52 protein-coding genes and 1 riboswitch (1 of these 53 only partly in view) are annotated in these 57,671 nt (G+C 63.6%); of the genes, 40 read left to right on the forward strand and 12 right to left on the reverse strand.

Annotation, left to right across the window (positions count from 1 at the left end; all coding sequences use genetic code 11):
* Nucleotides 1-357: 357 nt before the first annotated feature.
* From QX034_RS24340 to QX034_RS24350, 3 genes are all read right to left on the reverse strand, one after another.
* The gene (locus tag QX034_RS24340; protein ID WP_315706101.1) at nt 358-597 is read right to left on the reverse strand and encodes a DUF6894 family protein; all 240 of its coding nucleotides are present in this window, start codon (nt 595-597) and stop codon (nt 358-360) included.
* A gap of 189 nt (nt 598-786) precedes the next feature.
* Nucleotides 787-981 (reverse strand): hypothetical protein, encoded by a 195-nt coding sequence (locus QX034_RS24345; RefSeq protein ID WP_315706100.1) that lies wholly within the window; start codon nt 979-981, stop codon nt 787-789.
* An 856-nt stretch (nt 982-1,837) separates the two neighbouring features.
* Nucleotides 1,838-2,620 (reverse strand): IclR family transcriptional regulator, encoded by a 783-nt coding sequence (locus tag QX034_RS24350; protein ID WP_315706099.1) that lies wholly within the window; start codon nt 2,618-2,620, stop codon nt 1,838-1,840.
* A gap of 180 nt (nt 2,621-2,800) precedes the next feature.
* Between QX034_RS24350 and QX034_RS24355 the strand changes: the two genes are divergently transcribed.
* The 10 genes from QX034_RS24355 (at nt 2,801) to QX034_RS24400 (ending at nt 14,700) form a co-directional block, all read left to right on the forward strand.
* Nucleotides 2,801-3,628: a transporter substrate-binding domain-containing protein gene (locus tag QX034_RS24355; protein WP_315706098.1), complete on the forward strand. Its 828-nt coding sequence runs from the start codon at nt 2,801-2,803 to the stop codon at nt 3,626-3,628.
* Nucleotides 3,629-3,645: 17 nt separating this feature from the next.
* Nucleotides 3,646-4,362 carry an amino acid ABC transporter permease gene (locus QX034_RS24360; protein ID WP_315706097.1) on the forward strand — a complete coding sequence of 239 codons (717 nt, stop codon included), beginning with the start codon at nt 3,646-3,648 and terminating at the stop codon, nt 4,360-4,362.
* A gap of 2 nt (nt 4,363-4,364) precedes the next feature.
* Complete coding sequence (locus QX034_RS24365) at nt 4,365-5,177, forward strand: amino acid ABC transporter permease (protein WP_315706096.1); 813 nt, start codon at nt 4,365-4,367, stop codon at nt 5,175-5,177.
* Nucleotides 5,174-5,920, forward strand: a complete 747-nt coding sequence (locus tag QX034_RS24370; RefSeq protein ID WP_315706095.1) for an amino acid ABC transporter ATP-binding protein — start codon at nt 5,174-5,176, stop codon at nt 5,918-5,920. The genes QX034_RS24365 and QX034_RS24370 overlap by 4 nt, the downstream gene beginning before the upstream one ends.
* Nucleotides 5,921-6,034: 114 nt before the next feature.
* Nucleotides 6,035-7,351, forward strand: a complete 1,317-nt coding sequence (locus QX034_RS24375) for an FAD-binding oxidoreductase (protein WP_315706094.1) — start codon at nt 6,035-6,037, stop codon at nt 7,349-7,351.
* Between the two features lies 1 nt (nt 7,352).
* Nucleotides 7,353-8,801: an aspartate ammonia-lyase gene (locus QX034_RS24380; RefSeq protein WP_315706093.1), complete on the forward strand. Its 1,449-nt coding sequence runs from the start codon at nt 7,353-7,355 to the stop codon at nt 8,799-8,801.
* A gap of 34 nt (nt 8,802-8,835) precedes the next feature.
* A complete protein-coding gene (locus QX034_RS24385) occupies nt 8,836-10,152 on the forward strand; it encodes an FAD-binding oxidoreductase (RefSeq protein WP_315706092.1) in 1,317 nt (438 codons plus the stop codon).
* 1,091 nt (nt 10,153-11,243) lie between these two features.
* Nucleotides 11,244-12,335, forward strand: a complete 1,092-nt coding sequence (gene recA / locus QX034_RS24390; protein WP_315706091.1) for a recombinase RecA — start codon at nt 11,244-11,246, stop codon at nt 12,333-12,335.
* 250 nt (nt 12,336-12,585) lie between these two features.
* Nucleotides 12,586-13,617 (forward strand): hypothetical protein, encoded by a 1,032-nt coding sequence (locus QX034_RS24395; protein ID WP_315729737.1) that lies wholly within the window; start codon nt 12,586-12,588, stop codon nt 13,615-13,617.
* Nucleotides 13,618-13,644: 27 nt separating this feature from the next.
* Nucleotides 13,645-14,700, forward strand: a complete 1,056-nt coding sequence (locus QX034_RS24400) for a DUF1835 domain-containing protein (RefSeq protein ID WP_315729736.1) — start codon at nt 13,645-13,647, stop codon at nt 14,698-14,700.
* A gap of 5 nt (nt 14,701-14,705) precedes the next feature.
* Here QX034_RS24400 and gcvP read toward each other — a convergent pair whose 3' ends face one another.
* From gcvP to gcvT, 3 genes are all read right to left on the reverse strand, one after another.
* Nucleotides 14,706-17,579, reverse strand: a complete 2,874-nt coding sequence (gene gcvP, locus QX034_RS24405) for an aminomethyl-transferring glycine dehydrogenase (protein WP_316195893.1) — start codon at nt 17,577-17,579, stop codon at nt 14,706-14,708.
* A gap of 150 nt (nt 17,580-17,729) precedes the next feature.
* Entirely contained in the window at nt 17,730-18,095 is a 366-nt protein-coding gene (gene gcvH, locus QX034_RS24410) for a glycine cleavage system protein GcvH (protein WP_315706087.1), read from the reverse strand.
* A 9-nt stretch (nt 18,096-18,104) separates the two neighbouring features.
* Nucleotides 18,105-19,256, reverse strand: coding sequence for a glycine cleavage system aminomethyltransferase GcvT (gcvT, locus tag QX034_RS24415; RefSeq protein WP_315706086.1), 1,152 nt, complete (start codon nt 19,254-19,256; stop codon nt 18,105-18,107).
* 140 nt (nt 19,257-19,396) lie between these two features.
* Nucleotides 19,397-19,508: riboswitch (glycine riboswitch) on the reverse strand.
* 178 nt (nt 19,509-19,686) lie between these two features.
* Between gcvT and alaS the strand changes: the two genes are divergently transcribed.
* From alaS to QX034_RS24465, 10 genes are all read left to right on the forward strand, one after another.
* On the forward strand, nt 19,687-22,371 hold the full coding sequence (gene alaS / locus QX034_RS24420) for an alanine--tRNA ligase (protein WP_315729734.1): 2,685 nt from the start codon (nt 19,687-19,689) through the stop codon (nt 22,369-22,371).
* A gap of 23 nt (nt 22,372-22,394) precedes the next feature.
* A complete protein-coding gene (locus tag QX034_RS24425; RefSeq protein WP_315706084.1) occupies nt 22,395-23,621 on the forward strand; it encodes a cyclic nucleotide-gated ion channel in 1,227 nt (408 codons plus the stop codon).
* Nucleotides 23,622-24,585: 964 nt separating this feature from the next.
* Entirely contained in the window at nt 24,586-25,029 is a 444-nt protein-coding gene (locus QX034_RS24430; protein WP_315706083.1) for a hypothetical protein, read from the forward strand.
* A gap of 201 nt (nt 25,030-25,230) precedes the next feature.
* Entirely contained in the window at nt 25,231-25,713 is a 483-nt protein-coding gene (locus QX034_RS24435; protein WP_315706082.1) for a flavodoxin family protein, read from the forward strand.
* Between the two features lie 261 nt (nt 25,714-25,974).
* On the forward strand, nt 25,975-26,352 hold the full coding sequence (locus QX034_RS24440; RefSeq protein ID WP_315729733.1) for a hypothetical protein: 378 nt from the start codon (nt 25,975-25,977) through the stop codon (nt 26,350-26,352).
* Nucleotides 26,349-26,546, forward strand: coding sequence for a hypothetical protein (locus QX034_RS24445; RefSeq protein WP_315706080.1), 198 nt, complete (start codon nt 26,349-26,351; stop codon nt 26,544-26,546). Before QX034_RS24440 ends, QX034_RS24445 begins: the two co-directional genes overlap by 4 nt.
* 419 nt (nt 26,547-26,965) lie before the next feature.
* Nucleotides 26,966-28,309, forward strand: coding sequence for a carbohydrate porin (locus QX034_RS24450; protein ID WP_315706079.1), 1,344 nt, complete (start codon nt 26,966-26,968; stop codon nt 28,307-28,309).
* A gap of 142 nt (nt 28,310-28,451) precedes the next feature.
* Nucleotides 28,452-29,651, forward strand: a complete 1,200-nt coding sequence (locus tag QX034_RS24455) for an adenylate/guanylate cyclase domain-containing protein (protein ID WP_316195895.1) — start codon at nt 28,452-28,454, stop codon at nt 29,649-29,651.
* Between the two features lie 279 nt (nt 29,652-29,930).
* Entirely contained in the window at nt 29,931-30,140 is a 210-nt protein-coding gene (locus QX034_RS24460; protein WP_315706077.1) for a cold-shock protein, read from the forward strand.
* A gap of 211 nt (nt 30,141-30,351) precedes the next feature.
* Complete coding sequence (locus tag QX034_RS24465) at nt 30,352-31,455, forward strand: fatty acid desaturase (RefSeq protein ID WP_315706076.1); 1,104 nt, start codon at nt 30,352-30,354, stop codon at nt 31,453-31,455.
* An 83-nt stretch (nt 31,456-31,538) separates the two neighbouring features.
* Here QX034_RS24465 and ilvD read toward each other — a convergent pair whose 3' ends face one another.
* Nucleotides 31,539-33,380: a dihydroxy-acid dehydratase gene (gene ilvD, locus QX034_RS24470; protein ID WP_315706075.1), complete on the reverse strand. Its 1,842-nt coding sequence runs from the start codon at nt 33,378-33,380 to the stop codon at nt 31,539-31,541.
* Between the two features lie 342 nt (nt 33,381-33,722).
* Between ilvD and QX034_RS24475 the strand changes: the two genes are divergently transcribed.
* Complete coding sequence (locus QX034_RS24475) at nt 33,723-34,085, forward strand: copper resistance protein CopC (protein ID WP_315706074.1); 363 nt, start codon at nt 33,723-33,725, stop codon at nt 34,083-34,085.
* A 10-nt stretch (nt 34,086-34,095) separates the two neighbouring features.
* Entirely contained in the window at nt 34,096-35,754 is a 1,659-nt protein-coding gene (locus tag QX034_RS24480) for a copper resistance D family protein (RefSeq protein WP_315706073.1), read from the forward strand.
* Nucleotides 35,755-35,758: 4 nt separating this feature from the next.
* On the opposite strand, the gene QX034_RS24485 is transcribed toward QX034_RS24480, so the two are convergent.
* Nucleotides 35,759-36,259: a DUF3455 domain-containing protein gene (locus tag QX034_RS24485; RefSeq protein ID WP_315706072.1), complete on the reverse strand. Its 501-nt coding sequence runs from the start codon at nt 36,257-36,259 to the stop codon at nt 35,759-35,761.
* Between the two features lie 96 nt (nt 36,260-36,355).
* Nucleotides 36,356-37,570, reverse strand: coding sequence for an NADP-dependent isocitrate dehydrogenase (locus tag QX034_RS24490; protein WP_315706071.1), 1,215 nt, complete (start codon nt 37,568-37,570; stop codon nt 36,356-36,358).
* Nucleotides 37,571-37,897: 327 nt separating this feature from the next.
* On the opposite strand from QX034_RS24490, the gene QX034_RS24495 reads away from it, so the two are divergent.
* The 5 genes from QX034_RS24495 to QX034_RS24515 all read left to right on the forward strand — a co-directional run bounded on the left by QX034_RS24495 (nt 37,898) and on the right by QX034_RS24515 (nt 43,191).
* Nucleotides 37,898-39,097, forward strand: coding sequence for a TrmJ/YjtD family RNA methyltransferase (locus tag QX034_RS24495; protein WP_316185039.1), 1,200 nt, complete (start codon nt 37,898-37,900; stop codon nt 39,095-39,097).
* 295 nt (nt 39,098-39,392) lie between these two features.
* Nucleotides 39,393-40,457, forward strand: coding sequence for a tetratricopeptide repeat protein (locus QX034_RS24500; protein ID WP_315706069.1), 1,065 nt, complete (start codon nt 39,393-39,395; stop codon nt 40,455-40,457).
* A 398-nt stretch (nt 40,458-40,855) separates the two neighbouring features.
* Complete coding sequence (locus QX034_RS24505) at nt 40,856-41,590, forward strand: hypothetical protein (RefSeq protein ID WP_315706068.1); 735 nt, start codon at nt 40,856-40,858, stop codon at nt 41,588-41,590.
* A 233-nt stretch (nt 41,591-41,823) separates the two neighbouring features.
* Nucleotides 41,824-42,942, forward strand: a complete 1,119-nt coding sequence (locus tag QX034_RS24510) for a DUF2336 domain-containing protein (protein WP_315706067.1) — start codon at nt 41,824-41,826, stop codon at nt 42,940-42,942.
* 30 nt (nt 42,943-42,972) lie between these two features.
* Nucleotides 42,973-43,191 carry a hypothetical protein gene (locus tag QX034_RS24515; protein ID WP_315768683.1) on the forward strand — a complete coding sequence of 73 codons (219 nt, stop codon included), beginning with the start codon at nt 42,973-42,975 and terminating at the stop codon, nt 43,189-43,191.
* Between the two features lie 155 nt (nt 43,192-43,346).
* On the opposite strand, the gene QX034_RS24520 is transcribed toward QX034_RS24515, so the two are convergent.
* Complete coding sequence (locus QX034_RS24520) at nt 43,347-44,027, reverse strand: TetR/AcrR family transcriptional regulator (RefSeq protein ID WP_315728572.1); 681 nt, start codon at nt 44,025-44,027, stop codon at nt 43,347-43,349.
* A gap of 247 nt (nt 44,028-44,274) precedes the next feature.
* On the opposite strand from QX034_RS24520, the gene QX034_RS24525 reads away from it, so the two are divergent.
* The 8 genes from QX034_RS24525 to QX034_RS24560 all read left to right on the forward strand — a co-directional run bounded on the left by QX034_RS24525 (nt 44,275) and on the right by QX034_RS24560 (nt 51,469).
* Nucleotides 44,275-44,817: an OsmC family protein gene (locus QX034_RS24525; protein WP_315706064.1), complete on the forward strand. Its 543-nt coding sequence runs from the start codon at nt 44,275-44,277 to the stop codon at nt 44,815-44,817.
* A gap of 33 nt (nt 44,818-44,850) precedes the next feature.
* Nucleotides 44,851-45,972, forward strand: coding sequence for an acyl-CoA dehydrogenase family protein (locus QX034_RS24530; RefSeq protein ID WP_315706063.1), 1,122 nt, complete (start codon nt 44,851-44,853; stop codon nt 45,970-45,972).
* Between the two features lie 49 nt (nt 45,973-46,021).
* Entirely contained in the window at nt 46,022-46,900 is an 879-nt protein-coding gene (locus QX034_RS24535; RefSeq protein WP_315706062.1) for a sulfurtransferase, read from the forward strand.
* Nucleotides 46,901-47,007: 107 nt separating this feature from the next.
* On the forward strand, nt 47,008-48,393 hold the full coding sequence (locus QX034_RS24540; protein ID WP_315706061.1) for a CmpA/NrtA family ABC transporter substrate-binding protein: 1,386 nt from the start codon (nt 47,008-47,010) through the stop codon (nt 48,391-48,393).
* A gap of 178 nt (nt 48,394-48,571) precedes the next feature.
* Nucleotides 48,572-49,411, forward strand: a complete 840-nt coding sequence (gene ntrB, locus QX034_RS24545) for a nitrate ABC transporter permease (protein WP_315706060.1) — start codon at nt 48,572-48,574, stop codon at nt 49,409-49,411.
* 185 nt (nt 49,412-49,596) lie between these two features.
* A complete protein-coding gene (locus QX034_RS24550) occupies nt 49,597-50,502 on the forward strand; it encodes an ABC transporter ATP-binding protein (protein WP_315706059.1) in 906 nt (301 codons plus the stop codon).
* A 23-nt stretch (nt 50,503-50,525) separates the two neighbouring features.
* Nucleotides 50,526-51,014, forward strand: coding sequence for a cyanase (gene cynS / locus QX034_RS24555; protein WP_315706058.1), 489 nt, complete (start codon nt 50,526-50,528; stop codon nt 51,012-51,014).
* Nucleotides 51,015-51,106: 92 nt separating this feature from the next.
* The gene (locus QX034_RS24560) at nt 51,107-51,469 is read left to right on the forward strand and encodes a gamma-glutamylcyclotransferase family protein (RefSeq protein WP_315706057.1); all 363 of its coding nucleotides are present in this window, start codon (nt 51,107-51,109) and stop codon (nt 51,467-51,469) included.
* Nucleotides 51,470-51,539: 70 nt separating this feature from the next.
* Here QX034_RS24560 and QX034_RS24565 read toward each other — a convergent pair whose 3' ends face one another.
* Complete coding sequence (locus QX034_RS24565; RefSeq protein ID WP_315706056.1) at nt 51,540-51,863, reverse strand: DUF1476 domain-containing protein; 324 nt, start codon at nt 51,861-51,863, stop codon at nt 51,540-51,542.
* Nucleotides 51,864-52,193: 330 nt separating this feature from the next.
* Here QX034_RS24565 and purC point away from each other — a divergent pair, with 330 nt between their 5' ends.
* The 4 genes from purC to QX034_RS24585 all read left to right on the forward strand — a co-directional run bounded on the left by purC (nt 52,194) and on the right by QX034_RS24585 (nt 55,506).
* The gene (purC, locus tag QX034_RS24570) at nt 52,194-52,961 is read left to right on the forward strand and encodes a phosphoribosylaminoimidazolesuccinocarboxamide synthase (RefSeq protein WP_016843454.1); all 768 of its coding nucleotides are present in this window, start codon (nt 52,194-52,196) and stop codon (nt 52,959-52,961) included.
* 11 nt (nt 52,962-52,972) lie between these two features.
* Nucleotides 52,973-53,215: a phosphoribosylformylglycinamidine synthase subunit PurS gene (purS, locus tag QX034_RS24575; protein WP_315706343.1), complete on the forward strand. Its 243-nt coding sequence runs from the start codon at nt 52,973-52,975 to the stop codon at nt 53,213-53,215.
* Nucleotides 53,216-53,299: 84 nt separating this feature from the next.
* Complete coding sequence (gene purQ / locus QX034_RS24580; RefSeq protein ID WP_315706055.1) at nt 53,300-54,001, forward strand: phosphoribosylformylglycinamidine synthase subunit PurQ; 702 nt, start codon at nt 53,300-53,302, stop codon at nt 53,999-54,001.
* Nucleotides 54,002-54,117: 116 nt separating this feature from the next.
* Nucleotides 54,118-55,506 carry a DUF1236 domain-containing protein gene (locus tag QX034_RS24585; protein WP_315728574.1) on the forward strand — a complete coding sequence of 463 codons (1,389 nt, stop codon included), beginning with the start codon at nt 54,118-54,120 and terminating at the stop codon, nt 55,504-55,506.
* Between the two features lie 102 nt (nt 55,507-55,608).
* Here the strand turns inward: QX034_RS24585 and QX034_RS24590 are convergent, their stop codons facing one another.
* Nucleotides 55,609-56,091 (reverse strand): PaaI family thioesterase, encoded by a 483-nt coding sequence (locus tag QX034_RS24590; protein ID WP_315706342.1) that lies wholly within the window; start codon nt 56,089-56,091, stop codon nt 55,609-55,611.
* A 214-nt stretch (nt 56,092-56,305) separates the two neighbouring features.
* On the opposite strand from QX034_RS24590, the gene purL reads away from it, so the two are divergent.
* Nucleotides 56,306-57,671, forward strand: the 5' portion of a protein-coding gene (gene purL, locus QX034_RS24595) for a phosphoribosylformylglycinamidine synthase subunit PurL (protein WP_315706341.1). Its footprint extends 845 nt past the window's final position; the window shows 1,366 of its 2,211 coding nt (coding positions 1-1,366); its start codon is at nt 56,306-56,308; its stop codon lies off the right edge, out of view.

Consider the following 57,671-nt stretch of genomic DNA (forward strand, 5'->3'; position numbering starts at 1 on the left):
TCCGGGTGTGACGGTTGATGAAATGAAGCCGGGTGCAGGCCTTGCAGACCACGGTTTCATACGAGGTCGGATCGCCGGCCTTAGACTCTTCCAGCCAATGCTGCACGTTCATCCCGGTCCGGGGACATTTAAAGATCAGATTACCCATCTTTTGGGATAAGTCGGCCAGGATCGGACCGAATGTGTTGATCTAGATCAAGGTTCTGCGGTCCGCGCATCCGCCCTCGGACATGCACATTCAAATCGGTCGTGGAATCAACGGTTTGTCAGTACCCCTCGGTTCCGAAATTTGCAGGCACGCTTGCCCGGCCCGGATCCGATGCGAATGGCGGAATCGGAAGGCGCTGGGCGGTCGGATCAGGCTCGGTCGAGAGATTCTGCCACGATCCGGATACGGAACACCGGCTGTTTGGCCTCGTCGAGCAGCTCCATCTGCCATTCGGAATTTTCGGCAAGCTTGCGCGAGATGCTGCTCGCCATGTCGGCGCAGACGGTGGTCATCTCTTTCCAGGCAGCATTGCGATCGGGACATTCGGTCCCATATTCCGAGACCCCCGAATAGCAGCCGTTTCGAATACGAAAAAAATAGAGCGGCATTCCAAAACCGGTGAGCCGTGACCGCCCCAGGCCGCTGGGTTAATCCACGAATGCCGGACAATGGAGGCGCAAACAGCGCTCAGATCAATTCCGGGAAAATACGGTTGATCCGTTCAGCTTTTGGTTGCGGAGTGCGAGCCGTTCTGCCGAATTTAGCTGCCGTCGATATGGCGCCGGTTGGCGCCGAATTCATTCGCTTTCCGTGATCCGCAGCAATCCATCGCCTGTGACGACGGGAGCATTGTCGGCAATGGCGACATAGCCCAACGTCACCAGCCTGGTCACATGAGCCTGCGGTACGCTGGATTTGGATTCGCCGACTGCGATCTCGAGCAGTGATGCAAATTCTTCAGGCGTGAGCAGAGGAGGGGTATGGACAGTCATCGTTCAACTGGAGGCGTTCACGAGGTCGCGGAGCGGCAACCGATATGGCCATTGCAGCCGCTTCAGCGGAGCAATGTCAATCCATATGGCGCGCCGATCTGCGGCTGACGGACGCTGCAGTGACATGCGAAGGTGACTCGTGTCGTCCGGTTGCCACAGGCCGCGATACCCTCGCGCAAAAGTGACCGAGCCTCGGACCGCCGCGGGCCGAGGCTCGGCGTCAACGTCGTAGCTCCCTTTTCAAGGGCAGTTCGGCAATGACGACATAATTCTAGTGCGGGCTGTTCAACCACACCTTGAGTCAGGTCAAAGCAGTTCGCGTCCCCGGAAACACACGGAGATGCACGGCGTCAGCCGTTCTCGTCGGAGATTCGTTCCGGAGCGACCGTCAGCCGATATGCAACCTCGGTTGCGCCGTCGACCACTTCGAGAAGCTCGCCGCAAAGCGGGCACCTGATCTCGCCGGCGCTTCCGGTCTGCGACTGAAGCTCGATCCGGCGGAAGCCTGCCTTGCAACTGGGGCAGATCACATCGTCTGTTCGCATACGTCAATTAAGCGCAGTCCCGCTTGGCTGTTCCGGGGTGCCGGCCGTGTGACCGCCTTTTTTTGCTCGTCGTGTCGGACCTCAATGATCGAGCATCCTGTTGTGGTGGTTCGAAGCTGTACCTTCGTCAAAAGCCCGGCGTTGCAGCCAGGGCTTCCTTCGCGCGGAGGGAGTTCAGGGCCTTGCATTTAGAACATTGCGCGTCGCGCGGCTTTGAAGTCGAAGTTCCGATGGTGAGCGTGCGATCGAATTGATCGGAGCTTCAGGCTCGCCACCGCAGAGGTCGTCGTAAGTTTCCCGCTCCACACTTCCTATTGACCGACGATCGCGTCGATCTCCTCCTTCAGGAGCGAAGCGTAGTGTTCGACGACGCCTGGCGCCAGCTTCGCGCAGAGAAACGTGAAACTGAGGGCGGCGCCCGGCTTTTCGCCCGGCGTCATGATCGGCATCCCTATCCCCGCAATGCCAGGAATAAGTTCACCGATGTCGACCGCGTATCCGCGCCGGCGTGTATCGCTGATCAATTGTCGAACCTTGTCCTCTGTGAGATCGCGATAGGACGCGTAGCGCTGGAGGTTGGCGCGGATGATGTAGTCCTGCTCGTCCCCGTCGAGGAAGGCGAGCATCGCGATCGAGCCCGGACCGACGCCGAGGGGCACGGCACCGCCGATCGATCCCGTCAGTGTCGGTACGATGCACTCGCCGTCACGCCGGTCGAGACAGACCGAATCGTGGTTGAATCGGGTCATCAGATGGGTCGTGTCGCCGGTGCGGCGCCTCAGGCGGGTCAGCGCGACCTCGCAACGGCTGATGAGGCCGGGGCCGCGGGCTGCGCGCAGACCGTAAATGGCCATGCGCGCGCCAAGCCGGTAGCGCCGCTTCTTGTCATCGCGGGCCAGCAGTTTGTGGCCGACCAGCGTGTTGAGGATGCGATGGCAGGTGGCCGTGTTGAGCCCGGAGCGGGCTGTCAGCTCTTTGAGTGAGAGGCCCTCGACCCCGCCGTCGGCGACAAGGTCCAGCAAGATGATTGCGCGGTCAAGGAGTTGCGCTCCTCCGGACGGCGAATGGTCGGCTCTCGGCACAGAAGTTCTCATATTATGAAAAATTTTCTTCTGGTAACTTGTATAATGAGAAATTTATGCCTTCAATGATGAAAAATAGGTCGCCACAAAGAATTGCATAAATTCTGGGCGATCCGCGCATCCGCAAAGCTGATGGCTGAAGCGGCGCTGTCGCAACAGCGCCGGCAGGTCATCATTGACCCACGGGGACCAATGACGAACCTCAAAACGATAGGTGTTTCGGCTCTTGCGCTCGTCGCCCTTCTTGTCGATGGCGCCGCCATAGCCGGCACGCTCGATGACATCAAGGCGCGCGGCAAGCTCGTCGTCGGCGTCAAGAATGACTACGCGCCGTACGGCTATCTGAACGACAAGGGCGAAGTGGTCGGCTTCGAGGTCTCGCTCGCGAAATACGTCGCCAAGGAGTTGCTCGGCTCGGAGGACAAGATCGAACTCGTGCCGGTCGTCGCCGCCAACCGCATCGAATTCCTGACCGCCGGCCGCATCGATGCGATCTTCGCGACGCTCGGCGTCACCGCCGAGCGCGGCAAGGTGATCGACTTCACGACGGAATATGTCTCCGCCGCGGGCCCCTCGGTTCTGATGGCCAAGGAGGCCACGATCTCCAAGTGGGAGGATCTGAAGGGCAAGCAGGTCTGCGGCATCCAGGGCTCCTACTACAACAAGAAGATGACCGAGGAGTTCGGCATCAATCTCGTCGCCTTCAAGACCCAGCCGGAAGCCTATCGTGCGCTGAAGGACAATCGCTGCATCGGCTTCGTTTTCGACGACATGACGCTCCAACAGAAGCTCAAGGAGGCCGACTGGACGAACTACAAGATCGCGGTTGCGCCCTATGAATTCCAGCCGATGGCCGGCGGTCTCCGCAAGGGAGATGCGGCATTTCGCGAAGCTGTCGACAAGGCCATCGGGAAGGCCGAGGCCGAAGGCAAGCTGATCGCGTGGGAAACCGAATTCGGCATGCCGCACTCCGCCTACATCGCCGAGCGGGCCAAGGCTGCGGCCGCGAAGAAGAACTGACCGACGCGGAGCGACCCTTGTTCGGTCTCGACTATTCCTGGCTTGCCGACTCGACATACCAGCATTGGCTGCTGACCGGGGTCGTCAACACTCTGAAGCTGGCGGCGCTCTCATCGAGCGTCGCCATGCTCATCGGCATCCTCGGAGCCTTTGGTCTCACGCTGCGGATATTCTGGCTCGACGCTTTGATCGAGCTGTTCGTGGAAGTGTTTCGAAATACGCCGCCGCTGTTGCAGATGCTGTTCGCCTATTTCACCCTGTCTACCCTTGGCCTGCGGGTGATCGACCCTTCGACGGGATTATCGGTTCCGCTTCTCAGCGCGTTCGCTTGTGCCGCGATGTCGCTCAGCCTGTTCGGTGGAGCGCTGGCCATAGAGACGTTTCGCTCAGGCATCGAAACTATGCCCCGGTCGATTGTCGAGGCCGCGCGGTCGTTGGGGTACGGCCGATGGGCCAGGTTCTGGCGCATCGAGGCACCGATCGCGACCCGCATCTGCCTGCCGGGGTTGACCAACATCCTGACGAATCTGTTCAAGACGACATCGCAGGCATCCGTCATTACGGTGCCGGAGCTGATGTACTACGCCGGACAGATCTATAACGACACGTTCCGCACGCTGGAGGTCATGATCCTCGTGCTCCTCATCTATGTCACGCTCGTGTCCATCTTGACATTCGCAATGGCGAGGCTCGAAGCCTTCATGGCCTTTCCCGGCTACGGAAAGGGGCATTGATCGTGGGCTACACGCTTTCCTACGAGCAAAAGAAGCGCGCCGTTCTGTTGCTGATTGCCTTGGCTGTGGTGGTCTGGGTCGGAATCGATGCCGCGGCGGGCGGCTCGGCGTATTGGGCGCGGGTGCTGTTGCGGCTTCCTCTGCTTCTGACAGGCTCCGGCAGCGGCTGGCCGGTGACGGGCGGCTTTGCGCTCAACATTCTCGTCTCCATCGCCGCGATGGCGCTGGCGACGGTCCTCGGTACGATCATCGGCATTGCCACGCTGTCCAAGTTCGGATTGGTCCGCATTCCTTCCTTGCTGACGATGAATTTCCTGCGCAATGCGCCCTGGCTCGTTCTGCTCTTTGCGATGCTCTACATCCTGCCGTTCGAGATCCACGTCTTCGGCTGGATCGTTCCTTTCCCGCCTTTTGTGAAGGCAGTGATCGGTCTTGCGCTGCCGACCGCGGCGAATTTCTCCGAAGTGATCCGAGGCGCCGTCCAGTCCATCCACAGCGGACAGTGGGAGGCAGCGCGCTCGCTCGGCTATACCACCGGCCAGATCTATCGCCACGTGATCATGCCGCAGGCGCTGCGGCGCATGATCCCAGGTTGGATGAATCTCTACGCGTTGGTGATGATCGCAACCGCGCTTGCGACGGTGACCGGCATCCAGGATGTCCTGACCATCCTCAACACCTCGCTCGCGATCGAGAGCGAGCGTGTGATCGTATACTTCTATCTGACCATTCTCTTCCTGTTCTTCGCCTATTGTTATCCCATCGCGGTCGTCGCGCGCCGGCTGGAACGTGCCGTGAAAGGAGACAATCTATGAGTCGTTGCGGTGCTTTGATCGAAGTCGACGACATCAAGAAGTCGTTCGGCGACGTTCCCGTCCTCAAGGGCATCTCGATGTTCGTGCAAAAAGGCGAGGCGGTCTGCATCATCGGCCCTTCCGGGTCGGGGAAGTCCACCATCTTACGCTGCATCAACGGCCTGATCCCGGTGGACCAGGGCTTTGTCCGCGTCGGCGCGCACCGCGTGCACGAAATGAAGTCGGAGAGGGCGATGCGGGCGCTACGGCGTCAGGTCGCGATGGTGTTCCAGCAATACAATCTCTTCCCGCACCGTACGGCATTGGAAAACATCATGATGGCGCCGATCCAGGTGCTCGGCCACGATCGGGCTGAAGTCGAGGATCGGGCCCGCAAACTCCTGAAGAAAGTGCGGCTCTTGGAGAAGGCGGACAGCTATCCCGGGCAGCTTTCCGGAGGCCAGCAGCAGCGGGTGGCGATCGCCCGTGCGCTCGCGATGCAGCCGGAGGTGATCCTGTTCGACGAGGTGACGGCCGCACTCGATCCCGAAACGGTGAAGGACGTGCTCTGGACCATCCGCGAACTCGTGGACGACGGCCTGACCTGCATCCTCGTGACTCACGAAATGAAATTCGCGCGGGAAGTCTCGCACCGCGTTTGCTTCACCGATCATGGATTGATCGTGGAAAGCGCGCCTCCGGCAGAACTCTTCGACAATCCGCAGGACCTTCGCACGCGTGAATTTCTCGGTCAGGTTCTCTGATCGCACCGCCGGGCCGGACGAACGCCGTCCGGCCCGTCGCAGTCGACGTTCCGGGAGTGGCTCCGTGCTCCTTCCCACGTTCAATGAAAGGCGAGCCGCACGGCTCGATGCATCATGGCCCGTTTCGAAGATATCTACGCCAAGGACTTCAAGGAGGCGCCATATTGGTGGGAGGCCGCTGAGCCAGAGACTGATCTCGATCCGCTGCCAGCGCGCGCCGACGTCGTGGTCATAGGTTCGGGCTATGCCGGCCTGAACGCGGCGACGCATCTGGCACGCGCCGGCCGCTCGGTCGTCGTCATCGACGGTGACCGGATCGGCGAGGGGGCCTCGACGCGGTCGGGCGGCATGGTGTCGAGTGGCCAGAAGCTGGTTGTCGGCGGCGCGATCCGGGGCATCGATCCCGCGCTGTTCTCGCGCCTGATCGGCGAGAGCAACGAGAGCTTCGACTATCTGAAAATGTTGGTCGAGACGGAAAAGCTGGATGCGGGCCTTGCGCTCACCGGCCGCTTTTTCGGCGCCCATGCCGCTGGCGACTACGACATCCTGAAGCGGCATGGCGCGCTGCTGGCGGAGAAGACCGGCGTCACGGTCCATTTCCTCGATCGCGCGCATCAGCGAGCCGCCATCGGCTCGGACTATTATCATGGCGGCATGGTGATCGACCAATATGGCGGTCTCCATCCGGGCAAATATCACAAGGCAATGCGGGACCGCGCGCGTGCGGCCGGCGTCATGCTGCGATCGCATGCGCGAGCTGGCATCGTGCAGGACGGGCGGCCGGGAGAAAAGATCGTGCCGACGGCAAGGGGCAGCATCCGCGCTGCCCACGTCGTCGCCGCGACTAACGGCTACACCGCAGCCGATGCCACGCCCGGTCTCGCCAGGCGCATCGTGCCGGTCAAGAGCTATCAGATCGCCACCGAGCCGCTCCCCGCAGATCTGTTGGCCGAGCTCATACCGCAGGCCCGCATGGTGTCCGATACGCGCCGCGATCTCATCTATGCACGGCCGTCGCCTGATGGAACGCGGCTTCTCTTCGGCTCGCGCCCGGGCATCTTCGATATGCCGGACAGGCTTGCTGCGAAGCGGCTTTATGCGCGCATGCTGGCGATCTGGCCGCAGCTTGCGGGCGTCAAGATCACCCATGCCTGGAGCGGACGTGTCGCCATGACTGTCGACAAGATCGCCCATCTCGGCACGCGGGACGGGACGGATTTTGCGGCCGGCTGCAACGGCAACGGTGTCGCGCTGATGACCTATCTCGGTTACCAGACGGCGCGGAAAATTCTCGGCCAGCAGAACATGCCATCGGCATTCGACCGGGAGACGTTTACGGCCGTGCCCCTCTACTCGGGCAGGCCATGGTTCGTACCGCTTTTCGCGGGCTGGTATCGGTTGCGCGATTTGTTCGATCGGCCGGGGCGCTGAGATGGACGAGCCCGCCACTTCAGTCCGCCTGGAAGAGGACGCGCTTGGTACGCGTCTCATTCCCGATGATCTCGCCTATGGAATCCAAACGGTGCGGGCGGTCGAGAACTTCTCGATTTCCGGACGATCCATCGCCGATATCGAGGGGTTCGTTGCCGCGATCATCACGATCAAGCAGGCCGCGGCCCGCGCCAACCGGCGCGCCGGCAATCTGGATGGGCGAATTGCCGAGGCGATCGACCGGGCCGCATCGGAGTATGCCGGTGCCATCAGGCGTGCGGATTTCCCCGTCGACATCTATCACGGCGGCGGCGGTACGGCCGCCAACATGAACGTCAACGAAGTCCTGGCGAACCGGGCGAGTGAAATCCTGACCGGGCGCAGGGGGCCGGATCCCGTTCACCCGAACACCCATGTGAACATGGGGCAATCCACGAACGATGTCATTCCCTCGGCCATGAAGATGGCGTTGGGTGGAGAGCTCGCCGCGTTGCGCGCCACACTGACCGGTCTTGTCGAAGCGCTTTCTGCAAAGGAGGAGGCATTCGCCGGCGTCGTCAAGCTGGCGCGCACCTGCCTGCAGGATGCTCTGCCGGTCATGCTCGGACAGCAGATCTCGGGATATCGCGCGGCGCTCGAGCGCCAGATCGTGGATCTTGCCGGGCTCGAGGCCTCCTGCCTTCGGCTGCCACTCGGTGCGACGGCGATTGGAACTGGCTTCGGTGCCTCGACGGGCTATCGTGCGGCGATTTTCGACGAGCTCGCTGTCCTGACCGGCAAGCGCTACGACGCGGAACAGGATCTGTTCGATGCACTTCAGAACGCGGATCACTGGGTGCACGTCTCTGCCGCTCTGAAGGCGACCGCGCTGGTCCTGTCGAAACTGTCGGCCGACTTGCGGCTGATGTCCTCCGGACCGAGGGCTGGTCTTGGGGAGATCGTGCTCCCTGCCGTGCAGCCCGGCTCTTCCATCATGCCCGGTAAGGTGAACCCCGTGATGCCGGAAATGATGATGCAGGTCGCGTTTCGCGTGATCGGTAACGATGCAACGGTGACACGCGCCGCGGAGGGCGAACTGGATCTGAACGTCTGGGAATCTATCATTCTCGAAGCGCTCAGCGAGTCCATCCGCCTGATGCGCCGCGCCGTGCCGCTGTTCGTCTCCAACTGCGTGGTGGGAATCGCGGCGAATGTCGAGCGCTGTCTCGCCGATGCGTCCGGCTCGCTTGCGCTTTCGACCGCACTTGCGGCGATCTACGACTATCCGACGGCCTCCGCGATCGCAAAGCATGCGGCCACACACGGCCTGTCGATTCGGGATGCCGCGATCGCCCAAGGTCTCATGAGTGAGGCGGAGGCAGCTCTCCTTTTCGGAGACGTCTCTGCCTACACAGACCCTGAGCGGACCGAGCGCCTGATTGCCCATTTCAGGGCTGGACGGCGCACCTGATCCATACCGCCTTGTTCGTTTCCAGGAGGACGACGTGTCTAGAATTATTCCCGAGCTTGTCGTGACGCCGCAGGAACTGCCGGCGAAGGTGGATGTCGTCGTCATCGGCGGCGGCATCATCGGCGTATCCACCGCGCTGTCGTTGGTCGAGCGCGGCGTGAGCGTCGCCTTGTGCGAAAAGGGATTGATCGCTGCGGAGCAGTCGGCGCGAAACTGGGGCTGGGTACGTCAGATGGGGCGCGATCCGGCCGAGCTGCCGCTCGCCATCGAAAGTCTCCGGATCTGGCGCGGCATGAATGCGCGCATCGGCGGCGAGACGGGTTTCCGGCAGGCTGGAATTGCATATCTCTGCGACACGGACGCCGATGTTGCGATGTATGAGGATTGGCTGAAACATGCCAAGCAGCTCGGCCTCGACTCCCGTCTTGTCAGAGGTGAGTCTTTGAAGGCGCTCATGCCCGGAATGGCGAAATCCTTCCGCGCTGCCTTGCATACGCCGAGCGACGGCAAGGCTGAGCCGTTCATCGCGGCCCCGGCCATTGCCCGCGGCGCGGCCGCCAAGGGAGCGCACATCCTCACCAATTGCGCGGTCCGTACCATCGAACGATCGGCGGGCAGGGTGAGCGGCTGCGTCACCGAGCGCGGCGAGATCCGCTGTTCGTCGGTCGTTCTTGCGGGAGGCGCATGGTCGCGTCTCTTCGCCGGCAACATGGGTATCGATCTTCCTGTCCTGAAGATTCTCGGCAGTGTCGCCCGTGTGTCAGCGGTCGAAGGTGTTCCTGATTTCGCCGTCGGTGCCGGCAACTTCGCCTTCCGCCGTCGCCTCGACGGCGGCTTCACCGTTGCCCAGCGGAACGCGAACATCGCGCCGATCACGCCGGACAGCTTCCGTCTGTTCCGCGACTACACGCCGACTCTCATCAAGAGCTGGAGGGAGCTGACGCTTCGCATCGGCGGACAATTCTTTCGCGAACTGTCGATGGCCCGAAGCTGGAAAAGCGACGAGGTGACGCCTTTCGAACAGGTCCGCATTCTCGATCCCGATCCGTCGTGGCGACTGGTCCATGGCGGCCTCAGCCATCTGAGCGAAGCCTTCCCAGCGTTCCGCGGCGCCAAGGTTACGCAGATGTGGGCAGGCCTCATGGACGTCACGCCCGATGCCGTTCCGGTCATAGCGCCGGTCGGTTCAGTTCCTGGCCTTCATATCGCGACCGGCTTTTCCGGTCATGGCTTCGGCATCGGTCCCGGAGCTGGTGCGTTGATGGCTGATCTGGTGACGGGATCGACGCCTTGCGTCGACCCCGCACCCTTCCGTTTGGAACGCTTTAGGCGCTTGCAGAAGGCGGCCTGATTTCCGCAAGGCCGCCCAAATCATCGGAACGTCACATTCGCTGCATGAGCCGCTCGCGCAGAAGTTGCCTAGACGGTAGCCAAGCGATGTTTGCGGTGTGGACGTCCGACACCGTGGTCGTGTTGCGGGCTGTTGCGAGCGCCGGGTCCGTGCGGCCTGCGAGTAGCGGCGTCCGGCTTCGGCGCCGCCCCCGCACCGAGCGAAAGCAGGTTGTTGGTTCGCGTGGCAGGCTTCGCCGCCGAACTCCATTCGCGCGGGAGAATTGTGGACATGGTTTGCGGCTGCCTAAACGGGTAGCGTTTGCATGCGAACAAAAGCGGAAGCTCGGCCGGAACTTCGTTCTTCTCAGGAGAACCACGGGCGATCTAAACGGGAAACTCTTGATCGCTTGTTCGTGCGGGTTGTGGCAGGGACGAGATCTGTTGAGAAGACCAATGCTCGCCATGAGTGATTTAGTTGGAGATCACACGCTCTAATGCGCGCAGCGGCTGCGCTTCATGTCACATCGTGTCATAATTCACAGCGCTTATGGCGATGATCAATTATTAGTTGTGTCTTCGTGGCGTGAGCTTTGCGCCGGTGCGGCGAAATGAAGTTCCGATCAAGTCGTTGCCGCACTCTCGTCATCGGAATTTCAAACTGAAGGCCGCATTCGGAGCGGAGCGAGGGAAGGCGGCTGCTTCGATCCCGCTCGCGAGCGAGATCGCGCGCGAGCGTCGGCGGCGGGCAAGCCTGGTTCTGGACGGGTTCCATCGGCGCAGTTGGCGCTCTTGCGCGCCGCGCGACACGCAACCTTCACAGGTGCGGAATGAGAGAGAGTCGCCGATCCGCCTTGCTGGCTATCGACGTCGAGCGCGAGACGCGTCGCGGTTGCTGCCGCAATCGACGGCGGGCCGGCCTGCTCGCTCTCGGGTTAGGACGCGGAGGGGGGCCCATCGGGCGGACGCCTAAAAGTCGCAGGTCTGGCAACGGAACATATTGCGAACATAGAACGGATCGGGTACATTGCGCGGCAGATGCACCAAAGATTACCGGCCCCAGTCTCGTTAACCGTTTGTCCATCCCGCGAATCCCCGCCATAAGGAGCGCCAATGTCCGCCACCGCCCTGCGTATCGTCGAAGGTTCCTCCATGGATAAAAGTAAGGCGCTGTCCGCAGCCCTGTCCCAGATCGAGCGCCAGTTCGGCAAGGGCTCGGTCATGAAGCTCGGCAAGAACGACCGCTCGATGGATATCGAGACGGTGTCGACCGGCTCGCTTGGGCTCGACATCGCGCTCGGGGTCGGTGGCTTGCCGAAGGGGCGTATCGTCGAGATTTACGGGCCGGAATCCTCGGGCAAGACGACTTTGGCGCTGCATTGCGTGGCGGAAGCACAGAAGAAGGGTGGCATCTGCGCCTTCATCGATGCCGAGCACGCGCTCGACCCAATCTACGCGCGCAAGCTCGGTGTCAATATCGACGAGCTCCTGATCTCTCAGCCCGACACCGGCGAGCAGGCTCTGGAGATCTGCGACACCTTGGTGCGCTCCGGCGCGGTCGATGTGCTGGTGGTCGATTCCGTGGCGGCGCTGGTGCCGAAGGCTGAGCTCGAAGGCGAGATGGGCGAGTCGCTGCCGGGCCTGCAGGCGCGGCTGATGAGCCAAGCGTTGCGCAAGCTGACCGCCTCGATCAACAAGTCCAACACCATGGTAATCTTCATCAACCAGATCCGGATGAAGATCGGCGTCATGTACGGCTCGCCGGAAACCACCACCGGCGGCAATGCGCTGAAATTCTACGCCTCGGTTCGTCTCGACATCCGCCGCATCGGTGCGATCAAGGAGCGCGACGAGGTGATCGGCAATTCCACCCGCGTCAAGGTCGTGAAGAACAAGCTGGCGCCGCCGTTCAAGCAGGTCGAATTCGACATCATGTACGGCGAGGGCGTCTCCAAGATGGGCGAGATCCTCGATCTCGGCGTCAAGGCCGGCATCGTCGAAAAGTCAGGTGCCTGGTTCTCCTATGACAGTCAGCGGCTCGGGCAGGGACGCGAGAACTCCAAAGCTTTCCTGCGCGCCAACCCGGACCTCACTGCCAAGATCGAAGCTGCAATCCGCCAGAACTCAGGCCTGATTGCCGAGCAGATCCTGGCTGGCGCAGAGCGCGATGCCGACAGCGACGGCGAAGAGCCGGCCGAAGAGTAAGTCTACGACGACAGCGGGCGCTAAGGATGTCGACTTGCCGTCCTGCGCCCGTTTGCGCGTGGGGCTCCGCCGAAACGTATCTTCAGGCTGATCCACCTCGATTCGGAAGGCGAGAACACCCGTTTTTCCGATGTTCAATACAAACAGATCTCGACTTGAAGAATTGACGACGAGCGCGCGGGCGAACTGACTGGATCCGCGCAACTATTTCGCACTTGTCTCTGTCATATGCGCTGCATGGTGGCGAGCGATGACGCGCCTTATCCTGACGCCGAACTATCTTTACTCGAAATCGGATACGACCGAGCAGACTGATCTGTTCCTGCATTTCGGTCACTGCTTCGGACGTCATCTGCAACGGCTGGTGTTTGGTCGTCCGCCCACCACGGATGAACTGGAGGACCGCTTCGATGTGCGATCCGAACAACGACACCAAAAGCGGGGTTCGCACTGGCTGGACTTCATTCCCTCGGAACGTCTCGACCAGTTCGAGGTGCGTGGCATTGGTCTGGCCCAGCTTTGCGCATGTTTTGAAACCGTTGAGGTTTGGGTCGAGTCGACCGCCAACGACCAGCTCGAGCTGATTTGGCTGCTGGACTATCTCAGACGTCGCAAAGCCGTTCCGCCGCATTTTTTCGTTCGTCCGGTCGAGTGGCTGGTCGGCCGTTCCACCGAGCAGTTGGCCGAAATGCAAGTTCCCCGGATTCCAATTACGTCCGCGCATGTCGATCTCGCCTCCAGAGCCTGGCAAGCCTATCGTTCGCCGACACCGCAAGCATGGTGCGATCTGCTACGAGAGGATTTGAGCGCGTTTCCGCTTATGCGCGACACCGTGCTGAGGTTGCTTATTGAATTACCAGCCCCAGGCACCGGCCTTGGGTCGACCGAGATGGGATTGCTGGAGTTGATCTATCCCGATCCTCCGCACCGGTTCAGCGTCATCCTCAACACGCTCGTCTATTTCAACGGCTATTACCGCCACACGATCTTCAACGACTGGGAGACCGCTGTTCTGGCTGAGCCGCTGGCTTTTGGCCCGGTACCTGCGATCATGGAGCTCAATCCCGAACTCCAGATCGTTGAGCTCGGAAATTTTCGGCGGCGCCTCGATATCTATCGGGAAAGTTGGCCTCGGTTGACCGATTTCGGTGAGGCAGTCCTGACCGGCCGTACGGATTTCAGCCGGCACAATCCGATCCATCGCTGGTGGGGCAGTACTGAACTGACCAACGGAAATTTGTGGCGGTGGGACCCGATCGCGAACGTCTTGATCGCGCCTTGAGCCGACCAGCTCTGCGGAGGCAGGAGCATGACGCGTTTGATTCTAACGGCCGATGATTCCAGCGCCGGGGCGCTTCGCAGGGGAGGCTTTGCCGACCTTGTGGTGCCAATTCTCCACCGGTTCGTGTGGGGACCGCTGCCGCCCGATGCCGACCTGTCGGCTTATCTCGGCACCCACACCACGCGGCGCGAGATCGGTCACTGGTTGGATTTCGCCTCGCGCCGCGACTTCATGGCGGTCGGAGGGCGGACGCACAGCTTCCTCGATCTCGTCGAGCGTTGCGACAGCGTCGAGCTATGGATGGATACCCGTCCGAATGACCAGTTGGTCTTGGTCTGGTTGCTGGATTATCTGCGCAATCATGCGCAGGTCGCAACGAAGATCGTGTTGCGGCACGTCGATGCGGCACTATTCGAAGCATCGACGAAGCAACTCGCCAGTCGAACGATTGCCGGGGTTGAACTCGCACGCGAGCATCTCGACTTGGCTCATTTGGCCTGGCAGTCGTTTCGGGCGCCGACTCCGCAACCCTGGTTCGATTTGTTGAACTACGATCTCAGCGCATTGCCGCAGCTGCGCCGCTGCGTGCAGGAGATGCTCGATGAGCTTCCGGGGGCAGCGACAGGGCTCGGAGCCTCGGAACTGCGCATCCTCGAATTGCTGTCGGCCGGTTATCAGCATCCGTTCGACCTGTTTCCGCATTATCGCGAGCGCTTTCAGCGGCGCGTCTTCGACTATTGGGAAGCAGGCGCACTCCTGGAAAATCTGGCGCTGGCGACGACGCCTGTAATTTCGGGCCTTGCCGAATGGCCGTTCTCGGTCGAGATGCACGACAGTCGCGAGCGCCTCGATCGCTACAAGGCCAGCACGCTGTCGCTGACGCCGCTCGGCAAGGCGATCCTGGCCGGGCAGGAGGATTTCAGCCGGCACAATCCGATCCGGCGCTGGTGGGGCGGCACCGAATTGACCAACGCCAATCTCTGGCGTTGGCATGCGGTGCTCATCGCTCCGGACCCCGACCCGCTGCATATCTTCGAATGCCGCGAGCCGTGGCGCTCAATCGATTCCCCGGAGTATGCGTGACCGGCTTACTCCGCCGCTTCCGCGTAGTCCGCCACCGGCGGGCACGAGCAGACCAGATTGCGGTCGCCATAGACGTTGTCGACGCGACCGACAGGGCACCAATATTTATCGGTGCGCGCGGAGCCGGCCGGGAAGCAGCCTTCGCTGCGGCGATAGGCGCGGTTCCAATCATCGTCGGCGACGTCGTGCACCGTATGGGGCGCGTGCCGCAGCGGCGAGGCTTCGATCTTGAACCGGCCTTGCTCGACTTCGGCGATCTCCTTGCGGATCGCAATCATCGCGTCGCAGAAGCGATCGAGCTCCGCCTTCGATTCCGATTCGGTCGGCTCGATCATCAGCGTTCCCGGCACCGGGAAGCTCATCGTCGGCGCGTGGAAGCCGTAGTCGATCAGCCGCTTGGCGATATCGTCGACGGTGACGCCGCTGGTTTGCTTCAGCGGCCTCGGATCGATGATGCATTCATGTGCGACGCGGCCGCGCTCGTTGCGATACAGCACCGGAAAGTGCGAATCGAGCCGCGCGGCGATGTAGTTGGCATTGAGGATCGCGATCTCTGTCGCCTGCTTCAAACCCTCGCCGCCCATCAGCAGCATGTAGATGTAGGAGATGGTCAGGATCGACGCCGAGCCGTAGGGCGCGCCGGAGACCGGCCCCTGCGCGCGTGAGCTCTCGCCATCGGCAGCAGGATGTCCCGGCAGGAATGCTGCGAGGTGCGCCTTGACACCGATCGGGCCCATACCGGGACCGCCGCCGCCGTGCGGAATGCAGAAGGTCTTGTGCAGGTTGAAGTGACTGACATCGGCGCCGTAGTCGCCGGGACGCGCCAGCCCGACCTGCGCGTTCAGATTGGCGCCGTCGAGATACACTTGGCCGCGATGAGCATGAACGATGTCGCAGATCTCGCGGATGTGCTCCTCGAACACGCCGTGGGTCGACGGATAGGTGATCATGATGGCGGCGAGATCGGCCGCGTGTTTCTCGGCCTTGGCCCTGAGATCGGCGACATCGACGTTTCCGCCCGGATCGCAGGCGACGACCACCACCTCCATGCCCGCCATATGCGCAGAGGCCGGATTGGTGCCGTGAGCGGAGGAGGGGATCAGGCAGATCTTGCGATGGCTCTCGCCGCGCGAGGCATGGTAGCCGCGGATCGCGAGCAGCCCGGCATATTCGCCTTGCGCGCCCGAGTTCGGCTGCAGCGACACCGCATCGTAACCGGAGATCCTGCACAGCCAGTCTTCAAGCTTGGCAAACAGTGCATGATAGCCGGCTGCCTGCGCGCGCGGGGCGAACGGATGCAGGCTGGCGAATTCCGGCCAGGTCAGCGGGATCATTTCGGTGGTCGCGTTCAGCTTCATGGTGCAGGAGCCGAGCGGGATCATGGCGCGGTCGAGCGCGAGATCGCGGTCTGCGAGCTTGCGCAGGTAGCGCAGCATCTCGGTCTCCGAGCGATGTGCATGGAACACCGGATGGGCCAGGAACCGGCGCTGACGCTTCAAACCGGCCGGCAGCGCCTCGCGCGCTTCGGCCTCGATGGCCGCATAAGACAGTTTTCCGCCGAAGGCACGCCATACCGCTTCGACGGTCTCGGCCGTCGTGGTCTCGTCCAGCGCAATACGCAAGCTGCGCGCGCCGAGGCCAAGATTGATGCGCTCGCCGAGCGCGCGCGCAACGATCTCGTCGCGCCGGTCGCCGACCTCGACTGTCACCGTGTCGAAGAAGACCTCGTTCGACGGCGCAAAGCCGAGCTTGCGCAGGCCGGCCGCCAGCACCGCTGCGCGGCGATGGACGGTGCGCGCGATCGCGGTCAGTCCCTCCGGGCCGTGATAGATGGCATACATTGCGGCGATCACCGCCAGCAGCACCTGCGCGGTGCAGATGTTGGAGGTCGCTTTCTCGCGGCGGATGTGTTGCTCGCGGGTCTGCAGCGCCAGCCGATAGGCCGGGGCGCCGCGAGAGTCTACCGACAGCCCGACGATGCGGCCGGGCAGCGAGCGCTTCAGCGCATCGCGCGCCGCCATGTAAGCAGCATGCGGTCCGCCGTAGCCCATCGGCACGCCGAAGCGCTGCGCCGAGCCGATCGCGATGTCGGCACCCAGCTCCCCAGGCGAGGCGATCAAGGTGAGCGCAAGCAGGTCGGCGGCGATGATCGCCAGCGCGCCTTTCTCATGTAGTTTCGCGATCGCCGTGCGCGGATCGCGCAAGGCGCCGGTCGTGTCCGGATATTGCAGGATGCCGCCGAACACGTCCGCCTTGTCGAGATCGGTTGCGGGATCGCCGACGATCAGCTGCCAGCCGAGCGGCTCGGCGCGGGTGCGCAGCACCGCGAGCGTCTGCGGATGCACGTTCTTGTCGACGAAGAAGGCTTTTGCCTTGGCTCCGGCGGAGCGTTCGGCGAGTGCCATCGCCTCCGCCGCTGCGGTCGCCTCATCGAGCAGCGAGGCGTTGGCGACATCGAGCCCGGTCAGGTCGCAGATCATGGTCTGGAAGTTGAACAGCGCCTCCAGCCGGCCCTGGCTGATCTCGGGCTGATAGGGCGTATAGGCCGTGTACCAGGCCGGGTTCTCCAGGATGTTGCGCTGGATCACCGCCGGCATGATCGTGCCGGAATAGCCTTGGCCGATCAGCGAGGTGAACAGCTGGTTCTGGCCTGCAAGCACGCGCATGTGGTCGAGCGCCTCGGGTTCGTTGAGCGCGGGCCCGAGATCGAGCGGCGTCGTCTGCCGGATCGAGCCGGGCAAGGTCTGCGCCATCAGCTCAGACAGGCTCTTCGCGCCCACCGTCTCGAGCATCGCGGCGACGTCGCGCGGCGATGGGCCGATGTGGCGGCGGGCGAAGGTGGTAGCGGCGTCATCGAGCGGCTTGAACGGCGCGGTCATGAGAGGATCCTTGCTATGCCTCGTCATGCCCCGCGACGGCGGGGCATCCAGTCAACACTGACGTCGAAATCAAACGGAGGGAGCGCGGCGTGCTGGATCGCCCGGTCGAGCCGGGCGATGACAGCGGAGAATGATGCCGCGATCTTCCCATCACGCCGTGTGCGCTTTGTAGGCGGCCTCATCCATCAGCCCGCCGAGCTCGCCTTTGTCGGCGATCTTCACCTTGAAAAACCAAGCCTTGCCGACGGCATCGGTATTGACCAGCGCAGGCTCGTCCACGATCGCCTGATTGACCTCGACGACGTCGCCAGAGATCGGTGCGTAGACGTCGGATGCGGCTTTGACGGATTCGACCACCGCGGCGGCTTCTGCCTTCTTCAAGGTGCGGCCGACCTTGGGCAACTCCACGAATACGACGTCGCCGAGCTGCGCCTGCGCGTAATCGGTGATGCCGACGGTGGCGACATCGCCATCGATGCTGAGCCATTCATGGTCGGAGGTGTAGAGCGTGGTCATGGGCATCCTTCAGCGCTTGTAGGTGTTGGGGACAAAGGGCATGGCGGCGACGCGCAAGGGCAGGCGCTGGCCGCGCACATCGGCAAAAAGCCGTGTATCGATCGCGGAGAGAGACGTCGGCACATAGCCCATCGCCACTGGGCCGTTGAGCGTCGGACCGAACCCGCCGGAGGTGATCTTGCCGACCGGCTCCGTCGTATCGGGCGCCGCAAACAGCAATGCACCCTCGCGAACCGGCGCGCGGCCCTCGGCCTTCAGCCCGACTCGCCGGCGCGTGGTACCGTGCTCAAATTCGCCCAGGATCTTTTCGGCGCCGGGAAAGCCGCCGACCCGGGCGCCGCCGGTGCGGCGAATCTTCTGCACCGACCATTCCAGGGCCGCTTCGACCGGCGTGGTCGTGGTGTCGATGTCGTGACCATAGAGGCAGAGGCCGGCTTCCAGCCGCAGGCTGTCGCGGGCCCCTAACCCGATCGGCAGCACGTCCTTGTCCGATAACAGCGCGTCAGCGAGCTTCTCGGTCTGGTCGGCCGGAACCGAAATCTCGAACCCATCCTCCCCGGTGTAGCCGGAGCGCGACACGTAACAATCGAGCCCGTCGACGCTGCGCGGTCCCGCATCCATGAACCGCATCGACTCGACGTCTGCGCTCAGCTTCGCCAGCACGGATGCCGCTTTGGGTCCTTGCAGGGCCAACAGCGCGCGGTCAGTCAGCGGCCGCACCTCGCAGATGTCGGACAGCCCGGCGCGCAAAAGTGCCTCGTCGGCCTCCTTGCAGGCCGCGTTGACCACCAGCACCAGATGCTCGCCGAAATTCGCGACCATCAGGTCGTCCAGAATGCCGCCGGCCTCGTTGGTGAACTGTGCGTAGCGCTGGCGGCCCGGTGCGATGCCGACGATATCCTGCGGTACCAACCGCTCCAGCGCGAGCGCGGCGTCGGCGACCTGGCCGGATTTCGGAACCAGGGCAATCTGGCCCATATGGGAAACGTCGAACAAACCCGCGGCCGCGCGGGTATGGAGGTGCTCTTTCAGCACGCCCGCCGGATATTGCACCGGCATCTCGTAGCCGGCGAACGGCACCATCTTGCCGCCGAGGCTGACATGCAGGCCGTAAAGCGGGGTACGTTTCAGAGGAGCGGAATTAGCATCTGGAGCAGCCATCACAGGGACCCTCGAAGGTTCCCGGGACCATTCCCGGGCCAACCGATCGAAGCCCCATCTGTCGCTGTGCCTGAGAGTATTATCCCGTCGGCGGACGCGGTCCGGGCTGATGCCCGTCGGCGCCTCTTTCCAGATGCAGTTTAAGCCGCGCGGTCCTTTTGCCTGAGAGTTTCCGGGGCGGTTGCTCCTTCGGCGCCGATCCCTCAAGCTCAAGAAGAAGCTTGAAGACCGGTCTCTCCCGACGCGGCTGTCGTCAGTATGTGGGAAGAAACACGAGAGCATGCAAACTGTCAACGCGGCCCGCAAGCTTTCAACGGGCTTTCAAGCGCGCAGGCCAAGTGCATGATTTCCTGCACAGTTCCTGGACAGGGCAGGGGGGCTTGTCTAAAAGCGTTGCGCCGAATTCCCGGACTTTTTCGATTGGATTGCTATGAGCGGCGTCAACGAGATCAGGTCGACCTTCCTTAACTTCTTCGCCGAGAACGGCCACGAGATCGTGCCGTCCTCGCCGCTCGTGCCGCGCAACGACCCGACATTGATGTTCACCAATGCCGGCATGGTGCAGTTCAAGAACGTCTTCACCGGGGTCGAGAAGCGCCCCTACAGCCGCGCCACCACCTCGCAGAAATGCGTCCGCGCCGGCGGCAAGCACAACGACCTCGACAATGTCGGCTACACCGCCCGCCATCACACCTTCTTCGAGATGCTCGGCAACTTCTCCTTCGGCGACTATTTCAAGGAGAACGCGATCGAGCTCGCCTGGAAGCTCGTCACGAAAGAATTCGGCCTGCCGAAGGAGAAGCTGTGGGCGACCGTCTATATCGATGACGACGAAGCCTTCGGACTCTGGAAGAAGATTTCCGGCCTGCCGGAATCGCGCATCATCCGCATCGCCGGCTCGGACAATTTCTGGCAGATGGGCGACACCGGCCCCTGCGGCCCCTGTTCGGAAATCTTCTACGACCATGGCGACAAGGTCTGGGGCGGCCCGCCCGGCTCCCCGGAGGCGGATGGCGACCGCTATATCGAGATCTGGAACCTCGTGTTCATGCAATACGAGCAGTTCGAGGGCGGGGCGCGCACACCGCTGCCGAAACCGTCGATCGACACCGGCGCGGGGCTCGAACGCGTCGCTGCCGTGCTGCAGGGCAAGCACGACAATTACGACATCGACCTGTTCGTCGCGCTGATCCGGGCCATCGCCGACCTCACCAATGCCGATCCGCAAGGGCCGCAGAAGGCTTCGCTCCGCGTCATCGCCGACCACCTGCGCGCCTCCTCCTTCCTGATCTCGGACGGTGTGCTGCCCTCCAACGAAGGCCGCGGCTACGTGCTGCGCCGGATCATGCGCCGCGCCATGCGCCACGCCCAGCTGCTCGGCGCCCGCGAGCCGCTGATGCACCGCCTGGTCGGCGCGCTCACGCGCGAGATGGGCCAGGCCTATCCCGAGCTGATCCGCGCCGAGAGCCTGATCAAGGAGACGCTGCGGCTGGAAGAGACCCGCTTCCGCAAGACCTTGGAGCGCGGCCTTGCCATTCTCGATGAGAAGGCGGCGGGCCTGACCAAGGGCGACATGTTCGACGGCGATGTCGCCTTCACGCTCTACGACACCTACGGCTTCCCGCTCGACCTCACCCAGGACGCGCTGAAGTCGCGCGGCATCAGCGTCGACCAGGCTTCCTTCACCGACGCGATGGAGCGGCAGCGGGCGAAAGCGCGCGCTGCCTGGGCCGGCTCGGGCGACGCGGCGACCGAGAGCGTCTGGTTCCCGCTGCGCGAGAAGCTCGGCGCCACCGAGTTCCTGGGCTACGAGACCGAGACTGCGGAAGGCGCGGTGACCGCGCTGGTCAAGGATGGCGCGGAGGTCGAGAGCCTCAAGGCCGGCGAGACGGGCGCCGTCGTGCTCAACCAGACCCCGTTCTATGCCGAATCCGGCGGCCAGGTCGGCGACCTCGGCGTGATGCGCGGCGACGGCGTGACGTTCCGCGTCACCGACACCCAGAAGAAGGCCGGCGATCTGTTCGTCCACCTCGGCACGGTAGAGCAGGGCACCCTCAAGCTCGGTACCGCGCTGCAGCTCGATGTTGATCATGGCCGCCGCTCCGCGATCCGCGCCAACCATTCGGCCACCCACATCCTGCATGAGGCGCTGCGCCAGGTGCTCGGTGACCATGTCGCCCAGCGCGGCTCGCTGGTCTCGCCGGACCGCCTGCGCTTCGACTTCGTGCATCCGAAGCCGATCACCTCGGACGAACTCGCCCGCGTCGAGGACATCGCCAACGAGGTCGTGCTGGAGAATTCCGAAGTCACGACGCGGCTGATGGCGCTCGACGACGCCCGCGAGGCCGGCGCCCGCGCGCTGTTCGGCGAGAAATATGGCGATGAGGTCCGCGTGGTGGCGATGGGCAATGCCGCGCGCGACCACGGCAGCAACGCCCAGGCCGCAAATACCATGGGCTGGTCGGTCGAGCTCTGCGGCGGCACCCATGTCAAGCGCACCGGCGACATTGGCTTGATCTCGGTGACCTCCGAGAGCGCGGTCTCCTCCGGCGTGCGCCGCATCGAGGCGCTGACCGCGCGCGGCGCGCGCAAGCACGCCAACGACACCATCGCGCTCGCCAAGCACGCCGCCGCCGAGCTGCGTTCCACGCTCGACGACGTTCCGGCGCGAATCACGGCGCTGATGGAGGAACGCAAGAAGCTCGAGCGCGAGCTGTCGGACGCGCGCAAGAAGCTCGCGATGGGCGGTGGTGCTTCCGCGGGGGGCGGCGCTTCCGCTGTCCGCGAGGTGGCCGGCGTCAAGCTGATGGCGCGCGCTGTCGAAGGCGTCGAGGTGAAGGACCTCAAGAGCCTCGTCGACGAGGCCAAGAAGCAGCTCGGCTCCGGGGTGGTCGCGATCGTCGGCCGTAGCGAGGATGGCAAGGCCGGGGTCGTGGTCGGTGTGACCACGGATCTCACCGCGCGCTTCAACGCGGTCGAGCTGGTGCGCGCGGCCTCGGAGGCGCTGGGCGGCAAGGGCGGCGGCGGCCGCCCCGACATGGCCCAGGCCGGCGGGCCCGATGGAGCCAAGGCCGATGCCGCGCTGGCCGCGATCGAGAAGGCCATGGCCGGGTAAACAATGAGCGCGAGTCTGTCGCGATGATCGGGCGTCATAGGACCATCAAGGATCCCGATCTGCGCGACCGGCTCTACGAGCTGCTCGAACACGATCATCTGCCGCTGTCGGTCGGCTCCCGCTTCGTGCGGATGATCGTGATCGTGATCGCCGTCGATGTGCTGGTGACGACCCTGGCCTCGGTGCCACAGCTCGACGCGCGCTTCGGCCCGACCTTCACCGCGGCGAAGGTGATGGCCCTGCTGGTTTTCGCCTTCGAATATTTCGCCCGTCTCTGGAGCATCGCCGGCCACACGCCGCGCAGGGGCTCGGCCGTCCGCGACCGGCTCGGCTACGTCTTCTCCGCGCTCGGCATCATCGATCTCGGCGCCTTCCTGCCGGCGGCGATCGTGCTCGCGATCGGCGATCACGCCATGCTGGCGATGCTCTGTGTGCTGCCGTTCCTCAAGCTGGTGCGCTATTCGCCGGCAATGCGCTCGCTGCTCGCCGCGATCCAGGCCGAGCGGCGCACTTTGGTCGGCTGCATCGTCATTCTGATTGGCGCGGTGCTGTTGTTCGCGTCCTTGCTCTATGCGGCCGAGCGCGACGTACAGCCCGACAAGTTCGGCACGCTTCCGGATGCGATGTGGTGGGCGATCGTCACGCTCGGCACCGTCGGCTATGGCGACGTGGTGCCGGTGACCACGCTCGGCAAGCTCATTACTGTGTTCGCGATCGTCGCGGGCTTCGCGATGATCGCGCTGCCGGTCGCGATCATCTCCAGCGCCTTTGCCGAAGAGGTGAAGCGGCGCGACTTCGTCGTCACCTGGGGCATGCTGGCGCGGGTGCCGCTGTTCGCGCGTCTGTCCGCCGGCGAGATCGCCGACATCATGCGGCTGTTGCGCGCGCGCACCATCGAGGCCGGCGAGGTGCTGGCGCGCCGCGGCGACACCGCGACGTCGATGTACTTCATCACCGCGGGCGAGGTCGAGATCGAGCTGCCGACCCAGCGCGTGCGGCTGGTCGACGGCGCCTTTTTCGGCGAGATCGCGCTGCTGCACCGGACCAAGCGGAGCGGCACGGTCAAGGCGCTGCGCAAGACGCGGCTGCTGGTGCTCGATGCGCAGGACTTTCATGCGCTGATCGAGCGCATGCCAGCGCTCGCTGCCCATGTGAAGACCGTCGCCAAGGCGCGGATGGCCGACAGCGGCGATCTCGCCGTCGTCGAGATCTCCGAAGGCGCCGCACATGACGACCAGCCGGAGACATAGGGACGGACAGCGCATCTCGCTGCGACCCTCCCCTGGAGGGGGAGGGTCGGCGCACATGAGCAACGCGAATGTGGGCCGGGGTGGGGGGATCTCTCCATGCGCACTGCCGTCTGTGGCTTCACCCCACCCCGCTCGCCCGCTTCGCGTGCGATCGACCCTCCCCCTCAAGGGGAGGGTAAGACTGTGATCGCAGCGTTAGCCATCGTACTCAACAGCTTCGCCTGTTGAGCGAGCGAGAGTCTGGTAGCTGCGAAGCTCTTTCATCTTCCGGGCGTGCCCCATCGCTCCCGCGACACGACGCGCCCGGGATGCGTGAAGCTCGAGCCCTCGAAATTTGTGAGGGCGCAGGGAATGCCGGGTATCCGCTGATACCCATGGCCCGCGTGCGAAAAAGAATGCACGCGGCGGAAACCACAGGTCCAGCCGGATAATCCCGGCATTCCCTGCACGATGGTTTACGCCTTATACGCGCTCTCCCCGGGGACCGGCGTTCTTGCCCCCGTCACTTCACGAGATGCGCCGAGCGCGTCCCGTGAAGCTTGGCCTCAGCACCGGGAGGCCAGGACCACGCGATTTCGCCGTCCGCCGCATTGCCAGTCGTCTGCGTTTTGAAACGCGCCTGGTCTTGCGAGCGTCCATCGCATTGCCGGTCCAACGTATCGTGACGACGCGTACGCCCCTCATCCGGATCGGAACGCGCGAAGCATACGACTGATTTGCTGATTTTCGGAAGTTGTTTATTTTGGCCAGGCATCTTGAAATGAGCGATGGCTTTGGAATGGCAAGTGAAATTGGCTCTTTGGCGTAGGCGTGTTTCGGGCATGTCTGCTGTCGCTTCCATCCGCCAGGAGGACTCATTTTTGCCTGCCGGGCAAATCGGCCTAGGCGCATCAATCGCGATCCCTTAGTTGCTTTCGATTTCAAGCTTCCGCATGATCGCGTTCAGTGCGAGCAGAGACTTGAAATGCAAAAAGCATCCCTCAAAGGAATTGTAATAGGAAGCATCACGGATGTAGTATTCAGCTACGTTATTCTGATCCTTTTAGCTGTCTATTTCACAGTGGCATCAGGATCAGGAGTGCGTCCAGATCATGGTGCCGCCTCCGCAAGAATCCTGATGGGAAATGCCTGGTTTGTAGTCTGGGGCAGGATATTTGGCTCATTCGGCTCTGTGTTAGGTGGTTACGTCGCGGCGCGTATCTCCAAACATGACGAAGTGCTGAACGGCATACTTTCTTTCATCTATTCTGTGCGTCGGCAGCGCTCCATATGCCTTGATCAGCGGAACAGCCGCGGGCCATCAATGGTCTTATCTCGCCTGTTTGCTAATGAGCCCGGCGCTGGGTGCTCTAGGTGGCCTTTTGCGATCCCATCAGATGGCGTCGCAGGGTTGATTGGAACGCCGTAAGGCGGATCGGCCGCAGTGTAGTCGGCTACAAAATCTGTCGGAGGAGGCGTCGCGGGCTACGGCTTCGGTGAGCCCGCCGTACGATCGGTCAGTCATGTGTCTGCCTACGACCGTCGTACTCTTGACTCTTGATCTGACTCAAGGTCGACGACCGGTGCCACCCTATTGTGACTGGCGAGCATGCCGAGGAGCGTGAGAGCGATGCGAACGCTTGTCGTGTTCTATTCCTTGTCAGGGACGACGCGCGCGGTTGCGCAGGTGATCGCAAAGGCGCTCTCGGCCGATGTCGAGGACATCAGCTGCGCGCGATACCAGCGGAGCTTCGGCAGCTACCTCAGGGCTTCCTATGACAGCTGGTCGAACAGCCTGCCGCAGATCGGACGCTTGCAGCATGCGCCGTCGGATTACGACCTGGTCGTCGTCGGTTCTCCGATCTGGGCGTGGCGGCCCGCCACGCCCATCCGTGCCTATCTCCAGGCGCAGGCGGGCAAGTTGAACAACGTCGCCTTCTTCCTCACCCATGGCGGCTCGCCACCGGGCAGGTCGTTTCGCGAGATGAAAGACCTGGCCGGTGCCGCGCCGAAGGCCACCGTCGCCATACGCCAAATCGACGTCGCGAATTCCAACTTCGGTCCCGCCGTGTCGCGCTTCGCAGCTTCACTACAAGATGCCATGGCGGACTGAGCAGCTATCAGGCCTGGCACGTCGGTCGAATAGCGAAGCGTGATCCGCTGTGAAGGAAAAGCGGCGGGTTACGCCTTTGGCTCATCCGCCTCACGAGAGTCGAAACTGCGCAGAGAGCGGACCAGCGAGAGCCTGAGCCCGCATCGCCGGGGCAAATGGGCGCGAAGGTGAAGCGCGAAAGCGGGCGAGCAACCCGCCATTCGTCTCCGCATTATTTTCAATCGCATCGGTTCCGGGGTGGGCGTCACGGTGCGACGGCCCATGCGCTGCGGTCAGCGGCTTGCGGTGCAGGGGCGCGAGAAGCAGGCGATCGCGCGCGCCGCCATCGATCTGATCGAGGACGGCGACACGCTGATCCTCGACGCCGGCTCCACGGTCGCAGCCTTCGGCCGGCTGCTCCGCGAGCGTAGGCTGCGCATCATCACCAACAACCTCGCGCTCTTGCCCTTTCTCGCCAAGGCGCCTGCGATCGATCTCGTGGGGCTCGGCGGCACGCTGCGCCCGACCAGCATGAGCACCATGGGGCCGCTCGCGATCGAGGCGCTGCGCCGCATGACCGCCGACCGCGCCATCATGAGCGCGGATGGCGTGTTCATGGCCGTGGCCTGTGCGAAGCCGATCTCGATCAGGTCGCGTTGAAATCGCTGATGATGCAGCAGGCGCGGGAGCTGATCGTGCTCGCCGATGCGACCAAGCTCGGCCGGGCCGAGCAGTCGGCCTGGGCGCCGCTGCCGCCGCGCTGGACTCTGGTCACCGACGACGGCGCATCCGAGAGAGAGCGCACATGCCTGGCCGATGCCGGGGCGCGCGTGGTCGTCGCGCCTGCCGGCTGAGATCAGGCGAAGCGGCGCTACAGGCTGCTGTAAAGCTTTGCGTCGAACGGTGGAGACCTCCCTCTCGCCGCACGATATCGCGCAGAATTCGTCTGCGCCGGACACCGCTTCGGCGATATCGGCGGCCCCAGCCTGACCGCGTTCGGGCCGGCGCGCAGAGAGCAGTTCCTCGGTCACCGACATATCTGTGTCCGATCTGACACAGTTACGGTTTTACCGATGCGTCTATATTGTATGACTATTCACGCCCGCTCAAATGCCCGTTAGGGTGACTGTCCAACCTGCAATTGCGATTCAGTCGCTTCTTGGGGCGGCGGCTGCGGGTGGCCGAGGGGAAGCGCGTTCCGGGACAACGGCTTTGGCCGGGACGCGACATAAAAACATCCAGAGCCTGGGAACGCTGCGAGGAGCAGAAGAAAATGAATTGGTGTGTGACGACCGCACGTGCGTGCGGCGTGGGGATCGTTTTGTCTCTGTTAGGCAGCGGCGCATATGCGGCCGATCTGCCGACGAAGGCGCCGCCCGTTCCTTATCCGTCGGCCGATGATTTCTGGACAAGACCGTATCTGTTCGGCGATCTCGGCCGGACATGGCTGAAGGAGCAGGGCGTTACACTGGCCCTGACGCTGGGCGACGAAGCTGTCACCAACCTCTCGGGCGGCTCCAGGAACACCTCAGCCAACGCAGGCCAGCTGTGGTTCGAGGCCAAGTTCGACATGGCCAAGCTTGCCGGCATCCAGGGCGGCATGGTCGGCCTTACCCTGGTCGACCGCTTCGGCGACAATCTGAATTCCGAGGCCGGCATTCCGGCGCTGCAGCTGACCAACGAAGTGTTCGGCCGCGGCAATATCGTGCGCCTCACCGAATTCTACTATCAGCAGAAGCTGTTCGATGATCGCTTGACCCTCAAGGGCGGCCGTCTTCCGGTCGGCAACGACTTCTTCTTCGGCCTGTGCGAGTTCATCAACCTGACCTTCTGCGGCGGCCAGCCCGGCAACATCCAGGGCGGCTACATCTTCAACTGGCCGGTGAGCCAGTGGGCCGGTGTCGCCCATTTCAACATCACCAAGGAACTGTCAATTTCGGCCGGCGTCTACGACGCCAATCCGCAATATCTGACGACTTCGGACGCCGGCATCTATCTGGCGCCGGGCATTCCCACCCGAAGCCCCGGCGCGGGTGTGCTGGTGCCGGTGGAGTTGAAGTGGGAGCCGAGCGGTCCGCTGAACGGCACCTGGCGCTTCGGCGGCTGGTATGACAACGCCTCGACGATCGATGGCGGCCTTCCCGGGATCATCATGACCATCCCCGGCGTCGGTGGAGTTCCGGATCAAAATATTGGCGATCAAAGAGGCCGCTACGGCGTCTACGAATCGATCCTGCAGCGCTTGACCGTCGACGGTCCGGACGCCCAGGGCTGGTACACGTTCCTCAATACGACTGTCGCCGATCACCGGACTGCGTTCCAGGACTACCAGATCGCGTGGGGCGTCAGGCACACCGGCACGTTCTCCTTCCGCCCGAAGGACGAAGTCGGCTTCGCGGTGGGCACCACCCACGTGAACTCGGCCGCGCTGAGCCCGAACGCAGGCGGGAACGAGGTTCCGATCGAAGCCTGGTACGGCTGGCAGGCGACTGGCTGGATGAACCTCAAGTTCGATGCCCAGTATGTGATCAATCCCGGCGGACGCGGCTTCAACGCCGCCGGCATCAAGACCAGCAATGCCTGGGTTCTCGGCCTGCGCACGGTGGTTCACTTCTGACGCGACGGCCAGGTCGTCATGCGTTTCGATCAAGACATGGCATGCCCGTTTGCGGGCATGCCATGACGTCGATTGACTCCGGCGCGCGGGGACACGACCTATCCAGTATCGGTTGGTCAGGTTTCGGGCCCAGGAGCAAGACATGAAGGCGTCAGCAGACCTCGATCCCGCCACCGTACAGTCCGACGGCGACATCGTGCACTGGCTGACGCACGGTACGCGTGACCAGCGCTTCCTCGACAACATCTTCGCCGAGATGTGCATCCGCCTGCAGCGTGCCGGGATTCCGGTCAAGCGGGCGACGCTTCATCTGTTGATCCAGCACCCGCAATGGCTCGGCGCCCGGATCCTGTGGAACGACGGGACGCATGAGGCCGAGATTGCGCGGGTCGATTACGATGTCATGGGACGGTCCGAATATATCGGCAGTCCCGCCAACGAGATCCATGATGGCGCCGCGCAGGTGCGTGAAAATCTCGAGCGCGATCCGGGGCAGGGGCGCAGACACGCCGTCTATGACGAGATGCGGGCACAGGGCTTGACCGACTATGTCGCCTGGCCACTGTATCATACGCTCGGCAAGCGCCACATCGTGACCTTCGCGACCGACCGGCCCGGCGGCTTCGAGGACGCGCATATCGCAGCTCTGTTCAAGCTGCTGCCGATGCTGGCGCTGGTCAGCGAAATCCGGATGAAGAACCGGCTGGCGCGGACCCTGCTCGAAACCTATGTCGGCTCGCACGCCGGCGAACTCATCCTGGCCGGCGCCACCAGGCGCGGCAGCGGGACCACGGTCCGCGCCGCGATCATGATCTGTGACCTCAGGGACTTCACCAGGATCTCCGACAACTGGCCGCGCGACGACGTGATCGATCTCTTGAACGGCTATTTCGACGCGATGTCGGAGCCGATCGTTTGCCATGGCGGGGAGATCCTGAAATTCATGGGCGACGGCCTGCTCGCCATCTTTCCGCTCAGCGAGCCACGCGCCTGCGCCAATCTGCTGCATGCCGTGGCCGAGGCCCGTCAGGCCATGCTTGCCCTGAACGAGAAGAACGGCGAAGCCGGCCAGGCGCCGCTCAATTACGGCGTCGGCGTCCATGTCGGAGATGTCATGTACGGCAATATCGGCTCGCGCGCGCGGCTCGACTTCACCGTCATCGGTCCTGCCGTCAACATGGCCTCGCGGCTCGAAACCCTCACCAAACAGGTCGGAAAGCCGGTGCTGCTGTCGCGCGCCTTCGCCGATCTCGTGAAAGACGAGTTCGCGCTCGAGCGCGTCGGTGAATACCCGGTACGCGGCTTCTCCGAGCCGATCGAACTGTTCGCGTATCAGGGGTGAGGGCGGATCTACCCGCTGCGGGTGTAAAGTTGCGGCTTAGATCGGGCCCGGCTACGGGGTACTACGGTCCGCAAGTGGCGAATCTTGACGCCGGCTCGATTTATGCCCATATAGCGGTCATCGACACTTGGCCGAACGACCTGGGCCGCTTCGCCTCGTCACAGACAGGCGCGCACGTTTCAGACCCCCTTCTCCAAAAATCGATCCATCGACGAAGGCCGCCGCACTCTCGGCGCCTTGAGTCTTACGTGCACGTTGTCAGGTGAAAGGACATCGACAGTGAATACAGGAACTGTGAAGTGGTTTAACGGCCAAAAGGGCTTCGGCTTCATTCAGCTCGACGGCGGCGGCAATGACGTCTTCGTTCATATCAGCGCGGTTGAACGCGCCGGCATGAGCACCCTCAATGAGGGGCAGAAGGTCAGCTTCGACATCGTGGCCGACCGCCGAACCGGCAAATCCGCCGCTGAAAACCTGCGCGCCGCCTGAGCGGCCGCGCGAAGGACCATGGTGCTTTGACCACGGATGTACTGGCAGAGCTTTCTGGTTTTCTGAGTCCCGCGTCCGATCCGTCGGCACGCGGGATTTTTCCATCTGGCCACAATCGCCACAAAGCAGGTGAAGATCACATTGCAAGTCAACAAGCAGATCGCGGCTGCGCCGAAGACGAAGCCCGCATCGGCAAGCCTCGGATATTCTCTTGAGCACTGAACATCATTCGGGCGCATCGAGGCCCGACTCGCGGCGCTGGACGCGCATTCTGGCCAGTTATGGCAAGCCAAATCGCGCGCGCAGCGCTGCCGAATTGGTGATCACCGCTGTGCCGCTCGCGGTATTATGGACCGCGGCCTGGTTCATGTTCTCCCTTGGCCATGCCTGGGCTTCGTTGCTGATCGCTGTTCCAGCTGCCGGCTTTCTCGTGCGACTGTTCATGATCCAGCACGATTGCGGCCATGGCACCTTTTTCGCCGGTCGTCGGGCGAACGACTGGGTCGGTCGCGTCATCGGTGTGCTGACGCTGACGCCTTACGACTGGTGGCGCCGCACCCATGCGATCCATCATGCCTCCACCGGCAATCTCGATCGGCGCGGTATCGGCGACATCGATACGCTGACGGTGCGCGAATACGCCGCCCGCTCATGGTGGGGCCGTCTGACCTATCGGCTTTACCGCCACCCGCTGGTCATGTTCGGGGTCGGACCGGCCTATCTGTTTCTGCTGCAACACCGGCTTCCGGTCGGCCTGATGCGCGACGGTTGGCGACTCTGGGCCAGCACGATGGCCACCAATCTCGCCATCGCCGCGACCGTCGCCGCTCTTAGTTGGCTCGTCGGGATCAACGCATTCCTGCTGGTGCATCTTCCGATCATGCTGCTCGCGGCCACGGCCGGCGTATGGTTGTTCTACGTGCAGCATCAATTCGAGCAGACCGCGTGGGAGCGCGACGAGCGCTGGAACCTGCATGATGCCGCCCTGTACGGCAGCTCCCATTACGATCTGCCGGTTCTGCTGCGCTGGTTCACGGCCAACATTGGCATCCATCACGTGCACCATCTGTGCAGCCGGATTCCATATTACCGGCTCCCGCGCGTGCTGCGTGACCATCCGGAACTGCGCGAGGCCTGTCGCATCACGCTGCCGCAGAGCTTTCGCTGCGTCAGGCTTGTGCTGTGGGACGAGGCGCAGCGCCGACTGGTCTCGTTCCGAGAAGCCAGAGCCGGAGCCTTTGAGCTTCGGACGGCCACAGTGAAGCGGCCGCACCGCTCGGTTTCGCGGGAGGCTGCCGCTGGGCGGCTAAGCTAAGCGCGCACCGTATCGCGCATATGAAAGAAAGGTGGGCACGACGCTCCGCGTCTTTGCCCACCTGACGTCATCGAACTATCAACTCAGTCCTTCAGCACGCGCACGGCACCCTTGGCGGCGCTCGAGGCGAACGCGGCGTAGGCCTTCAGCGCGGTGGAGACCTTGCGTGCGCGCTTGGCCGGCTTCCAGGCCTCCGTGCCCTTGGCCTCCATCGCGGCGCGGCGATGCGCCAGCTCCTCGTCGTCGACGGCAAGGTGGATGGTGCGGTTGGGGATGTCGATCTCGATGCGGTCGCCATCCTTGACGAGTCCGATCAGGCCGCCTTCGGCGGCTTCCGGCGAGACGTGGCCGATCGACAAGCCCGACGAGCCGCCGGAGAAGCGGCCGTCGGTGACGAGCGCGCACACCTTGCCGAGCCCTTTCGACTTCAGATAGCTGGTCGGATACAGCATTTCCTGCATGCCGGGGCCGCCGCGCGGGCCTTCATAGATGACGACGACGACGTCGCCGGGCTTGATCTTGTTGGTCAGGATCGCCTCCACCGCGGCGTCCTGGCTCTCCATGACGCGGGCGGGGCCTGCGAAGGTGAGGATGCTGGCATCGACGCCGGCCGTCTTCACGATGCAGCCGTCGAGCGCAACGTTGCCGTAGAGCACGGCCAAGCCGCCATCCTTGGAATAGGCATGCGCGAGGTCTCGGATGCAGCCCTTTTCGCGATCGAGATCGAGGTCCTCATAGCGGCGGTCCTGGCTGAACGCCACTTGTGTCGGCACGCCGCCGGGCGCGGCCATGTAGAAGTTCTTCACGCTCTCGCTTTGGGTGCGCCTGACGTCCCAGCGCTCCAGCGCAGATGCAAGCGAAGCCGAATGAACGTTCGGCAACTCCGTGTGCAACAGCCCTGCGCGGGCGAGTTCGCCCAGAATCGCCATCACGCCGCCGGCGCGATGCACGTCCTCCATGTGGACGTCAGGCACCGCTGGCGCGACCTTGCACAGCACCGGCACTTTGCGCGAGAGGCGGTCGATGTCCTTCATCGTGAACGGCACGTCGCCCTCATGCGCGGCGGCGAGCAGATGCAGCACGGTGTTGGTCGAGCCGCCCATCGCGATGTCGAGACTCATCGCGTTCTCGAATGCCTTGAAGTTGGCGATCGAGCGCGGCAGCACCGAGGCATCGTTTTGCTCGTAGTAGCGGCGGGCGAGATCGACGATCAAATGACCGGCCTCGACGAACAGTCCCTTGCGGTCGGCATGCGTCGCCAGCACCGAGCCGTTGCCGGGCAGCGACAGGCCGAGCGCCTCGGTGAGGCAGTTCATCGAATTGGCGGTGAACATGCCGGAGCAGGAACCGCAGGTCGGACAGGCCGAGCGCTCCATCACCTCGACGTCGGCGTCCGAGACCTTATCGTCGGCGGCCGTCACCATGGCGTCGATCAGGTCGACCTTGCGCAGCTTGCCGGCGAGGTTGACTTTGCCCGCTTCCATGGGCCCGCCCGAGACGAACACGGCGGGAATGTTGAGGCGCATCGCGGCCATCAGCATGCCCGGGGTGATCTTGTCGCAGTTGGAGATGCAGACCATCGCGTCGGCGCAATGCGCGTTGACCATGTATTCGACGCTGTCGGCGATCAGCTCGCGCGAGGGCAGGCTGTAGAGCATGCCGTCATGGCCCATGGCGATGCCGTCATCGACCGCGATCGTGTTCATCTCCTTGGCGACGCCGCCGGCCTTCTCGATCTCGCGGGCGACCAGCTGGCCGAGATCCTTCAGATGCACATGTCCCGGCACGAACTGGGTGAAGGAGTTGACCACCGCGATGATCGGCTTGCCGAAATCCTCGTTCGTCATCCCGGTGGCGCGCCACAGGCCGCGAGCGCCGGCCATGTTGCGGCCGTGGGTGGAGGTTCGGGAGCGGTAGGCGGGCATGACGGTTCCTCAGATGACGGCAATGTTGGTCCGGCGGGCAGGGAACAGGTCCGGGGCCGGACGGGCAGCAACGGATGACGCGTGGCATACCGCGAACAAGCCGATGATGCGACATGTAATTTTGTAGTCCAGCGATGCCGGCGTGATCGATCCGGCGGCCGCATCAGGGCCCGGCGCGCGCAATCCTGTCACTGCCGGGCCACACTTTGCCGATCGCAGCGTGGGTCACAACTTTGTGCCTATTTGCGGAATTTGCCGGCACCTAAATACAGTGCAGTGCAATGTTCAACCGGCCACGTCGCGTGTTTGAGACGTCGTCCTGAGCTGCCGGGTCTTGAAGCCATGGATTCTGCCCGAAAACGACATTACCTGCTGCCGTTATTTCTGCTGCTCACCGCGCCGCAAGGCGCCGCGGCCCATGCCATCATCATCTCGTCCCAGCCGGCGTCCGGCGCGACCGTCGCCAAGGATGCGATCGCGATCAGGCTGCGCTTCAACAGCCGCATCGATCATGCGCGTTCGCGGCTGAAGCTGCTCGCGCCCGATGGTACCGAGCAGACATTGACGCCGACGGCCGGCACACCGCCGGACGAGCTTGATGCCGAAGCCAAGGCGCTCGCGCCTGGCGCCTGGCGCCTGCGCTGGCAGGTGCTGAGCGTCGACGGGCACATCACGCGCGGCGATATCCCATTCACCGTCCGCTGAGCCGCCCGCCGTGTCGCTCTTTCTCGACATCTTCGGCTATCTGTCGGTGGTGCTGCGCGGGCTGACCCTGCTTGCGCAGTCGTTCACGCTGGGCGGCATCGCCTTCCAGGCGCTGCTGTTGCGGCCGCTGCAGGACAAGTTGTCAGCCGACGCGATCGTCGTGGGGAAAAAGTGCCAGCGCTTTCTGCGCCTCAGCGCGCGTGCATGGTTCTCGGTGACGCTCGCCTCGCTCGCGATCAATGTCGCGGCGCTGACCGGCACGCTCGACGTGTCATGGCGCGAAGCGGCTGGCGCGGATTTCGCGCGCTTCGAGCTTGCGGTGGCCGGCTGCGCGCTCGTCCTTTCGCTGCTGGCGCGGACAGGCACGTGGACCGCGTGGCGAACGACAGCCCTGATCGTCATCGCCGCGTTCGCGCTCGCGCTGCAGCTCAATCTGACGCATGCGGCAAGCCGCCTCGAGGTGCGCTGGCCACTGATGCTCGCCGATGCCTTGCACATGCTGGGGGCGGGCGTATGGATCGGCGGCCTGCCATATTTCCTGATGGCGCTGAACGGCTGCAAGGCTGCCGGTGACGAGCGGCTGATCGGACGCCGCTACTCGCTGATGTCGATGGCCGCGGTGGCAGCCATCGTGGTCGGCGGCACCGTGATGGCGATCGCCTATCTCGGCTCGTTCGAGGCGATCTACGGCACGGCCTATGGCGTGATGACGTCAGCCAAGGTCGCGATGTTGCTGATGCTGCTCGCGCTCGGCGCCGGCAACTTCCTCGCCGTGGAGCGGCTGCGCCGGCGCGATCCGGAAGCGCCGCTGCTGCGGCTGAAGCGCTTCGTCGAGGTCGAACTCGGCGTCGGACTCACGGTGCTCATGACCGCAGGATCGCTGACGTCGCTGCCACCCGGCGTCGATCTCAGCCAGGACCGCCTGAGCTGGCAGGAGATCGTGGAGCGCGCAGCGCCGCAATGGCCGCGCCTGATCAGTCCGCCGGCCGACCAGCTCACCATCTCGCAGCTCCAGGCCAAGATCGACGCCGCCGATGCGCAGCGCGTGACCGCGCCGCCGGCTTACGTCCCGGGCGAAGGCATCATCCTGCCGCGCAGCGCCGAGGACATCGCCTGGTCCGAATACAACCACCATTGGGCCGGCATCTTCGTCCTGCTGATCGGGCTGCTCGCGCTGATCGAACATTTCAGCTGGGGCAGATGGGCGCGGCATTGGCCGCTCCTGTTCCTGGTCATGGCCGCATTCCTGTTCTTCCGCGCCGACGAGATGGCCTGGCCGATCGGGCCGATCGGCTTCTTCGCCTCGCTGCGCGATCCCGAAGTGGCCCAGCACCGTCTGTTCGTGGTGCTGATCATCCTGTTCGGTCTGTTCGAATGGCGGGTGCGGCTGCGTGGCGAGGCCGCGGGACGGGCGGCGCTGATGTTTCCGCTGACGGTCGCGGTCGGCGGCGCGCTCTTGATGACGCACTCTCACGCCATCGCCAACGTCAAGGACCAGCTGCTGATCGAGATGAGCCACACGCCGCTGGCGCTGTGCGGCATGACGGCAGGCTGGGCGCGCTGGCTGGAATTGCGCCTGCCGGGGCGGACCAGCCGGATCGCCGCCTGGGTCTGGCCGGTTGCCTTCGTGCTGGTCGGGCTGATCCTGCTAGATTATCGCGAGGCGTGAGTTCTTAGTCCTTGCGCAGGAACACGTAGTCGGCCGAATAGGGCACGCTGCGATAGGTACCGGCCGTGTCGCAGGCGCCTTCCAGCACACCGCCCTTGGTATTTACCCGCTGCACGGTGGTGATGTTGGCAAGAATGCCGTCGCCGCGATGGCCGACGGCGTTGAGCTTGAGCCAGGCGATGTCGTTCTCGGTCGCACCGATCGCGGTGCCCACCACGCGGCCCGTGACCACGCTGCCGTCCTGATGCTCCCAGTTCGGCCCCGCGTAATGGCGGCCGACCGTCTTGCCGTCTTCCATCAGCGTCGCGATCGGCTCGCGGAACGTCCAGGCGAGCGTGCCGTCCTTGTCGGCCTTGCACTCATAGACCTGCGCGCCCTCGGCATGCAGCGTCAGCACCACCTTCTCGCCGGGGGCGATCAGCGCATCGGGGATCGTGGTTTCGCCGGCGCGGGCGCTGCCGGTCAGAGCTGCAACAAGGATGAGCAGGGCAGGGGTCGCGCGCATCGAAGGTGCTCTCTGGTTCGTGGAAACGAACGGGCCGCGCTGGTGGCGCGGCCCGTAATGATGCCAGTCGCACTCTGGCGAAAATGGGGAGGCGGCTTAGGCCGCCATCGCCTTGGTGAGGTTTTCCGCGATCTTGTCGAGGAAGCCGGTGGTCGACAGCCAGCGCTGGTCGGCGCCGACCAGGAGCGCGAGGTCCTTGGTCATGTAGCCGGCCTCGACGGTGTCGACGCAGACCTTCTCCAGCGTGGCGGCGAACTTGGCGAGCTCCGCGTTGTTGTCGAGCTTGGCGCGGTGGGCGAGACCCCGGGTCCAGGCGAAGATCGAGGCGATCGAGTTGGTCGAGGTCTCCTTGCCCTTCTCGTGCTCGCGGAAATGGCGGGTCACGGTGCCGTGCGCGGCTTCCGCTTCCACGGTCTTGCCGTCCGGCGTCATCAGCACCGAGGTCATCAGGCCGAGCGAGCCGTAGCCCTGCGCCACGGTGTCGGACTGCACGTCGCCGTCATAGTTCTTACAGGCCCAGACATAGCCGCCGGACCATTTCAGCGCCGCCGCCACCATGTCGTCGATCAGGCGGTGTTCGTAGAAGATCTTCTTGGCCTCGAATTGCGTCTTGAACTCGCGGTCGTAGATGTCCTGGAAGATGTCCTTGAAGCGGCCGTCATAGACCTTGAGGATGGTGTTCTTGGTCGAGAGATAGACCGGGTAGCCGCGCTGCAGGCCGTAGTTCAGCGAGGCGCGGGCGAAGTCCATGATCGACTCGTCGAGATTGTACATCGACATCGCCACGCCGGCGCCGGGGGCCTTGAAGACCTCCTTCTCGATCACGGTGCCGTCCTCGCCGACGAATTTCATCGTCAGCGTGCCCTTGCCGGGGAACTTGATGTCGGTGGCGCGGTACTGGTCGCCATAGGCGTGACGGCCGATGATGATCGGCTTGGTCCAGCCGGGCACCAGGCGCGGCACGTTCTTGCAGATGATCGGCTCGCGGAAGATGACGCCGCCGAGGATGTTGCGGATGGTGCCGTTCGGCGACTTCCACATCTCCTTCAGCCCGAACTCCTTCACCCGCGCCTCGTCCGGGGTGATGGTGGCGCATTTGACGCCGACGCCGACCTTCTTGATCGCGTTGGCGGAATCGATGGTGACCTGATCGTTGGTCCTATCGCGGTTTTCCATCCCGAGGTCGAAATACATCAGGTCGATATCAAGGAAGGGGTTGATCAGCTTGTCCTTGATGTACTGCCAGATGATCCGGGTCATCTCGTCGCCATCGAGTTCGACGACGGGGTTGGTCACCTTGATCTTTGCCATGCGGATAGGGCCTCTTGGGAACAGCGCACTTTTTCGAAGAGCGGGATGTGAAAATCAGCGCGTCATAGCACCGGTCCGGGGCGGGCGAAAGCCGAGCTGGTATGCATCCGGAGCTGATTTGCCGCGTGAGCCCGGCGTTCTTCGAGGCGCTCTCGGCCTGTGCTGCGGCCCAGGCTCCCCACAGCTTCGGTAAAACGGCAAAATCGGCCATTAACCGGGTTATTTTGCTTGAGAATTCTGCCCAGCCGGGTCAACGGGGGCAGAGTGGTCCAAAGCTGGGTGGCCGGGTAGGCACTCAGCCGCTTGATGAACTGGAGAAGGATCGACGTGTCCGGGACCGACAAGACCAAGACGGGGGTGGAGATCGACGGCCCTGTCGTCATCCTGGTCGAGCCGCAGCTCGGCGAGAACATCGGCATGGCTGCCCGCGCCATGGGCAATTTCGCGCTGACGCAGCTCCGCCTGGTCAATCCGCGCGACGGCTGGCCGAACATCGCCGCCCGGCGCGCGGCGGCGGGCGCCGACCACATCATCGAAAACGTCCGGCTGTTCGCGACCCTTGATGAGGCCATCGCCGATCTCGACCTGGTGTTCGCCACCACCGCCCGGTCGCACGACCAGGCCAAGCCGGTGATGGGGCCGGAGGGCGCCGCGCGCGAGATCCAGGGCCACGTGGCCGCCGGCGGCAAGGCCGGCATCCTGTTCGGCCGCGAGCGCGCCGGGCTGACCAACGAGGAGGTGGCGCGGGCCAACCGCATCATCACCTATCCGGTCAACCCGGGCTTTGCGTCGCTGAACCTCGCCCAGGCGGTGCTGCTGATGGGCTACGAATGGTTCAAGCTGATCACCTCCGGCGCCTTGCCGTTTTCGATGCCGGAGCGCTCCGAGCGGGCCTCCCAGCACCAGATGGAAGCCTTCTTCGAGAACCTGGTACGCGAGCTCGACCGGGTCGAATTCCTGCGGCCTGTCGAGAAGCGCGAGACCATGCTGGTCAACCTGCGCAACATCTTCTTCCGGATGGAGCCGACCAAGCAGGACGTGCACACGCTGCACGGCGTGATCATGGCCATTGCGGAAGGGCGGAAGGGCCCGGCCAAGGGCGGGGTGCTCGACAGCGAGCAGGCCACGCGGCTGCGGGCGCTGATCGCCGAGCAGGGCACGGTGGCGAGCCTGCCGGATTCACGCGGCTCGTTGCGTGGGCTGGCACGGCTGCTCCGCCGCAATCCGACCGATGCCGAGCGCATGCTCTGGCATGCGCTCACCCGCGACCGCCGCTTCGCCGGCCAGTTCAAGCGGCAGACCCCGGTGGGCCGCCAGATTCCGGATTTCGTCTCCTTCGTCCATCGCCTCGCGATCGAGCTCGTGAACACCGAGGAGAGCGAGGCGATCGCCGCCGACCGCGCCGCGCGCCGCACCTGGCTGGAGAGCCGCAACTACCGCGTGGTCGATATCAACGTCGCCGATATCGAGGCCGACCTGGAGCAGGAGCTGGCACGGCTGGCGAGGATCGTTGCGGAGACGAAGTAGCTGATCGGCACCCTGAGCGGCGGCGCAGCCGTTGCCGCCGCCGGACTTGGTAACATGATCCGGCTTGGAAATGGGGGCTGGGATGCAATCGGAATGGCGGGTGTTCGTCGCTGCGGCAATGGCGGCGGGACTAGGTGCGTTGACGTCGATCCCAGGTGCCCTCGCGCAATCGTCTCCGATCATATCGTTTCCGACCATCAAGTGCCACGGGACCGGGAATATCGCCCTGGACGATCGCATCGCCGGCTGCACCGCCTTGATCGAGAGTTCTGCGGCCACATTGAGAAGCCTGAATATGGCCCGCCTTCGTCGGGCGATGTTCCATGTTCAGAAAGGCGAAATGGAGCTCGCGATCGCGGACTATGATGCAATCCTTGCCCGCGATGCGGACAATGTCCCTGCGCGGCTTGCGCGTGCCTCCGCTCATCTGCGGAAGCACGACAATGATGCAGCCCTTGCCGACTACGACCGGGTCATCGAGTCTGACCCTCAGAGCATCTATGCACTCAACGGGCGAGCGCTGGTCTATCTGGCAACAGCGAACCCGGACAGCGCGATCGCCGACTACGGACGGGTTCTCCTAATTCATCCCGAGAATGTCGGCGCCTATGTCGGCCGCAGCGGCGCCTACAGGGCCAAGCAAGATCCGGAGCGGGCGCTCGCTGATTGCAACAAGGCGATCGAGATCAGCCCGGAGCGTGAGTACGGCTATCTCTGTCGCGGTGCAGCCTATCGGGACCAGGATCAGATCGATCGTGCGGTGGCGGATTTCGAGCGGGCGACTGAGCTCAATCCCAAAAATCTGCAGGGCGACCTCAATCTGGCCAGCGCGCATGAGCGGCGCGGCGACATGGAGGCTGCGTTGGCCCGGCTCGACCAGGCTTTCAAGATCGATGCGGACAATGCCGTCCTCCATCGGGCGCGGGGAGTTGCTCGGCTGGAAAGCGGCGGATCGCGCGAGGCCATCGAGGATTTCGGCCGAGCCGCCGAGCTCAGGCCCAGGGATTCTTACGTGCAGCTCTGGCTCGATCTTGCGCGTCGCCGCAGCGGCGAACCCAGCGAGCTGGCCGAAAGCAGCAAGCAGCTGGACATGTCGGAATGGCCCGCGCCCGTCGTTCGCTTCTATCTCGGTGGCCTGACGTTCGGGGCCTTGCTTGTTGCCGCCGAAGATCCCGATCCAAACAAGCGCAAAGGCCAAGTCTGCGAAGCCAATTTCTATGCGGGAGAGCTGACGCTCGCCAACGGCGCTCAGGACGAGGCTCTCAAGCTGCTGCGCGTTGCCACCGATGTCTGCCCGAAGCATTTTGTCGAATGGCCCGCCGCTCATGCCGAGTTGCGGCGGCTCGGCAGTGGCCGATAACGGCCGGAGTACCACGGTGGATCTCCTGCAGCCGGTCTGGCGATATGAGGACGATCCTTCCGTACCTTGCCGAAGTTCACACCATGATATGCGCGAGCGTGGACGCTCGCGTTCGGACGCGATCATGCTGCATCGAGCTTTTTCTGTTCGCGGCTGGAGGAGATGACCACGCGCGACGGCGGTTAGAGTCTGCGATTCCATTTACATCGCCTGAAGCATGATCTGCGAATGCAGCTAAAGATTGTGGCGAGATCGGCGTGTGTTGCTAGCATCAAGCAACACACAAGGAGACGATCATGGCTAGGCACCGATGGTACTCGCTTACCGGTTGCGCGTTGATTTTGGCTTTAATCTCCGCCATCTCGGCGAGCGCCCAATCATCGGCGGCAAAGCGGTGCATGATCGCGGTGGGCGTCACTCCGGACGAGCGCATTGCCGGCTGCACCGCCGTGATCGAGCGCGGCAGGCCGGCGACCCCACAGGTGGTCACGGCCCGATTCAGGCGCGCCGAGGCCTATTTCCGCAAGGGAGATATCGATCACGCAATTGCCGACTACGACGATGTCGTTGGGCAGTCCCGGGCCGACCTTCGTGCCGCGTATGATTATGCCGACGCCGATCCGTCCGGAGCGGTGCCGACGAGGTCCGCGCGGACGTCGGAGCGCGTTCGGTACGTTGCGCAGGCCTATCGCGCACGGGGGATTGCGAGCTTCGAGGCGGGCCTGCTGGAGCAGTCGCAGGACGATTTCAAGCGGCTCAGCGCGATGGATCGGAAGGATGCCGAAGCCGCCTTGTGGCTGGACCTGGCGCGGCGCCGCGCCGGTCTGGCGAGCGACCTCGCCGACAGGGCAAAGCAGCTCGACATGAGCAAATGGCCCGCGCCGATCGTGCGCCTCTTCCTCGGCCAAGGGACGGCAGAGGCGGCGCTTGCTGCGGCCGAGGAGGGCAATCGTGTCATGCGAAGGACGCGGCGCTGCGAGGCGAGTTTCTTCGCCGGAGAGCTGATGCTGCAACAGGGCCAGGATGCCGGCGCCATGCGGCTGATCGATCGGGCTCTGGCTGAATGCGCGCCGGCGTCAGGCGAACGATCGGTCGCCGATGCAGAAGCGCGCATCCTCAGAGTCATGCCTTGATGATCGTCTGACGCTCGCATCGCGCTCTGGAGCAGGGGCTTCTGTGTTCGTGCGATCCCCCGTCGATCGGGCGCGGAGCACTTCGACCTCTTAAGAGGCTCCTAACGGACTCCGGCACATTTAAGGAACAACTCGCAGCAAAATGCCTGCGCGCAAGTTTACGGAACACTCGCGTTCGGCGGCTATCGTGCAGCATTGAATTTTCTCTGTTTGCGGGTTGCGGTTGTTCCATGATGAGCGAAACGAAATCGGTACTGCGGGATCTCGACGAGGCGATTGCGCGCGGCAGCGCCGAGAGCCGCGCCCGCGCGCTCTGGCACGCGACCGACCTCTTGATCGCCGGACGGTATTGTGAGGAGGAGATCGCGGTGTTCGGCGAGGTCATCGGCCGCCTGGCCGATGAGATCGAAACGGCTGCGCGCGCCACGCTGGCGGACCGGCTGGCGCGGATCGAATATTCGCCGGCGAGCGTCATCCGCAAGCTTGCCTTCGACGACGCGATCGAGGTCGCTGGCCCAGTGCTGCGTCACTCCGAGCGGCTCGACGATGCGACGCTGATCGAGAATGCCGAGACCAAGAGCCAGGACCATCTGCTGGCGATCGCTCAACGCGAGAGCCTGAGCGAGGCGGTCACCGATGTGCTGGCCTCGCGCGGCAATCGCGACGTCGCCAATGCGGTCGTCCGTAACGAGGGCGCCCGGTTCTCCGGCGCCGGCTTCCTGCATATGGTGACGCGCGCCGAGAACGATTCGATCCTGGCGGAGAATCTCGGGTTGCGCAGGGACATTCCCCGCCATCTGTTCCAGCAACTGATCGCCAAGGCTTCCGACGACGTCAAGAACCGGCTGGCCGGCGAACGTCCCGAGATGCTCGACGAGATCCATAGCTCGGTGGCGAATCTCGCCGGCGAACTGCAATCCAAATTCGGCCCCGGCTCGCGCAACTATTTCGTCGCCAAGCGGGTGGTTTCGATCCAGCACCGGCAGGGCAATCTGGATGAGCGCAGCATCGCGGGCTATGCGATGGCGCACAAGGTCGACGAGGTCACGATCGGCGTGTCGCTGCTGTCGGGCCTGCCGGTCGACGTGATTGAGCGCGCGCTGTTCGACCGCAATCGCGAATTGCTGTTGATGCTGGCCAAGGCGCTCTCGTTTTCGTGGGATACGACCATGGCCCTGCTGTTTTTGGGCGCACGCGAGCATCGCATCAGTGCGGGCGAGCTGCAGGATCTGGAGCGGGACTACGGCCGTCTCAAGGTGCAGACCTCGCGCAGCGTGCTGGAGTTCTACCAGTCGCGCAAGAATCCCGCCGGCAAGCGCACGCAGCGTGTGCCGAGCCTGCTGGCCCATTGAGGCTGCGACGTTCATGCGAGGTGGTCAAGGATGAACAATATGAGCTTCCACTTCGCATCACGTGAGCGCGTCACGCCGGGCGGCGATGACCGCTCCGCCACGGAGGCCGCTTGGCTGGTGCTCGAAGCCGCCAACGATCTCGGCGATCAGGTGGCGGTGGCCGCCTGCCGGCGTGTCATCGATGCGAGCCTGAGCGGCCTCGCTCCGGCGCTGGCGGACGTGCATCTGGTGCTGGATTATTTTCGCTAAGGCGCACAATCGTAACCGCATAGACAGCGCCATACCCGCGAAGGCGGGTATCCAGTACGCCGCGGTCTCTCGGGACATCACGAATGTCTCGGAGTACTAGATCGGCCGGTCAAGCCGGGCGATGACGCAGAAATTTGCTTTAGGAGTAAGCGCCCTCACACCGCGGCGAGCTGACCGTCCGCCTTGCTCGTCCGCTTCGCAGGCTTCTGTTTCGCCGGGGCGAACAGCGAGTTCGCCGCGATCCCGGCAGTGTCGGCGACATCAGGGTTGCGCGAGACCATGGCGGCGACGATCGCCCCGTCGATCAGAAGCGCCAGCTGATGCGCGAAGCTTTCGGGATCGAGCGCGCCCATTTCGCGCGCGAGCTTCTCGATATGAGTGAGCACCACCTTCTTGTGGCGCATCGCGATGGTGCGAAACTGCTTCTGATCCTTGTCGTGCTCGGCGACGGCGTTGATGAACGGGCAGCCGTAGAACCGATCTTCGCTGAACCAGCTTTTCAGCGCCGGGAAGATCCGTGACAGCTTGGTCTCGGCATCGCCGCCGCCGCGCTCGATCTCGCCGATGAACCACTCCCGCCACTGCCGGCCTTCGCTTTCGAGCACGGCGTGAACCAGCGCGGTCTTGGAGCCGAACAACTTATAGAGCGTGGTCTTGGCGGTGCCGGCCTCATTGATGATCGCGTCGATGCCGGTGGCGTTGATGCCGTCCTTGCAGAACAGGCGCGTCGCCGCACCGAGCAGGCGACCGTGCGCCGATTCATCGTCGATCCCCGCGCTCGCTTTTGCAGCGATGCGCTTCTTTGATGGCTGTTTGCCCGCAACCGATCTGCCCATGCGCGGCAGCTTAAACAGAGCAAGCGCACCTCATCAAGCTGCATCTTCGATGATCAACCCTGCTGCGCTCAATTTGATCGCGGCGTGCAACAGACTGCACCCGGTTTGAGCAGAAGGCCTCGGTCAGTTTCGCGGCATCCTCTCTAAGCGACGAGAAATGCTTCGGCTTTTGTTTTCCAGCTTGCTGGCACGCTTCGTGCAGGAAACAGACCGTTCGGTATCCTCGATCCCAGGGAGAAAAGACGAGATGACCGCTGTTGTTCAGAAGACGGTGCTCACGGGCTGCCTTGCCCCCATCGACAAGAACGGGCTGGAGCAGCTCATTGCCACTGGCAAGGCCAATCCCAAGGTCATCAAGACCCTGAAGTGCAAGACGGTGGCCGAGGGCAAATTCCGCCACGCCAACTACATCCGCAACCTGCCGCCTTATATCGTCGACGAGCCGCCGGGACTGCTCGGCGACGACACCGCTCCCAATCCGTCGGAGGCTTCGCTCGCGGCGCTCGGCTCCTGCCTCGCCGTCGGCCTGCATGCCAACGCCGTGCACCGCGGCTGGATCGTCAACAAGCTCGAGCTGGAGCTCGAAGGCGATCTCAACATCACGGCCGTGTGGGGCACCGGCGACGTCAGCGACAAGCCGGTCGGCTTCACCGACGTCCGCGTCAAGGTCGACATGGAGTGCGAGGGCGTCGCGCCGGAGGAGATTCAGGCGCTGGTCGCACATGTGAAGAAGTGGTCGCCGGTGGCCAATACCTTCACCCGCCCCGTCAATCTCGAAGTCGGCATCTGAGCGGGCCGGTAGCCGCCAGCAACGGAGGGCGTCATGGGTTCACTCGGATCGAATCTCGCGACCGATGACACGGGCGTCGTGCCCGTGCCCTCGATGATCGAGCAGGTCACGGCGATCGTGCGCAAGGAGCTCGCGCCGATCGCCCCTGCCATCGATGCCGGCACGGTGTATCCGGCGGAACTGCTGCGCCATCTCGGTGATGCCGGTGCCTGGGGCAGTCATGTCCCCGAGAATGGTGCCGCCGATCTGAACGCTGCGATCCAGTCGATCGCGGCGATGGGCGAGATCTGTGGCGCCACCGCCTTCATGGCGTGGTGCCAGAATACGCTGGTCTGGTACATCGCCAACTCAGCTAACAAGGCGTTGGTCGATCGTCTGCTCGATGACACCGCGAGCGGACGGTTGCTCGGCGGCACCGGCCTTTCCAACCCGATGAAGAGCTTCTTCGGCATCGAGAAGCTCAAGCTCAAGGGGCGGAAGGTCGAGGGCGGCTATGTCGTGCGCGGCGTGCTGCCCTGGGTTTCCAATCTCGGCCCCGACCACATGTTCGGCACGATCTTCGAGCGAGAGGATGCGCCCGGCGAGATCGTGATGTTCATCGCCGATTGTGCCGATCCGGCGGTGACGCTGCAGCCATGCCAGCCGTTCCTGGCGATGGACGGCACCGGGACCTATGGTGTGCAGTTTCGCGACCTGTTCGTGCCGGATGAACTGATCCTTGCCGACCCGGCTGGGCCTTTCGTCAAGAAGATCCGCGCCGGCTTCATCCTGCTGCAGGCCGGCATGGCGCTCGGCCTGATCAAGGATTGCATCAAGGTGATGCAGGAGGTCGAGGCGCCGCTCGGCCACGTCAACCGCTATCTGCCGCAACAGCCGGTCAATTTTTCCGAGCTTGCCGCCGAGCTCGCGCATGAAACGGCTGCGCTCGCCCGCGATCCCTTCAACCCGGACGAGACCTATTGGCGCCAGGTCGTCGCGCTGCGCCTGCGGGCCGGCGAGGCCAGCGTGGCGGCCGCGCACGCCGCGATGCTCCATTGCGGAGCCCGCGGCTACATCAAAGGCAATCGCGCCGAGCGGCGACTGCGCGAGGCCTATTTCGTCGCGATCGTGACCCCCGCGACCAAGCAACTCCGCAAGATGCTCGCCGACGGCTGACGCCGGCGAGAAGAGGGACCATCGAATTCCATAACAGGAGAGGCCTGCCATGACGGACGTTTTGATTTCTGCCGGCGAACTCGCTGACCTCATCACCAAAGAACCGTGTGTCCTGATCGACACCCGTAATCCCGACGCTTACGGCGCAGGCCACATTCCCAATGCGGTGAATGTGCATGAGATCTTCACCTATCTCGCCACCTCGACTCCCGAAGGAATCGAAGAGCTGAAAACCAAGTTCGCGGACGCCTTCGGCGCCGCCGGCTTGTCCGGTAACGAGACGGCTGTCGTCTACGAGCAGTCGATGAATTCCGGCTTTGGCCAGTCCTGCCGCGGCTATTTCCTGCTTAGCATGCTCGGCTATCCCAAGGTGAAGGTGCTGCATGGCGGCTTTGAGGCCTGGGTCGCAGCCGGCCTGCCTGTCACGACCGACGCACCGTCGCCGGTGAAGGCGTCGTTCTCCATCGTGCCGGAAGCCGGCAGCATCCTGATCGACGCCAAGGCGATGCTGGCAGCGGTCGGCAACCCGTCCATCGCCATTCTCGACGTGCGCGACGTCGATGAGTGGATCGGCGATTCGTCTTCGCCCTACGGCAAGGACTTCTGCCCGCGCAAGGGGCGCATTCCCGGCGCCGTGTGGCTGGAATGGTATCGCATGATGAAGCCCACGGCCGAAGGCCCGCGCTTCAAGTCGAAGGACGAGATCCTCGCCGAATGCGCCACCGTCGGCATCACCACGGAAACGCCGGTGTATTTGTACTGCTTCAAGGGAGCCCGAGCCTCGAACACCTTCCTCGCGCTGAAGAATGCCGGCGTGAAGGACGTGCGGATGTATTTCGGCTCCTGGAACGAGTGGTCGCGCGATCCGTCGCTGCCGATCGAGGAGGGCCTGCCGCTTCCTCCGGCAATGGCCAGCAAGGCGGCATAGAAGCTGCATGTTTTGCATCATCCGGCGGCTGAAGGTGTCGCCGGATGATCAGTCAGAGGGCGCGCCGCAACGTTGCTGCGCGCGGGTGCGACAAAGGGGCGCAGCACATGTCGATTTTCGATGATCCGTTCGATGCCGATAGCAGCGCGAATGCGGGCTGCGTGTGCGGCCAGCACCGTTCTGCAGCCGAACACGACCACGCCATGCTGGCGCTGCGTTGTGCGCCGGTCGCCGACACCGATGAGAAGCGGTATGAAAACGTGGTCGCCTCGGCAGTGCTGCGCGCCGTGTTTCCGCAGTCCGCAACACGCCGCGCCTTTTTGAAGTCTGTCGGCGCAGCGACCGCGCTCGCCGCGGTCTCGCAGTTCTTCCCGCTGAAGACGGCGACCGAAGCCTTCGCCGAGGCCGGCGCACCCGAGAAGAAGGACCTCAAGGTCGGCTTCATCCCGATCACCTGCGCGACGCCGATCATCATGGCGGCGCCGCTGGGCTTCTATGCCAAGGCGGGGCTGAACGTCGAAGTGGTCAAGACTGCCGGCTGGGCTGTGATCCGCGACAAGACCATCAACAAGGAATATGACGCCGCCCACATGCTGGCGCCGATGCCGATCGCGATTTCGCTGGGGCTCGGCGCACAGCCGATCCCGTTTACCGTGCCTGCGATCGAGAACATCAACGGGCAGGGCATCGTGCTGGCCATGAAGCACAAGGACAAGCGCGATCCCAAGGATTGGAAAGGCATGAAATTCGCCATTCCGTTCGACTATTCAATGCACAACTACCTGCTGCGCTACTATCTCGCCGAGCACGGCATCGATCCCGATACCGACGTGCAGCTCCGCTCGGTGCCGCCGCCGGAAATGGTCGCGAACTTGCGCGCCGACAACATCGACGGCTTCCTGGCGCCCGACAACATCTGCCAGCGCGCGATCTATGACGGCGTCGGCTACCTGCATATTCTGTCCAAGGAGATCTGGGACGGCCATCCCTGCTGCAGCTTCGCCGCCAGCCGCGAGTTCATCACGGCGGCGCCGAACAGCTTTGCGGCGCTGACGCGCGCCATCGTCGACGCGACCGCCTATGCCTCCAAGGCGGAAAATCGCAAGCAGATCGCCGAGGCGATCGCGCCCGCCAACTACATCAACGCGCCGGTCACGGTGCTGGAGCAGGTCTTGACCGGCACCTATGCCGACGGGCTCGGCGGCGTGAAGACCGACCCGAAGCGGGTCGATTTCGATCCGTTCCCGTGGCAATCCTTTGCGGTGTGGATGCTCACCCAGATGAAGCGCTGGGGCCAGATCAAGGGCGACGTCGACTACAAGGCCGTGGCCGAGCAGATCTATCTGGCGACCGACACGCGCAAGGTGATGACCGAGATGGGCCTCGCTCCGCCGAAGGACTCCTACAAGTCGTTTGCGGTGATGGGGAAGACCTTCGATCCGAGCAAGCCTGACGATTACGTCGCGAGCTTCAAGATCAGGAAGGCGTCGTGATGGGGGAGACAAGCGCGACGCCGTCGACCACGCCAATGCTGTCGTCCCGGCGCACGCCGGGACCCATAGGCCGTGACCTTTCTTTGGGCACCTGCGGCGATGACCTTTTCTACCAGCTGAGGACGGTGATTATGGGTCCCGGCGTGCGCCGGGACGACGGCGGGGAGGGGGCATCGGCATGACCGCATCCCTCCGCCTCCGCGCTGCCGTCGTCTCGATCGGATTGCTCGTCGTCTTTCTCGGCGCCTGGCACATCGCCACGCGCAGCGCCGGCCCTGCGGCCAATATGAGCCCGGAATATGCCAAGCTGATGGGGATGACCGCGACCCAGGGCAAGTCGGCCATGCCGGGTCCGCTCGACGTCGGGGCTACGCTGTGGGAGCATCTGAAGCGGCCGTTCTATGACAATGGTCCGAACGACAAGGGGCTCGGCATCCAGCTCGGCTATTCGATCGCGCGCGTGATGCTGGGTTATCTGGTTGCGGTTGCGGTCGCGATCCCGCTCGGCTTCCTGATCGGCATGTCGCCGTTAATGAGCCGTGCGCTCGATCCGTTCATTCAGATCCTGAAGCCGATCTCGCCGCTTGCCTGGATGCCGCTGGCGCTCTACACGATCAAGGACTCCAGCCTGTCGGCGATCTTCGTCATCTTCATCTGCTCGGTGTGGCCGATGCTGATCAACACGGCCTTTGGTGTCGCCAGCGTGCGCAAGGAATGGATCAATGTGGCGCGGACGCTGGAGGTCGGCAATCTCCGCCGCGCCTTCACCGTGATCCTGCCGGCCGCGGCGCCGACCATCCTCACGGGCATGCGGATCTCGATCGGCATTGCCTGGCTCGTGATCGTCGCGGCCGAGATGCTCGTCGGTGGCACCGGCATCGGCTACTTCGTCTGGAACGAGTGGAATAACCTCTCGATCACCAATGTGATCATCGCGATTTTGTTGATCGGCGTCGTCGGCATGCTGCTCGATCAGATCCTGGCGCGCTTTGCGCGGCTCGTGACGTTTCCGGAGTAGGGGCCGCATGATCGGGCAAGCTCTTACAACGGGCGCAACTCTGTTCCCCTCCCACTTGCGGGAAGGCGGCAGGGGTGGGGGTGCCTCAGGCGCGAGTCTTTGTGGGGGACCCCCCTCCCTGACCTCGAGAGCGAGCTTCGCTCGCCTCGGACCCCGCAAGGGGGGAGGGAACGGTGAGGCCTGCCATGACTGACAAATTCATCTCCATCGAGGGCATCGCCAAGCGCTACGATGGCGCGCGCAGCACGACGATCTTCGAGAACCTGTGGCTTGCGGTGGCGCGCGGCGAGTTCGTCTGCGTGATCGGTCATTCCGGCTGCGGCAAGACCACGGTGCTCAACATTCTCGCCGGTCTCGACAGTCCGAGCGAAGGCGCCGTGATCGTCGACGGCCAGGCCATCGAGGGGCCGAGCCTCGATCGCGCCGTGATCTTCCAGAGCCATGCGCTCTTGCCTTGGCGCAGCGTGCTCGGCAACGTTGCCTATGCCGTCAGCTCGAAATGGCGCAAATGGGATCGCGCCAAGGTCAAGGCCCATGCGCAAGGCTTCATCGATCTCGTCGGCCTGTCCGGCTCCGAGCACAAGCGCCCATCAGAGCTGTCGGGCGGCATGAAGCAGCGCGTCGGCATCGCGCGGGCGCTGTCGATCACGCCGAAGATCATGCTGATGGACGAGCCGTTCTCGGCGCTGGATGCGCTGACCCGCGGCACATTGCAGGACGAGGTCCGCCGCATCTGTCTGGAGACCGGACAGACCGTGTTCATGATCACCCATGACGTGGATGAAGCGATCTATCTCGCCGACAAGATCGTGCTGATGACCAACGGTCCGGGGGCGGTGCTGGCGGAGATCGTCGAGAACCCGCTGCCGAAAGAGCGCTTGCGCGGGGATCTGCATCGCCATCCGCTTTACTACGGCGTGCGCAACCACATCATCGATTTCCTGGTGAGCCGCAGCAAGACGTTCACCGCCGATACACCCGACCATGACCCGCGCAAGGTGCCGCTGGTGCGGATCGGCCGCACCGAGCCGACGATCGTGAGTGCGCCAAAGTCAGTCGAGACCGGCTCGGCACAGGCCAGAGCCGGCTAGCCTTCAAGCCAGGGAGACTAAACATGAAACGATCCGACCTCACCGAGAAGCTGCTCGACATCAAGCGCGAGAAGGGATGGAGCTGGAAATATATCTGCGAAAAGATCGGCGGTTATTCCGAGGTGCTGATCGTCGGCGCCATTCTCGGCCAGATGAAGCTGACCAAGCCGCAAGCGGCCAATGCCGGCGAGCTGTTCGGCCTCTCGAAAAGCGAGATCGCGATGCTGAACGAGACGCCGATGCGCGGCGAGGGCGTGCAGATGCCGCCGACCGATCCCTTGATCTATCGCTTCTACGAGCTCGTGATGATCAACGGCCCGGCCTGGAAGGAGCTGATCCAGGAGGAGTTCGGTGACGGCATCATGTCGGCGATCGACTTCGACATGGTGATGGAGCGGCTGCCGAATCCGAAAGGCGATCGCGTCAAGATCTCGATGTCGGGCAAGTTCCTGCCGTACAAATATTACGGCGCCAGCGGCAACGTGCCGGAATACGGTTTCAAGGAAGAGTAGAGTAGTGAATGGCGAGTAGCGAGTAGGACAGAAGGCCGATTTGCCGCTCGCCAGTCACCCGCTTCAGCTATATGTCTAAGCTTTGATATGACATGGCGGGAGCGGGCGTGACAGTCGCGAAGGAAGTATTCCTGTTCTCTTATGGCACGCTGCAACTGGAGAGTGTCCAATTAGCGTCTTTCGGTAGGCTTCTTGTCGGACGCCCCGATACAATGCCGGGCTTCAGTAAGAGCATGGTTGAGATCACAGATCCTGATGTGATCGCCAAGAGTGGTGAGCGATTTCATCCGATCGTTGTTCCGACGGGCAATCCGAACGACGAGGTGGATGGGACCGTGTTCGAAATCACCCCATCCGAATTGCTCGCGGCGGACCAGTACGAGGTCGCCGATTACAAGCGCGTGACGGTGGGGCTGCGCTCAGGTCTTCAAGCCTGGGTGTACATCAAGGCTTAGGCGATCGGTGCGGAGTGAGTGGCAAATAGTGAATTGCCCTGTTCGCCACTCACGATTCGCTATTCGCCCTTCACTGTCCCGCCTTCACCTGCGCGACCGCCTCGGCCAAGAGTTCGCTCATCTTGGCGCGGATGTCGGTCTCGGTCACCGCAGCGCCCTTGGCGGTGAGGTCCCCCAGCACCTTGCGCAGCACGTCGGTATCGCCGGCTTCCTCGAAATCGGCGGCCACGACCTCCTTGGCATAGGCCTCGGCGTCGGCGCCGTTCTTGCCGAGCTTTTCGGCCGCCCATAGCCCGAGCAGCTTGTTGCGGCGGGCCTCAGCCTTGAATTTGAGTTCTTCGTCGTGGGCGAACTGCCTTTCGAAGGCTTCTTCGCGCTTGTCGAATGTGGTCATAGCCGGAAGTTCCAGTGTTGCCGAAAAGGAGCCGGAGCGGCGGTTGCGGGCAGGTGTCCGCGTGCCTAAATAATTGGAACACCTTGCCAACACAATGCCAAGGCGAAGCCATCTCAACCGGCAAGACGCCGCAGGGAAGAATGGTAAAACTCCGTCCCGCCGGCCCGGATCGATTGTGCTCGGGGAGCCAATCAGATAGGTTTCCCCCAGGCCCGGTTCTTGTTCTGTTTCCATCAGGTCCAGGCCTTCGCGGCAGCTCCGTCGTGGTCCTGTCCAAAATCGTCCGGAGCCCACCTGTTCATGGATTTTAACAAAACACGGTACATCCCAATGAGCCGCCGGCGTCGCATTTATGAAGGTAAGGCGAAGGTCCTGTACGAAGGTCCGGAGCCGGGTACCCTGATCCAGCACTTCAAGGACGATGCGACCGCCTTCAATGCCAAGAAACATCAGGTGATCGAGGGGAAGGGCGTCCTCAACAACCGGATTTCGGAGTACCTGTTTCAGCACCTCAACGACATCGGGGTGCCGACCCACTTCATCCGCCGTCTCAACATGCGCGAGCAGCTGATTCGGGAAGTCGAGATCGTGCCGCTCGAAGTCGTCGTGCGCAACGTGGCGGCGGGCTCGCTGTCGCAGCGCCTCGGCATCGAAGAGGGCACCCAGCTGCCGCGCTCGATCATCGAGTTCTATTACAAGAACGACCAGCTCAACGATCCCATGGTCTCCGAGGAGCACATCACGGCGTTCGGCTGGGCGACCCCGCAGGAGATCGACGACATCATGGCGCTCGCCATCAGGGTCAACGATTTCTTAACCGGGCTTTTCCTCGGCATCGGCATTCGGCTGGTCGACTTCAAGATGGAATGCGGCCGCCTGTTCGAGAACGAGATGATGCGCATCATCGTCGCCGACGAGATCTCCCCGGATTCGTGCCGGCTGTGGGACATCAAGTCGAACGAGAAGCTCGACAAGGATCGCTTCCGTCGCGATCTCGGCGGGTTATTGGAGGCCTATACCGAAGTCGCCAAGCGGCTGGGCATCCTGATCGAAAACGAGCGGCCGGCCGGCTCCGGCCCGGTACTGGTGAAGAGCTGAAGGTGAGTGACGTGAAAGCGCGTGTCACGGTGACGTTGAAATCCGGCATCCTCGATCCGCAAGGAAAGGCGATCGAGGGGGCCTTGAAGTCGCTCGGCGTCGATGGCGTTGCCAGCGTCCGGCAGGGCAAGGTGTTCGACATCGAGCTCGCCGGTGCCGACAAGGCCAAGGCAGAAGCTGCGCTGAAGGCCGCGGCCGACAAGCTGCTCGCCAACACGGTGATCGAGAATTACCGGGTGGAGCTGTTGGGGTAGGCGTCCTCCGCCCTCTCCCGAGCGACATTTGGACCACGCTCTCCCACAAGGAGAGAGGCTAAGCACACAGGGCCAGTTGAGGCTATGAAATCCGCCGTCCTCGTCTTCCCCGGCATCAATCGCGAGCGCGACATGGCGCGCACGCTGCGCCTGATCTCCGGCCATGAGCCGGCGATGGTCTGGCACGCGGAGAGTTCGCTGCCGAAGGGCACCGACCTCGTGGTGGTGCCAGGCGGCTTCTCCTATGGCGATTATCTGCGCTGTGGCGCGATCGCGGCCCGCGCGCCTGTCATGGATGCGGTGCGCGACTTCGCCGCCAAGGGCGGGCTCGTGCTCGGCGTCTGCAACGGCTTCCAGATCCTCTGCGAGTCCGGCCTGTTGCCGGGCGTGCTGATGCGCAATGAGAAGCTTAAGTTCATCTGCAAGGACGTGCATCTGCGCGTCGAGCGCTCGGATTCGCCGTTCACGCGCGGCTACAACGCCGGGCAAGTGATCCGTGTCCCGGTCGCTCATGGCGAGGGCAACTACGAAGCGGATGAAGAGACGTTGAAGCGTCTCGAAGGCGATGGCCGCATTCTCTATCGCTACTGCTCGCCGGAAGGCGCGGTCGATGCGGATGCCAACATCAATGGCGCGGCACATTCGATCGCCGGCATCGTCAACGAGAACGGGAATGTGCTCGGCATGATGCCGCATCCCGAGAATCACGTCGAAGACATCATGGGCTGCACCGACGGCCGTGGTCTCTTCGCGGGCCTCGTGGCCCATCTCGACCGCGCGGCGTAACGCGTCCGGCGAAATCGTTCCTTAAATTTTTGCAGCGGTCGCGCGCAACGGCGTGCGGCCCGTGGCGTTGTATGCCCGTTCCACGGGGCAGGGGAACCCCAGGAGGAGGTTCACCCATGACGACGACATCGAAATATTGGCTTGGCACTGCGGCCATCGCGCTGGCGCTGGCGACCGGCTCGGGCGTAGCTCTCGCCCAGAGCCAACCTGACATGAAGCACGAGGGCGCACGCACCGAGCAGCCCTCGACATCTCACGAGGCGAGCCGTCCGGGCAGCGAAGCCAAGGGTTCTGCTGCCGGCGAACGCTCGGGCGCCGCCGAGCGCGCCGGCTCTGAGATGAAGCAGAGCGCGCAGGACCAGCGGCGCGGGGAAGGCGGCGCATCGTCCGGCCGTGAGCAGGCTGAAGAGCGACACTCCCGCGACAGCAAGCAGACCGTCGGCCAAGGCGCGGCGCAGTCCGATAAGGCCGGATCGAATGCGGCGCAGTCTGAAAAGAGCGAGCGTTCGCCATCCTCCAGCGCTCAGCGCGACCAGCACGAAGGCCGCGACGCCAAGGAGGCGACGGAGACCAAGCGGCAGCAGGGCCAGAGGGACGAGCGCAAGGGCGAGAACCGTGCCGCCGAAACCGGCAAATCCAGCCAGCCGAACCAGCCGCAGGACCGTGAGGCCGATCGTCACGACCGCAATGCCACCGGCGCCGCGCAGCAGAGCCAGGAGCAGCGCAAGGCTCCCGATCGCGCCGCGGAGAAGCAGGGCACCGAGCGCAACAACCAGGCGACGACCCAGTCGAATCGCCCGGACAACAACGCCGCCGCGCAGCAGCCAATGCCTCGCGGCAGCTCGACGGCGCAGCAGAATGCGCAGCCTGGACAGGCGACCGGCCAGGCTCAGAACCAAAACCAGAACCAGCCCGACCGCAACGGCTCGCGCATGTCGGCCTCGGTGAATGACCAGCAGCGCACGCAGGTGGTCGACCGGCTGCGCCGCGACCGCGATCTCGACCAGGCGCGGACCGATATCAACATCAACGTCAATGTCGGTGAGCGCCTGCCGGAGCGGGTGCGGCCGCGTCCGCTGCCGGCTGATATCGTGTCCATCGTGCCCGAATATCGCGATTACGAGTACACCGTGGTTCACGACGAGATCGCAATCGTCGATCCGCGCAGCCGCGAGATCGTCGATGTCATTCCGGAGCGCGGCGTCAGCGCCGACAGCGGCTATGGCTACGCGTACAGCGGCGGCCGCTCGCGGATCGTGCTCTCGGACGAGCAGCGCCAGATCCTGCGCCGCGCTTCAGGCGAGTCGACCACGGTGGGCACGGCCTCATCATCGTCCTCCGGGTCGAACTGCTTGACCTTGCGGCGTGTGCCGGACGAGCTCGCCCAAAGCAACCCGGAGCTGGCTTCCTATCAGTACGTCGCGATCGGTGATCAGTTCGTGCTGGTCGACCCGCAAAATCAGAAGGTCGTTCAGGTGATCGATCCGCAGCAGCAACAGCAGTAAGCGGTCGCAGGCTACGACCGGAAGCGCGGCTTGATCGCGCTTCCGGTAGATTCGTGCTCAAGCCCCCCAGACAGGGCGAGGAAGCTCGTCGGTATCTCCGTACTAAGGCGAACTGACCGTCTCCGGCGTCCGGCGCTTGACCCGCTTGATGGTGCCGGAGAACGAGAACAGCGGCCGCGTGCCGGACTTCAGCATGCCGCGCAAAAAGATCAGCGAGGCGCCGGCGCGGGTGACCTCGCCGGTCGCCTCGACCAGCTCGCCCTCGCGGGCGGCATCGAGGAATTCGGAAGCAAATGAGACGGTTACGCCCGGACCTTGCAGGATCGGTGCAGCGAAAGCGAACAGGCAATAGTCCGCGAATGTCATCAAGCAGCCGCCGTGGACGTTGCCGGCGCCGTTGAGGTGCTTCCTCTCGACCCGGAACGCACAGCGAATCGAGCCGTCGTCCTCCATCCGGTGCCAGAACGGCCCGGTATGGCTCTCATAGCTGTCGCGCAGCCAAGTGCGCCAGCCGGCGAATTCGCCTTCGGTGGCGACATGGAGGCCGGGACGGTTGTCGAAGGCGGATCGGGCGAGGTCGTGCACGGGCAAGGGCCTTTAACTGCTGGTTTGCCGTCTTAAATCCGATTGACCGCCGATCTGCAAATCGGTGGACCGGTCGGCGGGGTAAAGCTCTGGACAGGGCGGAATAGGGCCGTAAAAGGCCTTTTCCGGCCCGGCCGATGTTTCTATGAACGCAACTGACGCCCCCGATCCCGGTGGGATGGTCAAGGCGCGGTTTCCGCGAGAATCCGACACGATGCACAGCAACGAACCGCAGATCACCCCCGAGATCGTCGCCGCCCACGGCCTGAAGCAGGACGAATATGAGCGCATCCTGCAGCTGATCGGGCGGGTCCCGACCTTCACCGAGCTCGGCATCTTCTCGGCGATGTGGAACGAGCACTGCTCGTACAAGTCATCGCGCATCCATCTGCGCGGGCTGCCGACCAAGGCGCCCTGGGTGATCCAGGGCCCGGGCGAGAACGCCGGCGTGATCGACATCGGCGACGGCCAGGCGGTCGTGTTCAAGATGGAGAGCCACAACCATCCGAGCTACATCGAGCCCTACCAGGGCGCGACCACCGGGGTCGGCGGCATCCTGCGCGACGTCTTCACGATGGGCGCCCGCCCGATCGCTTGTCTCAATGCGCTGTCTTTCGGCGCGCCGGAGCATCCCAAGACGCGGCACCTCGTGTCCGGTGTGGTCGCGGGCATCGGTGGCTACGGCAATTCCTTCGGCGTGCCGACGGTCGGCGGCCAGATGCGCTTCCACACCCGCTACGACGGCAACATCCTGGTCAACGCGATGGCGGTCGGCCTCGCCGAGGCCGACAAGATCTTCTATGCGGCGGCCTCCGGCGTGAACATGCCGATCGTCTATCTCGGCTCCAAGACCGGCCGCGACGGCATCCACGGCGCCTCGATGGCCTCGGCCGAGTTTGACGATGCCTCGGAAGAGAAGCGGCCGACCGTGCAGGTCGGCGATCCCTTTGCCGAGAAGCTCCTGCTGGAGGCTTGCCTGGAGATCATGGCGGCCGATTGCGTGATCGCGATCCAGGACATGGGCGCGGCGGGCCTGACCTGCTCGGCGGTGGAGATGGGCGCCAAGGGCGATCTCGGCGTCGACCTCGACCTCGATGCGGTGCCGACCCGCGAGATCGGCATGAGCGCCTATGAGATGATGCTCTCGGAAAGCCAGGAGCGCATGCTCATGGTGCTGAAGCCGGAGAAAGAAAAGGAGGCGGAAGCGATCTTCCGCAAATGGGGGCTCGACTTCGCCGTGGTCGGCTATACCACGCCGAGCAAGCGCTTCATCGTCAAGCATGGCGGCGACGTGATGGCCGACCTGCCGATCAAGGAGCTGGGCGACGAGGCGCCGCTCTATGATCGGCCGCATGTCGCTTCGCCGGCGCTGCCGGTGATTCATGCCCGCGACGTCAAGGCGCCGATGGACATCATTCCGGCGCTGGAGAAGCTGCTCGCAACGCCTGACCTGTGCTCCAAGCGCTGGGTGTGGGAGCAGTATGACCACGTCATCCTCGGCAACACGGTGCAGCGGCCGGGCGGCGATGCCGCCGTGGTCCGCGTGCAGGAGGGGCCGAAGGGCTTGGCGCTGACCGTCG

The sequence above is a fragment of the Bradyrhizobium sp. SZCCHNR3119 genome, from assembly GCF_032487775.1.
Lineage (GTDB): Bacteria > Pseudomonadota > Alphaproteobacteria > Rhizobiales > Xanthobacteraceae > Bradyrhizobium.

Bases quoted from the DNA above. Each gene is read 5' to 3' on its own strand.
- purC (WP_016843454.1), top strand. From the start codon at position 52,194: ATGAGCCGCCGGCGTCGCATTTATGAAGGTAAGGCGAAGGTCCTGTAC.
- recA (WP_315706091.1), top strand. From the start codon at position 11,244: ATGTCCGCCACCGCCCTGCGTATCGTCGAAGGTTCCTCCATGGATAAA.
- QX034_RS24455 (WP_316195895.1), top strand. From the start codon at position 28,452: ATGAAGGCGTCAGCAGACCTCGATCCCGCCACCGTACAGTCCGACGGC.
- QX034_RS24490 (WP_315706071.1), bottom strand. From the start codon at position 37,570: ATGGCAAAGATCAAGGTGACCAACCCCGTCGTCGAACTCGATGGCGAC.
- alaS (WP_315729734.1), top strand. From the start codon at position 19,687: ATGAGCGGCGTCAACGAGATCAGGTCGACCTTCCTTAACTTCTTCGCC.
- QX034_RS24400 (WP_315729736.1), top strand. From the start codon at position 13,645: ATGACGCGTTTGATTCTAACGGCCGATGATTCCAGCGCCGGGGCGCTT.
- QX034_RS24525 (WP_315706064.1), top strand. From the start codon at position 44,275: ATGACCGCTGTTGTTCAGAAGACGGTGCTCACGGGCTGCCTTGCCCCC.
- QX034_RS24500 (WP_315706069.1), top strand. From the start codon at position 39,393: ATGGCCCGCCTTCGTCGGGCGATGTTCCATGTTCAGAAAGGCGAAATG.
- QX034_RS24345 (WP_315706100.1), bottom strand. From the start codon at position 981: ATGACTGTCCATACCCCTCCTCTGCTCACGCCTGAAGAATTTGCATCA.
- QX034_RS24380 (WP_315706093.1), top strand. From the start codon at position 7,353: ATGGACGAGCCCGCCACTTCAGTCCGCCTGGAAGAGGACGCGCTTGGT.
- purQ (WP_315706055.1), top strand. From the start codon at position 53,300: ATGAAATCCGCCGTCCTCGTCTTCCCCGGCATCAATCGCGAGCGCGAC.
- QX034_RS24530 (WP_315706063.1), top strand. From the start codon at position 44,851: ATGGGTTCACTCGGATCGAATCTCGCGACCGATGACACGGGCGTCGTG.
- QX034_RS24355 (WP_315706098.1), top strand. From the start codon at position 2,801: ATGACGAACCTCAAAACGATAGGTGTTTCGGCTCTTGCGCTCGTCGCC.
- gcvH (WP_315706087.1), bottom strand. From the start codon at position 18,095: ATGACCACGCTCTACACCTCCGACCATGAATGGCTCAGCATCGATGGC.
- ntrB (WP_315706060.1), top strand. From the start codon at position 48,572: ATGACCGCATCCCTCCGCCTCCGCGCTGCCGTCGTCTCGATCGGATTG.
- QX034_RS24535 (WP_315706062.1), top strand. From the start codon at position 46,022: ATGACGGACGTTTTGATTTCTGCCGGCGAACTCGCTGACCTCATCACC.
- QX034_RS24435 (WP_315706082.1), top strand. From the start codon at position 25,231: ATGCGAACGCTTGTCGTGTTCTATTCCTTGTCAGGGACGACGCGCGCG.
- QX034_RS24515 (WP_315768683.1), top strand. From the start codon at position 42,973: ATGAACAATATGAGCTTCCACTTCGCATCACGTGAGCGCGTCACGCCG.
- QX034_RS24450 (WP_315706079.1), top strand. From the start codon at position 26,966: ATGAATTGGTGTGTGACGACCGCACGTGCGTGCGGCGTGGGGATCGTT.
- QX034_RS24375 (WP_315706094.1), top strand. From the start codon at position 6,035: ATGGCCCGTTTCGAAGATATCTACGCCAAGGACTTCAAGGAGGCGCCA.
- QX034_RS24350 (WP_315706099.1), bottom strand. From the start codon at position 2,620: ATGAGAACTTCTGTGCCGAGAGCCGACCATTCGCCGTCCGGAGGAGCG.
- QX034_RS24510 (WP_315706067.1), top strand. From the start codon at position 41,824: ATGAGCGAAACGAAATCGGTACTGCGGGATCTCGACGAGGCGATTGCG.
- QX034_RS24485 (WP_315706072.1), bottom strand. From the start codon at position 36,259: ATGCGCGCGACCCCTGCCCTGCTCATCCTTGTTGCAGCTCTGACCGGC.
- QX034_RS24475 (WP_315706074.1), top strand. From the start codon at position 33,723: ATGGATTCTGCCCGAAAACGACATTACCTGCTGCCGTTATTTCTGCTG.
- QX034_RS24425 (WP_315706084.1), top strand. From the start codon at position 22,395: ATGATCGGGCGTCATAGGACCATCAAGGATCCCGATCTGCGCGACCGG.
- QX034_RS24440 (WP_315729733.1), top strand. From the start codon at position 25,975: ATGCGCTGCGGTCAGCGGCTTGCGGTGCAGGGGCGCGAGAAGCAGGCG.
- QX034_RS24395 (WP_315729737.1), top strand. From the start codon at position 12,586: ATGACGCGCCTTATCCTGACGCCGAACTATCTTTACTCGAAATCGGAT.
- gcvT (WP_315706086.1), bottom strand. From the start codon at position 19,256: ATGGCTGCTCCAGATGCTAATTCCGCTCCTCTGAAACGTACCCCGCTT.
- ilvD (WP_315706075.1), bottom strand. From the start codon at position 33,380: ATGCCCGCCTACCGCTCCCGAACCTCCACCCACGGCCGCAACATGGCC.
- QX034_RS24505 (WP_315706068.1), top strand. From the start codon at position 40,856: ATGATCGCGGTGGGCGTCACTCCGGACGAGCGCATTGCCGGCTGCACC.
- QX034_RS24550 (WP_315706059.1), top strand. From the start codon at position 49,597: ATGACTGACAAATTCATCTCCATCGAGGGCATCGCCAAGCGCTACGAT.
- QX034_RS24520 (WP_315728572.1), bottom strand. From the start codon at position 44,027: ATGGGCAGATCGGTTGCGGGCAAACAGCCATCAAAGAAGCGCATCGCT.
- gcvP (WP_316195893.1), bottom strand. From the start codon at position 17,579: ATGACCGCGCCGTTCAAGCCGCTCGATGACGCCGCTACCACCTTCGCC.
- QX034_RS24585 (WP_315728574.1), top strand. From the start codon at position 54,118: ATGACGACGACATCGAAATATTGGCTTGGCACTGCGGCCATCGCGCTG.
- cynS (WP_315706058.1), top strand. From the start codon at position 50,526: ATGAAACGATCCGACCTCACCGAGAAGCTGCTCGACATCAAGCGCGAG.
- QX034_RS24565 (WP_315706056.1), bottom strand. From the start codon at position 51,863: ATGACCACATTCGACAAGCGCGAAGAAGCCTTCGAAAGGCAGTTCGCC.
- QX034_RS24340 (WP_315706101.1), bottom strand. From the start codon at position 597: ATGCCGCTCTATTTTTTTCGTATTCGAAACGGCTGCTATTCGGGGGTC.
- QX034_RS24560 (WP_315706057.1), top strand. From the start codon at position 51,107: ATGGCGGGAGCGGGCGTGACAGTCGCGAAGGAAGTATTCCTGTTCTCT.
- QX034_RS24370 (WP_315706095.1), top strand. From the start codon at position 5,174: ATGAGTCGTTGCGGTGCTTTGATCGAAGTCGACGACATCAAGAAGTCG.
- QX034_RS24540 (WP_315706061.1), top strand. From the start codon at position 47,008: ATGTCGATTTTCGATGATCCGTTCGATGCCGATAGCAGCGCGAATGCG.
- QX034_RS24430 (WP_315706083.1), top strand. From the start codon at position 24,586: ATGCAAAAAGCATCCCTCAAAGGAATTGTAATAGGAAGCATCACGGAT.